This window comes from Streptomyces sp. NPDC007991 (assembly GCF_042958445.1).
Taxonomy (GTDB): Bacteria; Actinomycetota; Actinomycetes; order Streptomycetales; family Streptomycetaceae; genus Streptomyces.
The window spans coordinates 56,913-113,206 of the sequence record NZ_JBIBJD010000021.1 but is presented as its reverse complement, the minus strand read 5'-3'; the positions used below and the strand labels follow the sequence as shown (position 1 = coordinate 113,206).

Annotated in this window: 48 protein-coding genes and 2 pseudogenes (2 of these 50 cut by a window edge); 17 read left to right on the top strand and 33 right to left on the bottom strand. The window is 72.0% G+C overall.

The features are described 5' to 3' along the window. Positions 1-182: pseudogene (locus ACFZDA_RS39345) on the top strand (alpha/beta fold hydrolase) (its annotated part extends 380 nt beyond the left edge of the window); the annotation flags it as partial. Here ACFZDA_RS39345 and ACFZDA_RS39340 read toward each other — a convergent pair. Both ACFZDA_RS39340 and ACFZDA_RS39335 read right to left on the bottom strand, forming a co-directional pair. Then, complete coding sequence (locus tag ACFZDA_RS39340) at positions 183-914, bottom strand: methyltransferase domain-containing protein (protein ID WP_391090952.1); 732 nt, start codon at positions 912-914, stop codon at positions 183-185. Between the two features lie 4 nt (positions 915-918). Beyond that, entirely contained in the window at positions 919-1,482 is a 564-nt protein-coding gene (locus tag ACFZDA_RS39335; protein WP_391090950.1) for a helix-turn-helix transcriptional regulator, read from the bottom strand. 69 nt (positions 1,483-1,551) lie between these two features. Here ACFZDA_RS39335 and ACFZDA_RS39330 point away from each other — a divergent pair, with 69 nt between their 5' ends. The 3 genes from ACFZDA_RS39330 (at position 1,552) to rho (ending at position 4,245) form a co-directional block, all read left to right on the top strand. Next, positions 1,552-1,950 carry a nuclear transport factor 2 family protein gene (locus tag ACFZDA_RS39330; protein WP_391090948.1) on the top strand — a complete coding sequence of 133 codons (399 nt, stop codon included), beginning with the start codon at positions 1,552-1,554 and terminating at the stop codon, positions 1,948-1,950. An 80-nt stretch (positions 1,951-2,030) separates the two neighbouring features. After that, on the top strand, positions 2,031-2,858 hold the full coding sequence (locus tag ACFZDA_RS39325) for a methyltransferase (protein WP_391090946.1): 828 nt from the start codon (positions 2,031-2,033) through the stop codon (positions 2,856-2,858). A gap of 250 nt (positions 2,859-3,108) precedes the next feature. After that, positions 3,109-4,245 (top strand): transcription termination factor Rho, encoded by a 1,137-nt coding sequence (gene rho, locus ACFZDA_RS39320; RefSeq protein ID WP_391090945.1) that lies wholly within the window; start codon positions 3,109-3,111, stop codon positions 4,243-4,245. 16 nt (positions 4,246-4,261) lie between these two features. Here rho and ACFZDA_RS39315 read toward each other — a convergent pair whose 3' ends face one another. Beyond that, positions 4,262-5,266, bottom strand: coding sequence for an ArsR family transcriptional regulator (locus tag ACFZDA_RS39315; protein WP_391090943.1), 1,005 nt, complete (start codon positions 5,264-5,266; stop codon positions 4,262-4,264). Positions 5,267-5,516: 250 nt separating this feature from the next. On the opposite strand from ACFZDA_RS39315, the pseudogene ACFZDA_RS39310 reads away from it, so the two are divergent. After that, positions 5,517-6,344, top strand: a pseudogene (locus ACFZDA_RS39310) (D-alanyl-D-alanine carboxypeptidase family protein); the annotation flags it as partial. 59 nt (positions 6,345-6,403) lie between these two features. Here the strand turns inward: ACFZDA_RS39310 and ACFZDA_RS39305 are convergent. The 15 genes from ACFZDA_RS39305 to ACFZDA_RS39235 form a co-directional block, all read right to left on the bottom strand. Continuing rightward, positions 6,404-7,786 (bottom strand): glycosyltransferase 87 family protein, encoded by a 1,383-nt coding sequence (locus ACFZDA_RS39305; RefSeq protein ID WP_391090941.1) that lies wholly within the window; start codon positions 7,784-7,786, stop codon positions 6,404-6,406. Then, positions 7,783-9,180, bottom strand: a complete 1,398-nt coding sequence (mptB, locus tag ACFZDA_RS39300; protein WP_391090939.1) for a polyprenol phosphomannose-dependent alpha 1,6 mannosyltransferase MptB — start codon at positions 9,178-9,180, stop codon at positions 7,783-7,785. Before mptB ends, ACFZDA_RS39305 begins: the two co-directional genes overlap by 4 nt. 235 nt (positions 9,181-9,415) lie before the next feature. Then, positions 9,416-10,339, bottom strand: a complete 924-nt coding sequence (locus ACFZDA_RS39295; RefSeq protein WP_391090937.1) for a glutaminase — start codon at positions 10,337-10,339, stop codon at positions 9,416-9,418. A 44-nt stretch (positions 10,340-10,383) separates the two neighbouring features. Then, the gene (gene aspA, locus ACFZDA_RS39290) at positions 10,384-11,796 is read right to left on the bottom strand and encodes an aspartate ammonia-lyase (protein ID WP_391090936.1); all 1,413 of its coding nucleotides are present in this window, start codon (positions 11,794-11,796) and stop codon (positions 10,384-10,386) included. Positions 11,797-11,918: 122 nt separating this feature from the next. Continuing rightward, complete coding sequence (locus ACFZDA_RS39285; RefSeq protein WP_391090989.1) at positions 11,919-12,935, bottom strand: asparaginase; 1,017 nt, start codon at positions 12,933-12,935, stop codon at positions 11,919-11,921. Positions 12,936-12,967: 32 nt separating this feature from the next. Further along, positions 12,968-14,410 (bottom strand): amino acid permease, encoded by a 1,443-nt coding sequence (locus ACFZDA_RS39280; RefSeq protein WP_391090934.1) that lies wholly within the window; start codon positions 14,408-14,410, stop codon positions 12,968-12,970. Then, entirely contained in the window at positions 14,407-15,084 is a 678-nt protein-coding gene (locus ACFZDA_RS39275) for an FCD domain-containing protein (RefSeq protein WP_391090987.1), read from the bottom strand. Before ACFZDA_RS39275 ends, ACFZDA_RS39280 begins: the two co-directional genes overlap by 4 nt. A 164-nt stretch (positions 15,085-15,248) precedes the next feature. Beyond that, positions 15,249-16,085 (bottom strand): undecaprenyl-diphosphate phosphatase, encoded by an 837-nt coding sequence (locus tag ACFZDA_RS39270; protein ID WP_391090932.1) that lies wholly within the window; start codon positions 16,083-16,085, stop codon positions 15,249-15,251. 72 nt (positions 16,086-16,157) lie between these two features. Further along, the gene (gene crcB, locus ACFZDA_RS39265) at positions 16,158-16,505 is read right to left on the bottom strand and encodes a fluoride efflux transporter CrcB (RefSeq protein ID WP_391090930.1); all 348 of its coding nucleotides are present in this window, start codon (positions 16,503-16,505) and stop codon (positions 16,158-16,160) included. After that, positions 16,502-16,891, bottom strand: a complete 390-nt coding sequence (locus ACFZDA_RS39260; protein ID WP_391090928.1) for a DUF190 domain-containing protein — start codon at positions 16,889-16,891, stop codon at positions 16,502-16,504. The genes crcB (ACFZDA_RS39265) and ACFZDA_RS39260 overlap by 4 nt, the downstream gene beginning before the upstream one ends. Continuing rightward, the gene (crcB, locus tag ACFZDA_RS39255) at positions 16,888-17,349 is read right to left on the bottom strand and encodes a fluoride efflux transporter CrcB (protein ID WP_391090926.1); all 462 of its coding nucleotides are present in this window, start codon (positions 17,347-17,349) and stop codon (positions 16,888-16,890) included. The genes ACFZDA_RS39260 and crcB (ACFZDA_RS39255) overlap by 4 nt, the downstream gene beginning before the upstream one ends. A gap of 169 nt (positions 17,350-17,518) precedes the next feature. Next, the gene (locus tag ACFZDA_RS39250; protein WP_391090924.1) at positions 17,519-18,478 is read right to left on the bottom strand and encodes an SMP-30/gluconolactonase/LRE family protein; all 960 of its coding nucleotides are present in this window, start codon (positions 18,476-18,478) and stop codon (positions 17,519-17,521) included. A gap of 30 nt (positions 18,479-18,508) precedes the next feature. Continuing rightward, entirely contained in the window at positions 18,509-18,766 is a 258-nt protein-coding gene (locus tag ACFZDA_RS39245; protein WP_391090922.1) for an ArsR/SmtB family transcription factor, read from the bottom strand. 184 nt (positions 18,767-18,950) lie between these two features. Then, positions 18,951-20,510 carry a glycosyl hydrolase 53 family protein gene (locus ACFZDA_RS39240; RefSeq protein ID WP_391090920.1) on the bottom strand — a complete coding sequence of 520 codons (1,560 nt, stop codon included), beginning with the start codon at positions 20,508-20,510 and terminating at the stop codon, positions 18,951-18,953. A gap of 114 nt (positions 20,511-20,624) precedes the next feature. Then, entirely contained in the window at positions 20,625-22,646 is a 2,022-nt protein-coding gene (locus tag ACFZDA_RS39235; protein WP_391090918.1) for a beta-galactosidase, read from the bottom strand. Between the two features lie 184 nt (positions 22,647-22,830). Here ACFZDA_RS39235 and ACFZDA_RS39230 point away from each other — a divergent pair, with 184 nt between their 5' ends. The 5 genes from ACFZDA_RS39230 (at position 22,831) to ACFZDA_RS39210 (ending at position 27,489) form a co-directional block, all read left to right on the top strand. Beyond that, positions 22,831-24,150: an extracellular solute-binding protein gene (locus ACFZDA_RS39230; protein WP_391090916.1), complete on the top strand. Its 1,320-nt coding sequence runs from the start codon at positions 22,831-22,833 to the stop codon at positions 24,148-24,150. Beyond that, positions 24,147-25,073 carry an ABC transporter permease subunit gene (locus ACFZDA_RS39225; protein WP_391090914.1) on the top strand — a complete coding sequence of 309 codons (927 nt, stop codon included), beginning with the start codon at positions 24,147-24,149 and terminating at the stop codon, positions 25,071-25,073. Before ACFZDA_RS39230 ends, ACFZDA_RS39225 begins: the two co-directional genes overlap by 4 nt. Beyond that, positions 25,070-25,978, top strand: coding sequence for an ABC transporter permease subunit (locus ACFZDA_RS39220; protein ID WP_391090912.1), 909 nt, complete (start codon positions 25,070-25,072; stop codon positions 25,976-25,978). The genes ACFZDA_RS39225 and ACFZDA_RS39220 overlap by 4 nt, the downstream gene beginning before the upstream one ends. Further along, positions 25,975-27,006, top strand: coding sequence for a substrate-binding domain-containing protein (locus ACFZDA_RS39215; protein ID WP_391090910.1), 1,032 nt, complete (start codon positions 25,975-25,977; stop codon positions 27,004-27,006). The genes ACFZDA_RS39220 and ACFZDA_RS39215 overlap by 4 nt, the downstream gene beginning before the upstream one ends. A 93-nt stretch (positions 27,007-27,099) precedes the next feature. Further along, positions 27,100-27,489, top strand: a complete 390-nt coding sequence (locus ACFZDA_RS39210; RefSeq protein WP_391090908.1) for a MarR family transcriptional regulator — start codon at positions 27,100-27,102, stop codon at positions 27,487-27,489. Positions 27,490-27,539: 50 nt separating this feature from the next. Here ACFZDA_RS39210 and ACFZDA_RS39205 read toward each other — a convergent pair whose 3' ends face one another. The 4 genes from ACFZDA_RS39205 to ACFZDA_RS39190 all read right to left on the bottom strand — a co-directional run bounded on the left by ACFZDA_RS39205 (position 27,540) and on the right by ACFZDA_RS39190 (position 30,427). Then, entirely contained in the window at positions 27,540-27,941 is a 402-nt protein-coding gene (locus ACFZDA_RS39205; protein ID WP_391090906.1) for an SseB family protein, read from the bottom strand. 164 nt (positions 27,942-28,105) lie between these two features. Beyond that, positions 28,106-28,834 carry a Type 1 glutamine amidotransferase-like domain-containing protein gene (locus tag ACFZDA_RS39200; protein WP_391090903.1) on the bottom strand — a complete coding sequence of 243 codons (729 nt, stop codon included), beginning with the start codon at positions 28,832-28,834 and terminating at the stop codon, positions 28,106-28,108. Between the two features lie 57 nt (positions 28,835-28,891). Continuing rightward, positions 28,892-29,743 carry a phosphotransferase gene (locus ACFZDA_RS39195; RefSeq protein ID WP_391090902.1) on the bottom strand — a complete coding sequence of 284 codons (852 nt, stop codon included), beginning with the start codon at positions 29,741-29,743 and terminating at the stop codon, positions 28,892-28,894. Between the two features lie 24 nt (positions 29,744-29,767). Further along, positions 29,768-30,427, bottom strand: a complete 660-nt coding sequence (locus ACFZDA_RS39190) for a 1,4-alpha-glucan branching protein (RefSeq protein WP_391090901.1) — start codon at positions 30,425-30,427, stop codon at positions 29,768-29,770. A 267-nt stretch (positions 30,428-30,694) separates the two neighbouring features. Here ACFZDA_RS39190 and ACFZDA_RS39185 point away from each other — a divergent pair, with 267 nt between their 5' ends. The 4 genes from ACFZDA_RS39185 (at position 30,695) to ACFZDA_RS39170 (ending at position 37,240) form a co-directional block, all read left to right on the top strand. Further along, on the top strand, positions 30,695-31,888 hold the full coding sequence (locus ACFZDA_RS39185) for an MFS transporter (protein ID WP_391090899.1): 1,194 nt from the start codon (positions 30,695-30,697) through the stop codon (positions 31,886-31,888). Between the two features lie 52 nt (positions 31,889-31,940). Further along, on the top strand, positions 31,941-33,707 hold the full coding sequence (locus ACFZDA_RS39180; RefSeq protein ID WP_391090897.1) for a beta-galactosidase: 1,767 nt from the start codon (positions 31,941-31,943) through the stop codon (positions 33,705-33,707). Next, positions 33,701-36,085 carry a beta-galactosidase gene (locus ACFZDA_RS39175; RefSeq protein WP_391090984.1) on the top strand — a complete coding sequence of 795 codons (2,385 nt, stop codon included), beginning with the start codon at positions 33,701-33,703 and terminating at the stop codon, positions 36,083-36,085. Before ACFZDA_RS39180 ends, ACFZDA_RS39175 begins: the two co-directional genes overlap by 7 nt. Before the next feature lie 87 nt (positions 36,086-36,172). After that, entirely contained in the window at positions 36,173-37,240 is a 1,068-nt protein-coding gene (locus ACFZDA_RS39170; protein WP_391090895.1) for a substrate-binding domain-containing protein, read from the top strand. 9 nt (positions 37,241-37,249) lie between these two features. Here ACFZDA_RS39170 and ACFZDA_RS39165 read toward each other — a convergent pair whose 3' ends face one another. From ACFZDA_RS39165 to ACFZDA_RS39145, 5 genes are all read right to left on the bottom strand, one after another. After that, on the bottom strand, positions 37,250-39,229 hold the full coding sequence (locus tag ACFZDA_RS39165) for a heavy metal translocating P-type ATPase (RefSeq protein WP_391090893.1): 1,980 nt from the start codon (positions 39,227-39,229) through the stop codon (positions 37,250-37,252). A gap of 96 nt (positions 39,230-39,325) precedes the next feature. Further along, positions 39,326-40,987 carry a hypothetical protein gene (locus ACFZDA_RS39160; protein ID WP_391090891.1) on the bottom strand — a complete coding sequence of 554 codons (1,662 nt, stop codon included), beginning with the start codon at positions 40,985-40,987 and terminating at the stop codon, positions 39,326-39,328. 412 nt (positions 40,988-41,399) lie between these two features. Further along, complete coding sequence (locus tag ACFZDA_RS39155; RefSeq protein WP_391090889.1) at positions 41,400-42,839, bottom strand: aldehyde dehydrogenase family protein; 1,440 nt, start codon at positions 42,837-42,839, stop codon at positions 41,400-41,402. After that, positions 42,836-45,700, bottom strand: coding sequence for an FAD-linked oxidase C-terminal domain-containing protein (locus tag ACFZDA_RS39150; protein ID WP_391090887.1), 2,865 nt, complete (start codon positions 45,698-45,700; stop codon positions 42,836-42,838). Before ACFZDA_RS39150 ends, ACFZDA_RS39155 begins: the two co-directional genes overlap by 4 nt. Next, complete coding sequence (locus ACFZDA_RS39145) at positions 45,697-46,965, bottom strand: aminotransferase class III-fold pyridoxal phosphate-dependent enzyme (protein ID WP_391090886.1); 1,269 nt, start codon at positions 46,963-46,965, stop codon at positions 45,697-45,699. The genes ACFZDA_RS39150 and ACFZDA_RS39145 overlap by 4 nt, the downstream gene beginning before the upstream one ends. A gap of 226 nt (positions 46,966-47,191) precedes the next feature. Between ACFZDA_RS39145 and ACFZDA_RS39140 the strand changes: the two genes are divergently transcribed. After that, positions 47,192-48,814, top strand: coding sequence for a PucR family transcriptional regulator ligand-binding domain-containing protein (locus ACFZDA_RS39140; RefSeq protein ID WP_391090884.1), 1,623 nt, complete (start codon positions 47,192-47,194; stop codon positions 48,812-48,814). A 3-nt stretch (positions 48,815-48,817) separates the two neighbouring features. Here ACFZDA_RS39140 and ACFZDA_RS39135 read toward each other — a convergent pair whose 3' ends face one another. From ACFZDA_RS39135 to paaA, 6 genes are all read right to left on the bottom strand, one after another. Further along, complete coding sequence (locus ACFZDA_RS39135) at positions 48,818-50,572, bottom strand: RICIN domain-containing protein (RefSeq protein WP_391090982.1); 1,755 nt, start codon at positions 50,570-50,572, stop codon at positions 48,818-48,820. 199 nt (positions 50,573-50,771) lie between these two features. Beyond that, positions 50,772-51,887 carry a 1,2-phenylacetyl-CoA epoxidase subunit PaaE gene (gene paaE / locus ACFZDA_RS39130; protein ID WP_391090882.1) on the bottom strand — a complete coding sequence of 372 codons (1,116 nt, stop codon included), beginning with the start codon at positions 51,885-51,887 and terminating at the stop codon, positions 50,772-50,774. Then, on the bottom strand, positions 51,887-52,402 hold the full coding sequence (gene paaD, locus ACFZDA_RS39125; protein ID WP_391090880.1) for a 1,2-phenylacetyl-CoA epoxidase subunit PaaD: 516 nt from the start codon (positions 52,400-52,402) through the stop codon (positions 51,887-51,889). The genes paaE and paaD overlap by 1 nt, the downstream gene beginning before the upstream one ends. Next, on the bottom strand, positions 52,396-53,223 hold the full coding sequence (paaC, locus tag ACFZDA_RS39120; RefSeq protein WP_391090878.1) for a 1,2-phenylacetyl-CoA epoxidase subunit PaaC: 828 nt from the start codon (positions 53,221-53,223) through the stop codon (positions 52,396-52,398). Before paaC ends, paaD begins: the two co-directional genes overlap by 7 nt. 9 nt (positions 53,224-53,232) lie before the next feature. After that, entirely contained in the window at positions 53,233-53,526 is a 294-nt protein-coding gene (gene paaB / locus ACFZDA_RS39115) for a 1,2-phenylacetyl-CoA epoxidase subunit PaaB (protein WP_391090876.1), read from the bottom strand. Then, on the bottom strand, positions 53,523-54,509 hold the full coding sequence (paaA, locus tag ACFZDA_RS39110) for a 1,2-phenylacetyl-CoA epoxidase subunit PaaA (protein ID WP_391090874.1): 987 nt from the start codon (positions 54,507-54,509) through the stop codon (positions 53,523-53,525). The genes paaB and paaA overlap by 4 nt, the downstream gene beginning before the upstream one ends. Positions 54,510-54,659: 150 nt before the next feature. On the opposite strand from paaA, the gene paaI reads away from it, so the two are divergent. Next, positions 54,660-55,118 (top strand): hydroxyphenylacetyl-CoA thioesterase PaaI, encoded by a 459-nt coding sequence (paaI, locus tag ACFZDA_RS39105; protein ID WP_391090872.1) that lies wholly within the window; start codon positions 54,660-54,662, stop codon positions 55,116-55,118. Next, positions 55,115-56,294, top strand: partial view of a phenylacetate--CoA ligase PaaK gene (gene paaK / locus ACFZDA_RS39100; RefSeq protein ID WP_391090870.1) — the 5' portion only. 167 nt of this gene lie beyond the right edge of the window; only the first 1,180 of its 1,347 coding nucleotides appear in the window; it begins with the start codon at positions 55,115-55,117; its stop codon lies beyond the right edge, outside the window. The genes paaI and paaK overlap by 4 nt, the downstream gene beginning before the upstream one ends.

The following is a 56,294-nucleotide window of genomic DNA, read 5'->3' as shown; positions in this document are numbered from 1 at the left end:
ACCCACGCTGGTCGCGCACGGCGACGACGACCAGATCGTGCCGATCGGCGCCTCGGCCCACCGGACCGTCCAGCTCGTCGAGGACGCGACGCTGAAGGTGTACCCGGGGCGCCCCGCACGGTCTGGTGGGCGACTACGAGCAGGCGTTCAACGACGACCTGCTGAACTTCCTGCGCGACTGACTAGGACCTGTCCGGGGTCCGGGCGACGACCAGCCGCACCCGCGGGCTGCCGTCCCGTCGCCGGCCGAACTCCGGCAGGGCGTGGAGATCCACCCCGAAGCCGGCCCGGGCGAGCTCACGCCGTACGTCCCCGAAGCGGAACGCGCGGTAGTACATGACGAACGGAGGCCGCCACAGCGCGTTGCGCACCCGCATCACCGCGTCGAAGCCGAGCAGCATCCAGTAGCCGAGCGAGCCCGGGCGGGGCGGGGCGACCAGCACAAATGCGAAGCAGCCGCCCGGCCGCAGGACGGAGCGGACCTGCGCGAACAGTCCGGGCAGCTCGCGGGGCAGGAAGTGCCCGAAGGCCCCGAAACTCACGACCAGGTCGAAGGCGGGCCCGAAGGGCAGGGCACGGGCGTCCGCGCGGACGAAGGAGACCGGCGGCCCCGTAGGCCGGACCCGCTCCCTGGCCACGTCGAGCATCCCCGCACTGAAGTCGACCCCGACGACGCGCTCCCGGCACACCCCCGCCAGCACGCCGACACCCGCGCCGGTACCGCAGCACAGGTCGAGCCCGGCCGCGAAGGGCCCGGTCCGCCGCAAGGCCGACTCGACCGCGCCCAGGACCGCGTCGGGCGTCCGGAACGGGGTGTGATCGAACTTCGGCGCGAGGAGGTCGTAGCCGCGTTCGACGGACGACAGCGCCTGAACGGCGAGCTCACGCAGAGTGGGGCCTTCGGGGCTGAACATCGGATCAGCCTAGGGCAGCTCGCTGCTTGAGGATCGTGAGGACGCGTGCGCACCAGCGGAGGTTCTCCTCCTCGTAGGCGATGCCGCCCATCAGCGTGAGGTACGGGCCGATGCGGTCGGCGTCCCGCAGGTACTCCTCCTCGCCGCGGCCGGCCAGGAGGCGTTCGCGGACGCGCTCGTAGCGGGCGAGCTTGCCGCGCGACCACGCCTCGCGCTCCTCGACCAGCGCGCGGGTCGCCTCCGGGTCCGCTCCGTCCATGGCCTGGATCTTGATGAGGAGTTCGTCCCGGATGGCGGTGGGCCGGCGGGGCGGTGTGACGGCGAAGGCGCGCAGGTCCTGACGGCCCGCCTCGGTGAGCGTGAACATCCGCTTGTCGGGCCGCCGTTCCTGGCGTACGACCCTGGCCTCGATCAGTCCGTCCTGCGCGAGCCGTTCCAGTTCCCGGTAGAGCTGCTGCGGGGTCGCGGCCCAGAAGTTCGCGAGCGACACGTCGAACACCTTGGACAGCTCGTAGCCCGAGGCCTCGCCCTCCAGGAGAGCGGCCAGCACGGCGTACTTGAGAGACATATGGACACCGTATCAACCGTTGACTAATCTACTCCGCACCTACTCAATTAATTGACTAAGGCAGGTTCGATGCGTGCATTCCGTGAGGCGGTCGAGGCACTCGACCTCGACGCCGCCGAGGCGCTGCTGGCGCCGGACGTCGTCTTCACCAGCCCGGTCGTGTTCAAGCCGTACACCGGCAAGCCGATCACGGCGGCGATCCTGCGCGCCGTCTCCGGTGTCTTCGAGGACTTCCGCTACGTGCGCGAGATCAACGACGTGAACGGCCGTGACCACGCCCTCGTCTTCACCGCCCGCGTCGGCGACCGGGAGCTGAACGGCTGCGACTTCATCCACGTCGACGAGAACGGGCTCATCGACGAACTGACCGTGATGGTGCGCCCGTTGTCGGCGGCGCAGGCCCTGGCGGCGGCCATGGGCGCGCAGTTCGAGCGGATCACCGAGGACACGCGGGCGCGCTCGATGTGAGCGACACAGTGGCGACACATCCGGGGTCTGTTTGCCGCGTTCTCCCGCCGCTCGCGGTCCGCCGGCGGTTGGATGTCCTCATGACGTCCGTCGATCACGACCGGCTGATGCGGGCCAACCAGGCGAACTGGGACGCCCGCACGCCCGTCCATCTCGCCAGCCGGTTCTACGGTCTCGACCAGGACCCCGACCCCGAGCGCTGGTTCGCGCCCTGGGAGTGGGAGGACCTGGGCGAGCTGGCCGGCCGTGACGTGCTGCACCCGCAGTGTCACCTCGGCACGGAGACGATCGCCTTCGCCCGGCGCGGCGCCCGGGCCGTCGGCCTCGACTTCTCCGAGGCGTCCGTGGCGGCCGCGGCCGGCATCGCCGCGAAGGCCGGCGCGGACGTGTCGTACGTCCGGGCGAACGTGTACGACGCCGACGAGGCCCTGGACGGGCGGCGGTTCGACGTCGTCTACACCGGCAAGGGTGCCCTGTGCTACCTGCCGGACCTGGACCGGTGGGCGGAGGTCGTCGGCCGGCTCCTGCGTCCCGGCGGCAGGTTGTACGTCGTCGAGTTCCACCCCCTGCTCAACTCGCTCGGACCGAAACCCGCTCCGGGCGAGGGCCCCGAGCTGCTCCTGCGCCACGACTACCTGGGCGGCGGCGGTCCCGTGCACCGGGACGCGACCCACACGTACACGGACGGCCCGGCCGTCGAGGGCGCCACGGACAGTTACGAGTGGATGCATGGAATGGGCGAGGTCGTCAACGCGTTGACACAAGCGGGACTGACCGTCCGGCGGCTACGGGAAAGCGCCGAACTGCCCTGGCCGCGCTGGCCGCGGATGGTCCGTACGGAGTCCGGCTGGTGGCGGCTGCCCGAGCCGCGGATTCCGCTGCTGTACGGGCTGCTGGCCACCCGCTGACGCATATCTCCCTCCCCTGGCGCCCCGTCGGGTGGTAGCCTGCAAGCAGCACTCGTGCACGCCCCTCTCTGTGTGGGCGCCGGTGCTGTTCTTCCTTTCTCTCCATCTTTTCCGGCATCTCGACGCGCTCTGTCGTACCCGAGGTGCTGTTCCCCCGCCGCCGGAGGCGTGCCTCAGGCCCTCCCTTCGCGGCTCTCTCCCCCTCCCTTCGCATGTCTCCTGCCTGCCGTCCGTGAAAGGACACACCACCATGACCACCACACTCGACACCCCGCCCGCCCAGCGGCACTCCGAGCCCCGGACCGCCCTCGGCGTCCTCGACATCGACGCGAGCGGGAAGGGGCAGCTGCGCGGTGAGAACTGCCTGCCCGCGCCCACCGACCCCGCCGTCTCCCCCGCCCTGATCCGCCGCCACGGCCTGCGCAAGGGCGACCTCGTCGAGGGCACCCTGGGCGACCGGCGCGCTCTCACCGACGTCACACGAGCCGACGGCCGTACGCCCGCGGAACTGCGCGGCCGCCGGCACTTCCGGGACCTGACGCCCCTGCATCCGCATGAGCGCCTGCGTCTGGAAAACCCGGCCGCCGGACTGGCCGGCCGGGTCGTCGACCTGATCGCACCGGTCGGCAAGGGCCAGCGCGGGCTTCTCGTGGCCCCGCCCAAGACCGGCAAGACCGTCATCCTCCAGCAGCTCGCCGCCGCCGTCACCGGCAACCATCCCGAGTGCCGGCTGATGATGCTGCTGCTCGACGAGCGGCCCGAGGAGGTCACCGACATGCGGCGCAGCGTGCGGGGCGAGGTGTACGCCTCGACCTTCGACCGGAGCGCCAGGCAGCACATCGCGCTCGCCGAGCTCGTGATCGAGCGGGCCAAGCGGCTCGTCGAAGCCGGTGAGGACGTCGTGATCCTCCTCGACTCCCTCACCCGGCTGTGCCGGGCGCACAACAACGCGGCCGCTTGCGGGGGCCGCATCCTCACCGGAGGCGTCGACGCGTCCGCGCTGACCGGCCCGAAGCGGTTCTTCGGCGCCGCCCGGTCGGCCGAGGAGGGCGGCTCCCTCACGATCCTCGCGACCGCGCTGGTGGAGACCGGTTCCCGGGCCGACGACTTCTACTTCGAGGAGCTGAAGAGCACGGGCAACATGGAACTCCGCCTGAGCCGGGAACCGGCGTCCCAGCGCCTGTTCCCGGCCGTCGACATCGTCCCCTCCGGCACCCGCCGCGAGGAACTCCTGCTGCCGCCCGCCGAGTTGGCGGCGGTACACGGGCTGCGGCGCGTGCTGCAGAACCGGGACGGGCACGGCGCCCTGGAGACCCTCCTGGAACGGCTGCGCGAGACCCCGGACAACGCGACGTTCCTGCGGCGCATCCAGCCGACGCTGCCCTAGGCCCTGGGCGTATGTGTCAGCCGCGCCCGCCCGTGCCGGCCCGGAGCAGGGACGCCCCCGCGGGCGTGAGGGTGTGCAGTACGGACGGGCCGTGCCGGACGGTGGTGATGAGCCCCGCGTCGCGCAGCGCGGTGGCGTGCCGGCTGGCCGAGGACGCCGAGACGCCGGCGGCGCGGGCCAGTTCGGCGGTCGTGGCACCGGTGGCAGCGGCGCGCAGCGCCACCGCGCGAGCGCGGCCGAGGAGGGTGGTCAAGGGCCGGTCGGCGTCGTCGGCGTGCGGGGTGTCCGGCGCGCTCGGTTCGTGGAGCAGCGAGTACCAGAGCACGGGCTGCAGTTGCGGATCGGCGAAGGCGACCGGCTCGCCCCAGTTGAAGTACGAGGGGACGAGCGTGAGTCCACGGCCGTCCAGGTACAGGTCCCGGTCGCCGGTCTGCTTGGGATAGCTGACCTCCAGGACGGGAGGCCGCCAGCGCAGCATGGGCCCGAGTCCGGAGAGCATCCCCTCGACCCCGCCGTCCAGGAGGCCGCGGCAGCGTGCCGCCCGCTCCGCCTCGATGCGGGCCTGGGCCCGTTCCTCGTACGGGGCGACAACCGCGGCGTGGTACGCGCGCAGCATCGCCGCGAACTCCTTGCGGGCTTCCAGCCCGGTCAGCTGCCCGGCCCATGCGGGGGCACCCACCGTCCGGTCCAGGACGGCCAGCTCCGCGAGGACGCGCTGGGGAGGCGTGGCCACGATCGATTCCATGCCCGCGTCCAGGTCGCCCACCGCGTCGGCGGGCGTCAGGAAGTCCGGGAAGTACGCCGCCCTCGGATACAGGGGCAACAGAACGCCCCGCAGGAGCCGCTCCAGCCCCTTCTCGCGCAGCTGTTGCCGTGCCGTGCGGTGCCACGCGGCGTAGGCCCACCGGCCTCTGCGGGACTGCAACCGGTGCAGACTCGCGGCGACCTCCCACACCGGATCGGGGGCGGCGGCGACCGTGGTGCGGGCCAGGTCCCCGTCGCTGAAATGGATACGGAGCACGTGGTCGTCCCCCTTTGCTCAGCTTTTGCGCTGTCGTGCCACAAACTTGGTGCGTACGGGCCGGGTGATCATAAGTCGCGGACATCAAGGCGCGATAAACGCGGGCTTGACGGACAGGGCGGGCACGTTCATCTCCGCGCGGGCGTCGCGATCACCACCGGTCGGCCGTCCGTGCGGCATCCGGGTGCTCGCGCGTGGTGTGCGGCCCGGTCGTCGCGGTACGGGGGACATCCGTTCCTACGTTGACCATATGATCAACGGATTCTCTTCCCGGCTGGTCGCGTCGACCTGCGCGCTCTGTGCGACGGGGCTGCTGGTCCTGACGCCCGCCGCCGCGGCCCGTTCCGGCGGGGCGGAACCCAGTCCCCCGGCCGGTCCGACGGCGGCCCCGCACCCTTCGCTGCTGTACCGCCCCGGCACTCAGGTCCGCCGCGGGGCGCCCCGCCTCCCGGAGACCTCCGCGCTGTCCTGGCTGGTGGCCGACGCCCGCACCGGCGACGTGCTCGCCGCCCACAACGCACACCGCAGGCTGCCCCCGGCCAGCACCTTGAAGACCCTGTTCGCCCTCACCGTGCTGCCCACGCTGCCGGCCGGCACCCGGCACACGGTCCGCGCGGAGGAACTGCGCGGCATCGGTGCCGGCAGCAGCATGGTCGGCGTCGCCGAGGGCGGTACCTACCGGGTCGCCGACCTGTGGCGGGGCGTCTTCCTCAACTCCGGCAACGACGCCGTCCACGTCCTGGCCGCACTCAACGGCGGCTGGCGGGCCACGGCACAGCGCATGCAGGCCAAGGCCCGGTCCCTCGGCGCCCGCGACACGCACGTGGTCTCCCCGGACGGCTACGACGCGCCGGGCCAGGTGTCGTCGGCGTTCGACCTGGCGGTCTTCGGGCGGGTCGGGCTGCGCAATCCCGACTTCGCCCGGTACTGCGCCACAGTCGAGGCCAGGTTCCCGGGCGGCGAACGCGGGTCGTACCCGATCCGCAACACCAACCGGCTGCTGAGCGGCGCCCGCGGTGTGGAGCCGTACCCGGGACTGATCGGCATCAAGAACGGCTACACCAGCAAGGCGGGCAACACGCTCGTCGCGGCGGCGCGGCGCGACGGGCGCACCCTCGTCGTGACGGTGATGAACCCTCAGGCGGGTGGCTCCGCGGTGTACGAGGAGGCCCGCTCGCTGCTCGACTGGGGTTTCGAGGCGGGCGGCCGGGTCGAACCGGTGGGTTCGCTGGAGGCGTCGAAGCCTGCCGGGCGACCGGGCGCGGCTACTTTGCCCGCCGTCGCGGCCGCCGTGCCGAAGGAGGCCGGCTCCGGCTGGACGGAGGCGGGGCTGATCGCGGGTGCCGCCGCACTGGGCGCGGCAGTCGTGGTGCTGGTGCTGCGGCTGCCGCTGAGCCGTTCCGGAGACCGCTGACCGGCGGGCAGCCACAGCAGCAGGCCCAGGGTGATCCAGGCATAGGTGTTGCCGCCCAGGAAGCCGTCGACGCCGGACGCGTCGTCGAACCACAGCCACACCACGCTGGTGCACAGCACCGCGTACAGGGCGCCCGCGATCCGGGCGTGCCCGGAGCGGATCAGCACGGCGAAGGACGGCAGCAGCCACACGAGATGGTGTACCCAGGTGATCGGGCTGACGAGACATGCGGCGAGGCCGGTCAGGGCGAACGCCGCCGCCCAGTCCCCCGCGGCGGCCGCCCGGCGGGCCCGCAGCGCCCACACGACGAGGACCAGCAAAGCCGCCGCCGCCCACACCGCCCGGTCCGCCTCGCCCAGCCGGGCCAGGATGCCCTGCACCGACTGATTCGAGACGTAACCGAGGCGGCCCACCCGGTCGGTGTCCCACAGCGCCTCGGTCCAGTAGAAGCGTGAGGCGCCGGGGTCCGCCGTTGCCGCGAGGGCCGTGGCACCGAGGGCGACGGCCGTGGCGACCGCCGCCGCGCGCCGTCTCCTGCCCGCCAGCAGCAGACCGATGAACAACGCCGGTGTGAGCTTGATCGCGGCCGCCAGCCCGATGCCGATGCCCGCCCAGCGGGGGCGCCCGGTGGCGAGCAGCGCCGCGTCGGTGAGCACGAGCGCCAGCAGCAGCAGGTTCACCTGGCCGAAGCTGAAGGTGTCGCGCAGCGGCTCGAACAGCGCGAGGACGCAGGCGGTCACGGCCCAGCCGTACCAGCCGAGGCGCCGCCAGGCGGGGCCGGCGAGCAGCCGCAGGATCAGGGCCAGGGCCGCCGCATTGAGCAGCAGGGCGGCGGCGATCGCGGTGCGCAGGTCCAGCAGGGCCATCGGCAGCATGACGACGGCGGCGAACGGCGGGTAGGTGAAGCCGTACACCGTGCCGGGGACCCGGTAGTCGTAGATCCGGCCGCCGTGGTGGACCCAGCTGTCGATGGTTCCGTAGTAGACGCGCAGGTCGAACCAGTCGCGCAGCAGGGGCACGGTCGCGGTGAAGACCGTCACCGCCGTGGCGAGGGCGAGCAGGAGCAGGAGTCGTCCGCGGTCGGTGCGCGGCAGGCCCGGGGTCATGCCGTGCGTCCCAGCGCCGGTGCCAGCTCGGCCTGGTGGGCCTGCCACAGCACGACGGCCGCGAGGGCCCCGCCGGAGACGGCCAGCACGAGTTGTCCGGAGTCGGCCGGGCCGCCGCCGGGCAGGACGCAGAGCGCCAGTACGCCGGTCACCGCCGCCGTGCGGTGGCGTACGGAGGTGCGGGGCGGTGCGGCGGCGGCGATGAGGAACAGGCCCCACAGGGCGTACCAGGGCCGGATCGCCGGGCCGAGCGCGGCCACCGCTGCCAGGCTCAGGCCGAGCGCGTACAGCGGGCGTGGGCGCAGCCGGAGCCAGATCAGGACGATCGCGGCCCCGGCCGCCACGACGCCGAGTGTGTGCCAGGCGGGGATCGCCAGGGGCGCGAGATCGCTGCCGAGGTGTTCCAGCAGGGCGCGGGTGGCGCGGCCGAGCAGGGTGGTCAGGGCCCAGTTCTGGGGTGAGACGGGGGTGTTCAGGGCGCCGATCCAGCCGTATCCGGTGCCCGCCGCGGCCGTGGCCACGACGGTCGTCCCCACGGCTGCGGCGGCGGTCGTCACGAGAGCTTTCGCCGTACTGCGGCCCGCACGCACCTGGAGGACGACGACGGCGGCGAGACCGAGCGCGGCGGGCGCCTTGACCAGCGCGGCGAGGGTGACGAGGACGGCGCCGAGGAACGGCCACCGGCCGAGCGCCGCCACCAGGCCGGCGCCGAGCAGGCCCAGCATGACGGCGTCGTTGTGCGCGCCGGCGACCAGGTGCAGCAGGACGAGCGGGTTGAGGGCGCCCAGCCACAGCGCGGCGGCCGGGTCGGCGCCGCTGTGGCGGGCGAGCCGGGGCAGGGCGGCGGCCATCAGGGCCACGCCGGCGAGCGCGACGAGCCGCATCCCGGCCAGTCCGGCGGGCAGTTCACCGCGTGTCAGCGCCGAGAGGGCCGCCGCGACGGCGAGGAACACCGGGCCGTACGGGGCGCCGGTGTGACGCCAGAGCGGGGCCACCTCGCCGGCGAGCGGTCCGCCGAGCTGCGAGGGCCCGTGCGCGTAGACGTCCATGTGCGCATCGACCATCGCCCCTTGGGCGAGGTAGCTGTAGACGTCCCGGCTGAACAGCGGTGGGGCGAGCAGCAGCGGGGCTGCCCAGACGACGAGCACGAGCAGCAGGGCGCGAGGAGCGGGGGGTCTGGGGCCTCGGACCAGCCGGCCCAGCAGTGCCCAGGCCGCGATGAGCAGGACGAGTCCGAAGTACACCGCCACCAGGCCGAGGGCGGCGGGCGCGGAGGCCGGGTGCAGGAGGTCGCGTACGGGCAGGGCTCCGGCCGTCTCACCGCCTGCCGCGAGGAAGGCGGTACCGGCCAGACCGAGTATCTGGCAGCGGCGGAGATCGACGGGGAAAGCCATGGCCAACACTCGGGCAGCGTGTCAACGTGGGGTGGCTCGAAAACGACGCGGAGTGCTCCGGTGGGAAGCCGAAGTGTGTCCGGCCGGTGATCGGTGCGGGCCGGTGGGGCCGGGAGCCTTGGGCGGGAGCTTCTGCCGGGTGCGGTGGTGTGCGGAGTGCGGGCTCGTCGTGGCTTGTCGCGCGGTTCGCCGCGCCCCTGAAGGCATGACCCCCGAAGCCCGCCGGGAGGTTCCGTCAGAACACCGACAGGCCCGTCAGCGTCGTGAATCGGTCGAGGGCCGCCACTCCCGCCACCGAGTTGCCCCGTTCGTCCAGGCCCGGGCTCCACACGCACAGCGTGCAGCGGCCCGGGACGACCGCGATGATGCCGCCGCCCACACCGCTCTTGCCGGGCAGGCCCACACGGTAGGCGAAGTCCCCCGCCGCGTCGTACGTGCCGCAGGTCAGCATGATCGCGTTGATCTGCTTGGCCTGGCTGCGGGTGAGCAGGCGGGTGCCGTCGGCGCGGATGCCGTGCCGGGCGAGGAAGGTGATGGCGAGGGCGAGGTCGGCGCAGGACGCCGCGATCGAGCACTGCCTAAAGTACTGGTCGAGCAGGACCGGTACCGGGTTGTCGATGTTGCCGTAGGACGCCATGAAGTGTCCGAGCGCGGCGTTGCGGTCACCGTGCGCGGACTCGGACGCGGCGACCTCCTGGTCGAAGGTCAGGTCCGGGTTGCCGCTCTCCGCCCGCAGGAACGCCAGCAGTTCGCCCGACGCGTCGCCGGTACGGGTGTGCAGCCGGTCGGTGACGACGAGGGCACCCGCGTTGATGAAGGGGTTGCGCGGGATGCCGTTCTCGTACTCCAGCTGGACCAGGGAGTTGAAGGGGTTGCCGGAGGGCTCGCGGCCGACATGCTCCCACAGGGCGTCACCCTCGCGGGCCAGGACGAGGGCGAGGGTGAAGAGCTTGGTGATGGACTGCGCGGAGAAGGGCTGCCGCCAGTCCCCCACTCCGTACACCGTGCCGTCGGGTTCGGCGACTGCCATGCCGAAGCTGCGCGGGTCGCGGGCGGCGAGCGCGGGGATGTAGTCGGCGGACCGGCCCCGGCCGGGCGTCCGCTCGATCTCCTCGGCGATGCGCTCCAGGACCGGCTGGAAGGTCGTCGACTCCGTCATGATCCGATTGTCCCTCCATGCCGGTCCCGGTGCGCTCGTGTCCGTCAGGCCGCCGGAGCCGGTCCGCTGCCGGCCAGGACCTCCGGGCGCAGCAGGCCGGCGAGCGTCTCGGCGGGCAGCAGGCCCTTCTCCAGGACGAGTTCCGCCACACCCCGGCCGGTGGCGAGGGCCTCCTTGGCGATGTCGGTGGCGGCCGTGTAGCCGATGTGCGGGTTGAGGGCGGTGACGAGGCCGATGGAGTTCTCGACGGTCGCGCGCAGCGCCTCGGTGTTGGCGGTGATGCCCGCCACGCAGCGTTCGGCGAGCGTGAGGCAGGCCGCGCGCAGATGCGTGATGGACTCCGACAGGGAGTGCAGGATGACCGGCTCGAAGGCGTTGAGCTGGAGCTGTCCGGCCTCGGCGGCCATGGTGATGGTGACGTCGTTGCCGATCACCTCGAAGGCGACCTGGTTGACGACTTCGGGGATCACCGGGTTGACCTTGCCGGGCATGATCGACGAACCGGCCTGCACGGGCGGCAGGTTGATCTCGCCGAGCCCGGCGCGCGGGCCGGAGGACAGCAGCCTGAGGTCGTTGCAGCTCTTGGAGAGCTTGACCGCGATGCGCTTGAGCACGCCGGACATCTGGACGAAAGCGCCGCAGTCCTGGGTCGCCTCGACGAGGTTGGCCGCCGTCACCAGGGGCAGCCCGGTGATGGCCGCGAGGTGGCGGCGGGCCGACTCGGCGTATCCGGCGGGGGCGTTGAGGCCGGTGCCGATCGCCGTGGCACCGAGGTTGATCTCATGGATCAGCTCGACGGCCTCGGCAAGACGGGACCGGTCCTCGTCCATCATGACGGCGTAGGCGGAGAACTCCTGGCCGAGCGTCATCGGCACCGCGTCCTGCAACTGTGTACGGCCCATCTTGAGCACGTCGCGGAACTCGACGGCCTTGCGGGCGAAGGTGTCCTGGAGGACGGACATCGCGTCGAGCAGCCCGCGCACCGCGAACACCGTCGCGATCTTGACGGCGGTCGGGTAGACGTCGTTGGTGGACTGGCCGAGGTTGACGTCCTCGTTGGGGTGCAGATAACGGTACTCGCCCTTGGCGTGGCCCAGCAGTTCCAGCGCCCGGTTCGCCACGACCTCGTTGGCGTTCATGTTGGTGGAGGTGCCGGCGCCGCCCTGGACGACGTCGACGACGAACTGGTCGTGCAGCTTGCCGTCGCGGATCTCCCGGCAGGCGGCGACGATGGCGGCGGCCTTCTTCGGGTCCAGCAGGCCGAGTTCCTCGTTGGCGAGGGCGGCGGCCTCCTTGACGGCGGCCAGCGCGTCGATCAGGTGCGGGTAGGCGGAGATGGTCATGCCCGTGATGGGAAAGTTCTCCGTGGCCCGCAGGGTGTGCACACCCCAGTAGGCCTCGGCGGGAACGTCACGGTCGCCCAGCAGGTCGTGTTCGGAGCGGGTGGCGGCGGTCATGAGGGTGAGGGATCCCTTTTCTGAGAACTGAGGGTGGACGAGCGCCCCGTCAGGGGCGCGGGGAACTGCGCGACCGGCCACAACAGAGCCGCAGCCGCCGAACAGGAGCACCTGGCACATGGTCAGGCGCAGGCGGCACCGGCGAGCGGCTCCAGCGAGCGAACGGGCCGCACACGCCCGACCTCCCGGCCGCCCCCGAGCAGCGGCTCCCCCGCGAACTCGGAAAGCAGCTCCGGGTCGACGCCCGCACGCGCCAACGCCGCGGCGGCAACCGGCACACGCGCCCGGTTCGCCCCGTCCGCGATCTTCACCGCCACAGCCCGCCCATCAGGCAGCGCAGCGACCTGCACACCCTCGAAGCCGTCCTTGGTGAGCAGCCCGGGCACGGCCCGCATCAGCGCGGCGACGTCCCGGCCGGAGCCGGAGGCCATCTCGGCGTGCTCGCGCATCGCGTCGGCGACCCGGGCCTCGGGCGTGCCCGGCGCGGCGGTGGCGATCCGGGCGGTGGCCCGAGCGAGGCCGTGCAGGGAGATGGAGAACAGGGGCGCGCCGCAGCCGTCGACGGTGACCCGGGCGATGCGCTGCCCGGTGAGGTCCTCGACGATCTCGGCGATGGCCTGCTGCAACGGGTGGCCGGGGTCGAGGTAGTCCTCCAGCGGCCAGCCGTTGAGGACGCAGGTGTAGAGCATGGCCGCGTGCTTGCCGGAGCAGTTCTGCGCGAGCCGGGAGGGCAGCCGGCCCTCGCGCACCCAGGCGTCCCGGACGACCGGGTCGAACGGCAGGTCAGGGACGTTGCGCAGCCGCTCCTCGGTGAGCCCGGCGAGTTCGAGGATGCGCCGGGTACCGGCGAGGTGGCGTTCCTCGCCGGAGTGGCTGGCCGCGGTCAGCGACAGCAGGTCGCCGTCGAGCGGCAGCCCGGCCCGGACCATGGCCACGGCCTGGACCGGCTTGATCGCGGAGCGGGGGTAGAAGGCGGCCTCGATGTCTCCGATCTGGAGCTGGACCTCTGAGTCGGCGCCGAGGACGACGACGGAGCCGTAGTGGATGCCTTCGACGATTCCGCCGCGTATGAGGTGGGCGACGGGGGCGTGGACGGGTTCACGGACAAGGGGTGCGTCCGCGAGGGAACTGCTGTACATCACTGCCTGCTTCTCGTGGAGCGGCGCGTCTGTCACGCGTCGGCTCCGGTGGTGGATTTGCTCGCGACACGGCCGCGGACGGCGAACCACCCGGCGACCAGTGCCCCGACGATCAGCGGCAGGCACAGCACGGTGGTGCGTCCCGCGCCGCCGTCGGCGTACATGAGGACCAGGACGGAGGCGAGGAACGCCAGCGTCACGACTTCGGTCCAGGGGGAGCCCGGCAGCCGGTAGCCCGGGCGGGTCAGCTCGCCCTTCTGGGTCTTCTGCCAGAAGAGGAGGTGACAGAGCATGATCATGCCCCAGGTGGCGAGGATACCGATCGCCGCGAAGTTCAGCACGATCTCGAACGCCTCGGCGGGCACGACGAAGTTGAGGCCGACGCCCAGGACGCAGATGCCGCTGGTGAGCAGGATGCCGCCGTAGGGGACCTGGCTGCGGCTCATCACGGAGGTGAACTTGGGCGCGGACCCGGCCATGGCCATGGAGCGCAGGATGCGGCCGGTGGAGTAGAGGCCGGAGTTGAGGGAGGACATCGCGGCGGTGAGGACGACGAGGTTCATCACGCCGCCGGCCGCCGGGACGCCGATGTTGGACAGCACCGTGACGAAGGGGCTCTCCCCCGCCGTGTACTTGTTCCACGGCAGCAGCATCGACAGCAGGACGACGGAGCCGACGTAGAACAGGCCCACGCGCCACATGATCGAGTTGATCGCCTTCGGCATGATCTTCTCGGGGTTCTCCGTCTCACCGGCGGCGACGCCGACGAGTTCGACGGAGGCGTAGGCGAAGACGACGCCCTGGATGATCAGCAGCATGGGCAGCAGGCCGTGCGGGAAGATTCCGCCGCTGTCGCTGATGAGGGACGGGCCGGGGCTGTGGCCGTCGACGGGGTGCTGGGTGACCAGCAGGAAGATGCCTATGCACATGAAGACGACGAGCGCGCCGACCTTGACGATGGCGAACCAGAACTCCAGCTCGCCGAAGATCTTCACCGAGATCAGGTTCACGGTGAGCACGACCGCGAGTGCGATGAGCGCGATCACCCACTGCGGGATGTCGGAGAACATGCCCCAGTAGTGGGTGTACGTGGCCACGGCGGTGATGTCGGCGATGCCGGTGGTCGCCCAGTTGAGGAAGTACATCCAGCCGGCGGTGTAGGCGCCCTTCTCCCCCATGAACTCGCGGGCGTACGACACGAAGGCGCCGGAGGAGGGCCGGTACAGCACGAGTTCGCCGAGGGCGCGCACGACGAGGAAGGCGAACAGGCCGCAGACCGCGTAGGCGATGAAGAGGGAGGGGCCGGCGTCGGCGAGGCGGCCGCCCGCGCCGAGGAAGAGGCCGGTGCCGATGGCGCCGCCGATGGCGATCATGTTGACGTGCCGGGATTTCAGGGACTTGCTGTAGCCGGCGTCTCCGGCATCGACATGGCCGGAACGTTTCTGCACGCCTTCGTGCAGGGACTGCTCGCTCACGCCTCGGGTCCGCCTTCCGTGGGGATGTCCGTGCGCGCGGGGCGCACGATGTCGGTGAGGGTGGTCTCGACGCGGTCGAGGTGGTGGGCCATGGCCTCCACCGCGTCGCTGTCGGAACCGTCGATCAGCGCCTCGACGATCGCCCGGTGCTCGCGGTTGGACTGCTCGCGACGGCCGCCCAGCTCGTTGAGGAAGGCGGACTGGCGGGCCAGCGCGTCCCGGATCTCCTCGATGACCCGGCGGAAGACCGGGTTCTGGGCGGCCTCGGCCACGGCGAGGTGGAACAGCGTGTCCATCGCGACCCAGGCGGTGGTGTCCGTCTCCCGTTCCATCCGGTCCAGGAGGTGGGCCAGGTGGTCGAGGTTCTCCGGGGTGCGGCGCCGTGCCGCGTACCCGGCGACCGGGATCTCGACGTGGCGGCGCACCTCCAGCAGGTCGCTGGCCGAGTAGTCGCCGAAGGTGGGGTCCTCGACGGTGCTGGCGACGACGAAGGTGCCCTTGCCGGTCCTGGAGACGGTCAGGCCCATGGTCTGCAGGGCCCGCAGCGCCTCGCGCAGCACGGGCCGCGAGACCTCCAGGGTGCGGCACAGCTCCGCTTCGGAGGGGAGCTTGTCGCCGATGGCGTAGTCGCCGCGCTCGATGGCGCCGCGCAGATACTCCAGCACCGCCTCCATGGCGCTGACGCGCCGCACGGGCTGTCCGGCTGTCCGGCTGTCTGACAGGTTCACGTTGGCGATCCTGGGGGTCGCGACAGGCGCCTGTCAAGGGGTGGCAACGAAACGTTCAGGGGGCCGGAAGCCCGCGTTCAGGATCCCGGCCCCTCGCCCGCCATGACCGCTCAGCCGGTGAGCACACCCGTCCCGAGCAGGCCGAACAGCAACACCCCCACGACGATCCGGTAGATCACGAAGGCGTTGAAGGAGTGCTTGGCGACGAACTTCAGCAGCCAGGCGATGGAGCCGTAGGCCACCACGAAGGACACGATCGTGCCGACGGCGAGCGGGGCCGCGCCCACGCCGGCGCCCAGGGCGTCCTTGAGTTCGTAGAGGCCGGCGCCTGTCAGGGCGGGGATGCCGAGGAAGAAGGAGAGCCGGGTGGCGGCGACCCGGTCCAGGTCGAGGATCAGCGCCGTGGACATGGTGGCGCCGGAGCGGGAGAAGCCGGGGAAGAGCAGGGCGAGGATCTGGGAGCTGCCGACGAGCATGGCGTCCTTGAAGGAGGTGTCGTCCTCGCCGCGCTTGTGCCGGCCCATCTGGTCCGCCGCCCACATCACCCCGCTGCCGACGATCAGCGAGCCGGCCACCACCCACAGCGAGGCGAGCGGGCCCTCGATGAGCGGCTTGGCGGCGAGTCCGACGGCGACGATCGGGATGGTCGCGTAGATGACCCACCAGGCGAACTTGTAGTCGTGGTGGTACCGCTCCTCGCGGTCGCGCAGGCCCCGCCCCCACGCGGAGACGATCCGCACGATGTCCTTGAAGAAGTACACCAGCACCGCGGCGATCGCGCCGACCTGGATGACGGCCGAGAACCCGACCACGGCGTGGTCGTCGACGGGGATGCCCATGAGCCCTTCGGCGATCTTCAGATGGCCGGTGGAGGAGACGGGCAGGAACTCGGTCACCCCCTCGACGGCTCCGAGGACGACGGCCTGACCGACGTTGATGACGCTCATGGGATCCAGTTCTGTGCGGGGGCGAGACGGCGCGGAGAGGACCGTCTTACTACACGCGGGCGAGAACGGGTCTCACAGACGCGCGAGTGCCACCCCCGTGAACGCCGCCCCGAGACCGGCCGCCAGGCTCGCCGTCACATTGAGGACGGCGTAGCCGCGGGCCCCCGTCTCCACCAGCCGCAGCGTCTCGTAGGAGAACGTCGAGTACGTCGTCAGGGCCCCGCACAGACCCGTGCCGAGCAGCAGTTGGACGTGTCCGGCGACGCCGGTGAGCAGGCCGAGGACCAGGCAGCCGGTGACGTTCACGGCGAAGGTGCCCCAGGGGAAGACGGAGTCGTGCCGGGACTGGACCGCGCGGTCGGTGAGGTAGCGCAGCGGGGCGCCGACCATGGCGCCCCCGACGACCAGCAGCCAGTTCACAACGACTTCTTACCCTTCGCGTCCGTTTCGCCCGGAGTGTCCGCCTGGTCGGTGGTGGGGGTGCCCCCGATGACCTCGCAGTCGTCGAGGGTCATCAGGCCCTCGGTGACGAGTTCGTCGAGCTGGGGCAGGAAGGCCCGTACGCGTGGCTCGGTATCGACGATCACGACGGCGACCGGCAGGTCCTCGCTCAGGGACAGCAGCCGCGAGGTGTGGATCAGCGAGGAGGCGCCGAAACCCTCGACACCCCGGAAGACGCTGGCTCCCGCGAGGCCCGCCGCGTGGGCCCGGTGGACGATCTCCGAGTAGAGGGGCTTGTGGTGCCAGGTGTCGTTCTCGCCGACGACGACGGTCAGGCGCAGGGCCCTGCCGGTCAGCCGTGTCATGACTGCCTCCACTTCAGGGCACGGCGGGTCGACCAGGCCGCGAGCCACACCGCCGTGAGCGCCGCGAGCGGGGTCGCGGCGAGGTAGGTCAGGCCGGTGCGGAGGTGACCGCCGTCGGCCAGTTTCTGGATGTCGACAGCGTAGGTCGAGAAGGTCGTGAACCCCCCGAGCACGCCGGTGCCGAAAAAGGGGCGGACCAGGCGGTGGGCGGCCCGGAACTCGGTGATGACCACCATGAACACGCCGATCACGGCACAGCCGGCGACGTTGACCCAGAGGATCGTCCAGGGGAAGCCGCCCGTGTGGGAGGGCCACCACAGGGACGCCGCGTAGCGGGCGGCGGCCCCCGCTCCCCCGCCGAGCGCCACCGCCGCGACGACCGGCGCCTGGGCGCGCCAGGCGGGCGGGTGCGGGGCTGCGGGCCGGATGCGGAGGCTTTCCGTCTCGGGGGCCGTCATGGTCGTACGTCTCCTACTCGCCGGGGCCCGGGATCGTGCAGGCGCGTGCCGTCGCAAGTAGGGACCGTTGGCGGCGTCCGTGCCGCGGTTCGGGTACGGCGGGCCCCACCGCCGCGCCGCGAGAGGTGGCGCGGCCGGGGTTCAGGTTAACCCCGGTGGCGAACCGGCGTCACGTCGGGCCGGGTCGTTCGCAGACCGCCACGCCCCGTTCCCAGAGGCTGCCCAGCACGAGGTGCCCGCCCGCCTCGCACACGCTGGTGACCATGCGGTACCCGGAGTGGCGGCGGGCGAGGTGGTGGACGACGCGGCCCGTGTCGTCGAAGGCCAGGACGGCGATCGTGCCGGTGGGACGGAAGGGGGCGCGTACGGCCACCCGGGCGGCGGCGCGGCGGACCGCGGGCGCGCTGCGGTGGACCAGGTCGAGGGTGGGGACGCGGGGCCCGGCCAGCGCGACCCAGACCGGTCCGTCCAGGGCTCCGCGCCACAGGTTGTCGGGCATGCCCGGGAGGTTCTCGGCGAAGGGCTCGCTCCGGCCGGCGCGGGGTCCGGTGAGCCGGTAGCGGATGAGCCGGCGGGCGCCGGTCTCGGCGACGACGAGGAACGACTCGTCGGCCCCGGCGGCGAGCCCGTTGGCGAACCGCAGGCCGTCCAGCACGACCTCGGGGGTGTCCGCGCCGGGGGCGAGGCGCAGCAGGCGTCCCGTCCCGGTGTGCTCGACGATGTCGCCGATCCAGTGGTCCAGGGGGTGGCGGCGGCTGGAGACGGTGAAGTAGACGCTGCCGTCGGAGAGGGAGACGACGTTGCTGGCGAACCGCAGCCGCTCCCCCGCCACCGATTCGGCGAGGACGCGTACCGTGCCGTCGCCGGTGCCCACGCGCAGCAGTCCGCGTTCGGCGTCGCACACCAGCAGGTCACCGTCCGGGAGGAGTTCGAGCCCGAGCGGCCTGCCGCCGGTCTGGGCGATCACCTCGGTCCGGGCCGTCGCCGGATCTCCCAGGCCGTCCAGGCGCAGGATGCGGCCGTCCGCCAGTCCGGTCAGCACCCGGCCGCGCGGGTCGGCGACCACGTCCTCGGGGCCGTGGCCCACCGCGACGTAGTGGCGTGGGACGAGTGCCGTGGGACGCTCCATCGCGTGCGTGTCCTTCACCGTCCGGGTCGCCTACCAGCCCTTTTCAAACATCCGGGCGACCTCGGCGATCCGCATCTCGTCGCGGTGGTAGTGCACGCGGCCCGCGGACCGGCTGGTGCGCAGCATGCCGGTGGCCTGGAGCAGCCGGAGGTGAGTGACGGCGACCGGGCGGGGCATCGAGAACCTCTCGGCGACGGCGTCCGCGGTGACGCCGTGTGCGGCGGGCCCGGGTTCCTTCAGCCAGGCCAGGATGCGCAGGCGCGTGTCGTCGGTGGGAGTCCTCAGCATGTAGTGCCCCTGCCTCGCGGCTCTGGTCCTCTTACCGCGTCTTCCCACTGTCTCGCAGTCGAAGCCACCGCGCCCCCGGCCTCGGCATTCTTGACCGATACCGGACTGCCGTACGCCACAGGTGAGTTCGGGAACGGGCGAGGGCCCGGCCGCGGGTGTGCGGCCGGGCCCCCTCCCCCGCGGGTCAGCGGTGACGGAACCAGGACGTCGACGACAGGGCCCGGTCGTCGTAGCCGAACAGCGCCTGGTTCTCCCAGGCGTTGCCGGAGGACGGGTCGGTCGGGTCCCAGCCGTTGCCGTTCACCGCGGTCCAGGTCGCCTCCCAGTAGAAGATGCCGAGGCCTCGGCCGTTCGGGACGGCCTCCACGATGCTCGCCACGTCGTTCATCCACCGGGTCTGGCCGGCGACGGTCGCCGGGTAGCCGGAGACCAGTTCGGCACTGGTGTCGATGATGTTCTGGTGCGCGTCCTCGCTGTCCAGGCGGAACGGGTAGGCGGTCTCGGCGACGAAGACCGGCTTGCCGTAACGGGAGGCCGCGTCGTCGAGGGTGGTCTGGAAGTCGGCCAGCGTGCCGTGCCAGTAGCCGTAGTACGACAGGCCGATGGCGTCGAACTTCACGCCGTTGGAGCGCGCGCTGTCGAACCACCAGCGGGTGCCGGCGAGGTCACCGCCCTTGGCGAGGTGCAGGGCGACGGTCGTGCCGGCGTTGACCGCCTTGACGGCGTCGTAGCCGGAGTTGAGCAGACCGGCCAGCTGCGTCCAGTTGGAGGTCGATCCCTCGTTCCACAGCATGCCGCCGTTGATCTCATTGCCGACCTGGACCATGTCGGCGGTGGTGCCCTGCGCCTTCAAGGCGTTCAACACGTCGTACGTGTGGTTGTACACGTCGGTCTTGAGTTGACTGTAGGAGTGTCCGGCCCAGGCGGCGGGCTTGTCCTGGCGGCCGGGGTCGGCCCAGAAGTCCGAGTAGTGGAAGTCGACCAGCAGCTTCATGCCCTGCGCCTTGACGCGCTTGGCCGTGGCGAGGACGCGCGCCTTGTTGTTGTAGCCGTCGGCCGGGTTCACCCAGACCTTGAGGCGCGCGTAGTTCATGCCGGACGACTTGAGGATCGCCAGGGGGTCGCCGGCCGTGCCGGAGCTGTTCCGGTAGACGCCGCCCTTGGCCTCGCTCTTGGCCAGGGACGAGATGTCGGCACCCTTGATCGACGTGCCGGACGTGCCCGAGGTGAAGGTCAGGTCGTCAACATTGATCCAGTTGCCCGCGTTCGCGTCACTGTTGACGCTGATCGTGCACTGGTTGCTGGTCACATTGACGGGCACGACGATCCGGATCCACCCACTGGCCGAGACCGGCAGGTCGGTGCGCTGCTCGGCGCCGCCGCAGTTCTTCAGCGCTATGTACGCGGACTTCTGCCCGCCGCCGGAGCGCACCCAGGCGGTGAGCTTGTAGGCGCCGTTGGTGAGTCCGGACAGGTACTGGTACGTCTCCACCTTGTAGGCGGTGGAGGCCCAGTGGCTCAGGCGGTAGCTGCCGCCGTGGCCGCCGGACTCGGTGAACGAGGCACCGGTGTCGCCGTACTCGGACCAGCCGCTCGGTGTGGCCGCGCCCGCGCCGTCGGCCTCGAAGCCGCCGTTGGCCAGGGTGCTCGCGGCGTGGGCGGCGGTGGCGGGCAGGGCGGTGAGGGCGAGGCCCGCCGCGAGGGGGAGCAGCAGGGCTTTGAGCGTGCGTCTGGGATGGAACATCGTCGTCCGTCGTCCCTTCGACGTGGGGGTTGGGGTGCCCCTCGCCCGGAGGTGAGGCGAGAGAGCCCCTCCGCCCGCGGCTCCTGCGGCTCGCACGGGCGGAGGGGAGTCGGTTCAGCCGTCGAGCCGGACGACCCGGACGGCTCCGGCCGGGACCGGCAGCCGGCCCACGGCGCGTTCACCGGTCAGCAGCTCGGTGCCGGGGGCCTCCAGCGGCACCTTGGTGTCCGAGCCGGTGTGGTTGACGGCGAACAGGTAGGTGCCCGACTCGCCGGTGCGGCGGACCACTTCGACGTCCCGGGGCAGATCGGCGCGCGGGGCGAGCCGCGCGTCCTCGACCGCCCAGCCGAGCAGCGCGTCCAGGCCGTCGGATCCCAGCCGGGTGGAGACGTACCAGGCGGTGCCCTCGCCGCGGCGGTGCCGGGTGACGGCGGGCCGCCCGGCGGCGAGGCCGTCGGCGTACGTCAGGACGGTCTCGGCGCCGCGCGGTACCACGAACTCCGTCCACACGTCGGCGCCCAGCTCGGATCCGTCGGGGCCGGTGACGCGCACCCGTTCGCCGGGCAGCAGCGGCGAGAACTCCTCGACGGTGAGGCCGAGGACGTCCCGCAGCGGGCCCGGGTAGGCGCCCTCGTGGACGGTGTCGTGCTCGTCGACGATGCCGGAGAAGTAGGAGACGACCAGCGTGCCGCCGTTCTCGACGTAGGCCGTGAGGTTGGTCCCGGCCGCCTGTGTCATCAGATACAGGGCCGGTACGACGACAAGGCGATACCTCGACAAGTCGGCTTCCGGGTGGGCGAAGTCGACGGTGAGGTGGCGGTCGTAGAGCGCCTCGTAGAAGGCGTCGGCGCGCTCGCGGGCGTCGTGGTCGGCGCTGGGGCGCCATTCGAGGTTCTGCGCCCACCAGGAGTGCCAGTCCCACAGCACGGCCACGTCGGCCGCGGTGCGGGTGCCGCGGATCTCGTTCAACGCGTCAACGGCCGAGCCGAGTTCGACGACCTCGCGCCACACGCGGGTGTCGGTGCCGCCGTGCGGGACCATCGCCGAATGGAACTTCTCGGCGCCACGCCGGGACTGGCGCCACTGGAAGAACATGGCGCCGTCGGAGCCGCGCGCCACGTGCGTGAGGGAGTTGCGGGCCATCTGGCCGGGGGCCTTGGCCGGGTTGCGGAGCTGCCAGTTGACGCCCGAGGTGGAGTGCTCCAGCAGCAGCCAGGGCGCGCCGCCCGCGACGGAGCGGGTGAGGTCGGCGGCCATCGCCAGGTTGACGTGGGTGCGGCGGCCGTCGGTGATCAGGTAGTGGTCGTTGGTGACGATGTCGACCTCGCGACCCCAGGCCCAGTAGTCGACGGAGTCGCACTGGCTCAGCGCCGTCATGAAGTTGGTGGTGACCGGGACGCCCGGGGAGAGGCGGTGCAGGATGTCCCGCTCCGCCACGAAGTTCTCGCGCATGGTCGCGTCGGCGAACCGCTTGTAGTCCAGCGCCTGGCTCGGGTTGACGGCCGCGGGCGTGAGCCGGGGCGGGTTGATCTGGTCGAAGTCCGTGTAGCGCTGGCCCCAGAAGGCCGTGCCCCAGGCCTCGTTGACCGCGTCGACCGTGCCGTACGTCGTCGCCAGCCAGCGGCGGAAGTGCGCGGCGCACGAGTCGCAGTAGCACGCCGAGACGGGGACGCCGTACTCGTTGTGCACGTGCCACATCGCCAGCGCCGGGTGGTCGCCGTAGCGCTCGGCCAGCCGCGTGGTGATGGTTGATGCGGCCGCGCGGTAGTCGGCGTTGCTGTGGCAGATCGCCGCGCGGGAGCCGAACTCGTAGCGCACGCCCTCGCGGGTGACCGGCAGGGCGTCGGGGTGGGCCCGGTAGAACCAGACGGGCGGGACGACGGTGGGGGTGCCGAGGTCGACGCGGATGCCGTGCTCGTGGAGCAGGTCCAGGAGCCGGTCGAGCCAGCCGAAGTCGTAGGTGCCGGGTGAGGGCTCCAGCAGCGCCCAGGAGAAGATCCCGACGCTCACCATGGTGACGCCGGCCTCCCGCATCAGCCGGACGTCCTCCTGCCAGACGCTCTCCGGCCACTGCTCGGGGTTGTAGTCCCCACCGAAGGCGAGCCTGGTGAGGCCCCTGGGGGTGGTCTCCGGCATGGATGGTCTCCCGGTCGATCGATCAATTGGGAACGTGCACACACAAGGACGCGGTGCTGAGCCCAACATAACCGCACAGCAACAACCATTGACAAGGGTCCGGGATGTTTCTCTACTGTGAACGCTCACAGAAGCATGGCAGGTTCTCGCACCAGGCGAGAACCCCAGGTCAGGGGAGAGATCCATGCCGTACACGACGCGCCGCCGCCTCGTGACATCCGCCGTCGCCCTCGCGCTCGGCGCCACCGCCCTCGCCGCCTGCGGCTCGGAATCCGGGGACAGCGACACCGAGTCGGGGCCGGTCTCGCTGACGTACTGGACCTGGACACCCGGCATGGACAAGGTCGTGGACCTGTGGAACAAGGGGCCGGGCAAGAAGGACCGGATCACCGTCACGGTGAAGAAGCAGGCGTCCGGTGACACGCTCGTCACCAAGATCCTCACCGCGCACAAGGCGGGCAAGGCGCCCGACCTGGTGCAGGCGGAGTACCAGGCGCTGCCCACGCTGGTCAGCAACGACGCCCTGGCGGACATATCGAAGAACGTGGGCGACGCCAAGGACAGCTTCGCCGACGGCGTCTGGCAGCAGACGACGCTGGGCACGGACGCGGTCTACGCCGTCCCGCAGGACATCGGGCCGATGATGTTCTACTACCGCGAGGACCTGTTCAAGGAGTACGGCCTGACGGTCCCGACGACCTGGGACGAATTCGCCGAGACGGCCCGCAAGCTCAAGAAGGCCGCCCCCGACAAGGACCTCACCACCTTCTCCGCCAACGACTCCGGCCTCTTCGCGGGCCTCGCCCAGCAGGCGGGCGCCAAGTGGTGGACGACCTCCGGCGACCAGTGGAAGGTCTCCATCGACGACGCGGCGACACAGAAGGTCGCGAAGTTCTGGGGCGGCCTGGTCAAGGAGGGCGCCATCGACAACCAGCCGATGTACACCCCCGCCTGGAACAAGGCGCTCAACACCGGCAAGCAGATCGCCTGGGTCAGCGCCGTGTGGGCACCGGGCACGCTGACCACGGCCGCCCCCGCCACCAAGGGCAAGTGGGCCATGGCCCCGCTCCCCCAGTGGTCCGCGGACGAGAACCGCACGGGCAGCTGGGGCGGCTCCTCCACCGCCGTCACCACGGACTCCAAGCACCAGGAGGCCGCCGCCGAGTTCGCCACCTGGCTGAACACCGACGGCGACGCCCTGAACGCGCTGGCCAAGGAGAGCGGCATCTACCCGGCCGCCAAGAACGCCCAGACCAGCGGCGCCTTCCTCAAGCCGCCGGCCTACTTCTCCCACCAGGCCGACTTCTACAGCAAGGCCGCCGACATCGCGGAGACCACGGCACCGTCCGCCTGGGGCCCCAACGTGAACGTCGCCTACACCACCTTCAAGGACGCCTTCGGCGCCGCCGCGAAGAACAAGTCGGACTTCGGCGCCGCGCTGGAGAAGATGCAGGCCGACACCGTCGCCGACATGAAGAAGCAGGGCTTCGAGGTCGCCGAGTGAAAAGCACGGCACGCCGGCGGTCGTACGGGGTCAAGGGGGCCCCGTACGCCTTCCTTGTCCCCGCGACGATCCTGTTCGCACTGTTCTTCGCACTGCCGATCGGTTACGCGCTCTGGCTGAGCCTGCGCAAGGTCAAGGTCTCGGGCCTGGGCCTGGGCTCCGGCGCCCGCAAGGAGGTCTGGGCCGGCCTGGAGAACTACACCGACGCCCTCACCGACAGCGAGCTGGTGAACGGCGCCCTGCGCGTGCTGGGCTACGGCTGCATCGTCGTCCCCGTCATGCTCGGCCTCGCCCTGCTGTTCGCGCTGATGCTGGACTCCGAGAAGGTGCGGCTGGCCCCCTTCACCCGGCTCGCGATCTTCCTGCCGTACGCCATCCCCGGCGTGGTGGCGGCGCTGCTGTGGGGGTTCCTGTACCTGCCGGACGTCAGCCCCTTCTACTTCGTGCTCGGCAAGCTGGGGCTGCCGCAGCCGGACCTGCTGGACGGCGGGCCGCTGTACCTGGCCCTGTCGAACATCGCGGTCTGGGGCGGCACCGGCTTCAACATGATCGTCATCTACACCTCGCTCCAGTCGATCCCGGCGGAGGTGTACGAGGCGGCGAAGCTGGACGGCGCCACCCCGGCGCAGATCGCGCTGCGGATCAAGATCCCGATGGTGGCGCCCTCGCTGGTGCTGACCTTCTTCTTCTCGATCATCGCGACGCTGCAGGTGTTCAACGAGCCCACCACCCTCAAGCCGCTCACCAACTCCGTGTCCACGACGTGGAGTCCGCTGATGAAGGTGTACCGCGACGCGTTCGGCGAGGGTGACATCTACGGGGCCGCGGCGCAGGCCGTGATCATCGCGTTCGCCACGCTCCTGCTGTCCTTCGGCTTCCTGCGGGCCGCGAACCGTCGTCAGAAGCAGGTGGCAGCCCGATGAGTTCCCTCGCCGTTTCCCCGACCGAGCCGGTGACGGGCACCACGCCCGGAACCACCCAGGGCCGCCCGCCGCTGCGCCGCCGCATCGCCCTGATCCCGACGGCCACGCTGCTCCTGGGGGCGGTCTACTGCCTGCTGCCGGTGGCCTGGGTGGTCATCGCGGCCACGAAGTCCGGCAGTGAGCTGTTCTCCACGTTCACGTTCCTGCCGGGCACGGGCTTCGCCGACAACTTCCACGATCTGAGCGCCTACCGCGACGGCGTCTACTGGGAGTGGATGGGCAACTCCGCCCTGTACGCCGGTCTGGGCGCCCTGCTGTCGACGTGCGTGTCGGCGTTCAGCGGCTACGCACTGGCGATCTACCGCTTCCGCGGCCGCGAGACGATGTTCAACGTGCTGCTCGCGGGTGTGCTGATGCCGCCGGTGATCCTGGCCATCCCGCAGTACCTGCTGCTGGCGAAGGCCGACCTCACGGACTCCTACCTGTCCGTCCTGCTGCCGCAGATCCTGTCGCCGTACGGCGTCTACCTCGCGCGGATCTACGCCGCCGCCGCGGTGCCCGCCGACGTGGTCGAGGCCGGCCGGATGGACGGGGCGAGCGAGTGGCGGATCTTCACGCGGATCGCGCTGCCGATGATGATCCCCGGCATGGTGACGGTGTTCCTGTTCCAGTTCGTGGCGATCTGGAACAACTTCCTGCTGCCGTACATCATGCTCAGCGACGACGAGAAGTTCCCGATCACCCTCGGCCTGTTCACCTTGCTGGAGCAGGGCGCCAACACCCCGGCGCTCTACACCCTGGTGATCACGGGTGCGTTCCTCGCCGTGCTCCCGCTCATCGCCCTGTTCCTGGTCATCCAGCGGTTCTGGAGTCTGGATCTGCTGTCCGGAGCCGTAAAGTCATGACCATGAACGCTGCGGGGGGCAGGCGCAGGCCGCCCACGATCCACGACGTGGCGCGCGAGGCGGGGGTCTCGCGCGGCACGGTCTCGCGTGTACTCAACGGCGGGCACTACGTCAGCCCGGCCGCCCAGGAAGCGGTCAACGCGGCCATCCGCAGAACGGGTTACGTCGTCAACCGGCACGCCCGCTCCCTGATCACCGGGCGGTCCGACTCGATCGGCTTCCTGCTCACCGAACCGCAGGAGCGGTTCTTCGAGGACCCCAACTTCAACGTCCTGCTGCGCGGCTGCACCCAGGCGCTCGCCGCGCACGACATCCCGCTGCTGCTGATGCTGGCGGGCACCGAGGACGAACGGCGCCGCCTCACCCGGTACATCACCGCGGGGCATGTCGACGGGGTGCTGCTGGTCTCCAACCACTCCGGTGACCCCGTCGCCGAGCAGTTGCGCGAGGCAGGAGTGCCGCTGGTGGCGTGCGGGAAGCCGATCGGGCTGGGCTCGAAGGTGAGTTACGTGGCCGCCGACGACCGCGACGGCGCCCGCGACATGGTGCGCCATCTGCTGTCCCTCGGGCGGCGCCGGGTGGGCATGGTGACCGGGCCGCCGGACACGCCGGGCGGCGTCGAGCGGCTCGCCGGCTACCAGGAGGTGCTCGCGGAGGCGGGCTGTGACTTCGACGAGCGCCTCGTCGTCTCCGGCGACTACAGCCGGGCCAGCGGCGAGGCGGGCGCCGAGCGGCTGCTGGATCAGGCCCCGGACATGGACGCGGTGTTCGTCGCCTCGGACCTCATGGCGCAGGGCGTGCTGGCGGCCCTCCACCGGGCGGGACGGCGCGTGCCGCAGGACGTGGCGGTCGGCGGTTTCGACGACTCCCCGGCCGCCGTGGCCTCCAGCCCGGAGCTCACCACCATCCGGCAGCCGTGGGACCGCATCAGCGCCGAGATGGTGCGGGTGCTGCTCGCGCAGATCGGGGGCGAGGACCCGGCGGCGGTGATCCTTCCGACGGAGCTGGTCAAAAGGGAGTCGACGTAGCTCCGGCCGTCCGGTGAGGGGGCGTGCACCAGCGTGCACCGCGGGCACTGCATGCACGCTCATCGAATGCCGCACCGGTGTTACCGTTCACATATGGCGTCGAAAACGGCTGGTGCGCGGCTTGAGGAACGGTGGCGGGACATCCTGTCGGCGCACGCGCGCACGATGTGCGAGATCGACCGGGTCCTGCATCCGCACGGCCTCGGCGCGTCCGACTTCGAGGTCCTGGACATCCTCGCCACGGCCGCGCCCGAGGAGGGAGATCAGTGCCGGGTGCAGAACCTGGTCGGACGGGTCCATCTCAGCCAGAGCGCGCTGTCCCGGCTCATCGCCCGGCTGGAGAAGGACGGGCTGGTGACGCGTTCGGTGTGCGTGGAGGACCGGCGCGGCGTGTGGGTGGCCCTGACCTCCAAGGGCCGCGACCTGCACGCGGAGGCACTGCCGCTGCAGCGGGCCGCGCTGGCCCGGTCCCTGGGCGAGTAACCCGCCCGGGCCCGGGCTCGGCGCATTCGGTCCTATGGGGGTACTCGGTCCTACGGACGTGCCAGCAGGGTGCGTACCCCCTCCGAGGTGAGCGTCAGACGGTGCTCCGAGCTGCCGTCTATGGTGAGCGACAGGTCGTCGGCCGGCCACTGGGCGGCCAGGGCGCCTAGCGGCACCAGGCGGTAGCGGGAGACGAACGGCAGCAGCCCGGCCATCTCCACCTCGGAGGTGAACACGGGCACCACCGGCTCGCCGCCGGGCTGCTCCAGCACCGGCAGCGCCACCGCAGAGGGGTTGGCGGTGTCGGCGTCGTTGGCGTCGTCGGGCACGGGGATGAGCACGTCGCTGTTGGCGAGCGCGTCCAGAGCCGCCGCGTCCTCGGTGTTCTCGTTGAGGACGTCCAGAGCCCGCTGGGCGGGCGTGGGCGTGGGGTCGTTTGCGGGTGTCTCCATGGCAGATTCCCTGGTAGCGGCGGTCGTGCGGCCTGCCCGGAGCATGGTCCGCCCCGGACGCGGTGCTGCTCGCGTACCCGATCGCGCCCGGGGCAATCCTGGTTGATCTTTGAGGTTCTGGGGATGTGAGGGGACGGAGTTTCGGGGGATCTGTGGCCATGCGGTCAAGCGAGGTCGGCGCCGAGCAACCGGCACGGCAGTGCACGCTCGCTCACGCCACCCCCCTCGGCCGGCTCCACCCGGTGCACCCCGGCTCCCCTCGCCCGGGTGACGGCCTGCGTCGGCACACCGCCCGTGAACAACGCCGCGGCCCCGTCCTCCACCGCCCAGCCCGCCGGCAACCGCCCCGTCGCCACGGCCGCGCGGTAGGAGGGGCGACGGCCCGGTTCACTGTCGTAGTGCGGGCAGACGGAGCCGGGCAGCAGCCCCAGCCCGTCGGGGAGGTACGTCAGCGGCCCGAAGGAGTCGGTGTGCGAGCCCTCGGCCCAGCAGTTGGCACCGACGCTGATACCGCACAGCAACGTGCCACGGCCGTATGCCTCCCGTAGCAGCCGGTCCACGCCGTGGGTTCGCCACACGGCGAGGAGGTTGGCCGTGTTGCCGCCGCCCACGTAGATGACGTCCTGGGCGAGCAGGAAGGAGCGCAGTGCGTCGTCGTCCAGCTCGCGGCGGAACAAGTGCAGCACGGAGGATTCGCAGGCGCGGCGGCTCCCGAACGCCGCACGGAACTGTTCGACGTAGGCCGGTGCGTCTCCGCTGGCCGTGGGTACGAAGCACACCCTGGGACGGGTGGCGCGTGACTGGGCCAGCACCCAGTCGTCGAGAAGGCCGTCGCCGTCGGTGGAGAACCCGCCGCCGAGGAGGGCGATGCGCCGCGGGGGGTCGTGGGTCATGGCTGAGCCTTCCTGGACGGGTGCGGGTGATCGGGCCCGTGCTTCCGGATTGCGCGATCAACCGTCGTATCCCAGACCGCCCCGATCGAGTGCCGCCCGGATCCGGCTGAGCCACTCCCCCGCCAGCCGGCGCCCGTCGGGGAGTTGGTCGTCTCGGTCCCAGCGCCATGTCGTGATCATCGCCAGTACGAGGATCCGGCACTCGCGCAGCAGGTCCTGGTCGGCACCCGGGTAGTGCTCGCCGACCTCTTCGGGCGCATGGGCGAGGTCGAACTCGACGGGCCCGCGGCAACACGTCTCGAGGTCGATGAACAGCAGACCGTTCCTCGTGGTGAGTACGTTGCCCGGGTGCGGCTCGCCGTGGAGCAGTTGCTCGGCGCCGGCGCGCTCGCCGATCGCTCGTCTCAGGTTCCGCAGCGTGTCCCTGAGCAGCTCCCGGTCCGCGTCGGCGAGCGCCGGAGTGCGGGCGTGGTCCGCCACGAGTTGCTGAGCCTGCTCGATACGGTCCGTGAAGTGCGGTGTGGGAACGCCGAGTTCGCGCATGCCGGTGTGCAGCAGCTTCAGCGCGGTGGCGTAGCCGGCCGGTGGGATCTCGCCAGGTGCCGCGGATTCGTAGTAGGTCCACAGCGTGATCACGAAGCCGTCACGCTCATGGACGCGTGGCTCCACCCGAGGATCGAGAGCAGCCACAGGGCACCCGGCTTCGGCGAGCCGCTGGGCGAGCTCGACTTCGAACGGTGCGATCTGATGCGCTGCGGGCGCCACGCGGGCCAGAACGTCGCACGGCAGCAGACGCAGAGTGAGCTTGTTCGAGTCGTGCAGAACACGCGCGTCGTCGGCTCGCAGGCCGAGTGAGGAGGCGGTCGACAGCGCCGCGGCCACCGCCCGCCGGGCCTCGGACGTCTGCATCGTCGCCTTGCCCCTCTCCCCTGACTACTGGATCCGCCGGCCGGTGTACACATCGGCGAAGACGCCGCGGGCACGGGTGCCGTCCGGGAGCTGCCAGGAGCCGGTGACCTGGCCGGTCGCTCCCTGGGAGGGCGGCGGGCCGTCCGGGGCGGGTCGCAGGACCCGGTGCAGGTGGAGGGTCGTGCCGTGCGGGGCGGTCAGCCGGGTGCCGTCCTGGTCGTCGGTGGCGACGAAGGCCGTGGGGAGCGGGCCTTCGCCGGTGTGGGAGGCGGCGACCTCCCGGTCGGGGGCATCGCTCACGCTTTGCGCCTGGGCCTGTGCCCGCCCCTCGATCAAGGCGGCCAACTGGGCGACCAGCACGGGGTCGTGGCAACCGTCGTAGGCCCAGCGCCGCCCGAGCACGCCGTGCTCCATGGTGCCCACGAGGGCGTGCTCCGTCCCGTCGAGCGCGGCACCGCGATAGGTGAGCGGCACCTGGTAGGTGACGGGCTGAGGGCCGGAGGTGTCGGTGACGATCATGAACTCGATCCCGACCTCGCCCTGCGGGTCGTCCAGCCGGAATCCGCCTGCCTTGGCCAGCCGCGGTCCGTCGGCGCCACCGCGGTACCACGGGCGGGACGGCAGCCAGGAGGTGAGCAGTTCCAGTTTGGTCGGTGTGACCGTGGTGCGGTGGATGACGGCCATGCCGAGGGTTTCCTTCCGTCCGATGTGCCGGCCCGAGGGCGCGGGGCCCACGCGCGCATTAGATCAGCCGACGCATCGCCTTGACCACGCGATTACCGGGAGGGGCGGAGCGGCACCGAGCTTGCGCGGGCTTCTTCTTCGTGCCGCCAAGGGGTGTCGGCGAGGATGATGTTACCGGTAACATCCCTCTCGTCCGCCCTCGCTTCGAGCCGTACGCGACCTGATCCCCGCCCGCCGCCGCCCGGCCGGCCGTCCCCCGGAGTCCGCGTGACCGACCAGCCCACCGCGCAGCCCGCGGCCAGCCTCTCCCCCGCGCCGCCGGCCCCGGTGTTCAGCGGGGCCGCCGTGGTGGCGTCCTGTGCGGGCTTCGTGCTCATGGGTGCGTTGCAGGCCCTGTACGGGCCCGCGATCCCCGGCTTCCGTGCGGAGTTCGGGCTATCGCCGTCCGCCGCCGGGCTGGGGCTCAGTGCGCACTTCGTCGGTGGCGTGGCGGGTGTGCTGCTGTTCGACCGGCTCTACGGGCGGGTCGGCAACCGGCACCTCCTCGGCAGCTCCTACCTGCTGATGGCGCTCGGCGCGGCGGGCTTCGCGCTGGCGCCCGGCTGGCCGGCCGCCCTCGCGGCGGCCCTGCTCGCCGGGCTCGGTTTCGGCGGCATCGACTACGGGCTCAACCAGCTGTTCGCCGTGGGCTTCGGCCACCGTTCGACCGCGATGCTGAACATCCTCCACGCCCACTTCGGCATCGGCGCCATCCTCAGCCCCGCCCTCATCGGCGTGGTCGGCTCCGAGCACTACCCGGCCGTCTTCCTCGGTTTCGCCCTCGCCAACCTGCCGTTGCTGCTGTGCCTGAAGGGCGTGCGCAACGACGCGCCCGTCCCGGCCGGGGACGAGCCGGGCGGTGGCGGGGTCCTCCGGCGGAGCCTCGCCTCGGTGCTCGGCGTCTTCGTCGCGCTCTACGTCCTGCACGTGGGCATCGAGTCCGGTGTCGGCGGCTGGGAGCCCACGCATCTGGAGACCGTCGGCTACGGCGCGGGCGTCGCCGCCACCGCCACCTCCGTGTACTGGCTGATGATGACCGTCGGCCGCTTCCTGGTCGCGCCGCTCGCGCTGCGTTTCTCCGCCCAGGCGATCATCGTCGTCTCCTGCGCGGGAATGACGGTGTGTCTGCTGGCCGCGTCCGTGCCGGCGCTGGCCCCGTACGCGTACGCCGGCGTCGGTCTGTTCATCGCGCCGATCTTCCCCACCGGTCTGCCCTGGCTGAACCGGGTGGCCCCGCGCGCCCGCAGAGCCGGTGCCCTGGTCATCGCCGCGTCCATGGTGGGCGGTGTCGCGGCCGGGCCGGCGCTGGGCAAGGCCATCGAGTGGTCGGGGGTCCGCGCGGTGCCCCTCCTGCTGTGCGGTGTCTCGGCGGTGTGCCTGGGCGCCACGCTCTGGCTGATCCGCGTCACCCGTTCTCACTGAAACTCCCGTCGACTCCCACCGACCTCTGCCCGCCCCCCGAAGGGAAGCCCGTATGCCCGCCCTGACGACGACGTCCGACGGATTCCTGCTGCACGGCGAGCCGTTCCGGATCATCTCCGGCGCCCTGCACTACTTCCGCGTCCACCCCGGCCTGTGGTCCGACCGGCTGCGCAAGGCCCGGCTGATGGGCCTCAACACGGTGGAGACGTACATCCCGTGGAACCACCACCAGCCCGGCCCCGAGGGCCCGCTCGTGCTCGACGGCTTCCTGGACCTGCCCCGGTTCCTCGAACTCGCCCAGGACGAGGGGCTGCACGTGCTGCTGCGTCCCGGACCGTTCATCTGCGCCGAGTGGGACGGCGGCGGGCTGCCCGACTGGCTGACCTCGGACCCGGACATCCGGCTGCGGTCCAGCGATCCGCGGTTCACCGGGGCCGTCGACCGCTACCTGGACCTGCTGCTGCCCGTGCTCCGGCCGCATCTGGCCGCGGCGGGCGGCCCCGTCATCGCCGTGCAGGTGGAGAACGAGTACGGGGCATACGGCGACGACAGCGCCTACCTCAAGCACCTGGCCGACGCGTTCCGTTCCCGGGGCGTCGAGGAGTTGCTGTTCACCTGCGACCAGGCCGACCCCGAGCATCTGGCCGCCGGGAGCCTGCCGGGCGTGCTGACCGCCAGTACCTTCGGCAGCCGGGTCGAGCAGTGCCTCGGGCGGCTGCGCGAGTACCAGACCGAAGGCCCGCTGTTCTGCGCGGAGTTCTGGATCGGCTGGTTCGACCACTGGGGCGGGCCGCATCACGTCCGGGACGCGGCCGACGCCGCCGCCGATCTGGACCGGCTGCTGTCCGCCGGGGCGTCCGTCAACCTCTACATGTTCCACGGCGGCACCAACTTCGGCTTCACCAACGGCGCCAACCACAAGCACGCCTACGAGCCCACCGTCACGTCGTACGACTACGACGCCGCGCTCACCGAGTGCGGCGACCCCGGCCCGAAGTACCACGCCTTCCGCGAGGTCATCGCCCGCCATGTCGGCGCCCCCGACGAGCCCGCCCCGGCACCCGGCCCCAAACTGCCGCCCATCGAAGTGGAGTTGGACGGCCGGGCGCCTCTGCTTCCCCTCGCCGGCGCGCTCACCGCTCCCGTCCGCACCGACGACCCGGTGACCATGGGCGAGCTCGGGCAGCACACCGGCTACGCGCTCTACAGCACCGTCCTGCCCGCCTCCGGTGACGGCCTGCTGCACTTCGCCGGCGGTGTCGGCGACCGCGCTCAGGTCTTCGTCGACGGCGCACCCGTCGGTGTGCTGGAGCGTGAACGCCACGACGAGACACTGCCGGTGCGTGTCCCGCACCCGGGCGCCAGGCTCGACGTGCTCGTCGAGAACATGGGCGGCGTCAACTACGGGCCCCGCATCGGCGCCCCGAAGGGCCTGCTCGGTCCCGTCTCCTTCAACGGCGCCGCCCTGCGCGGCTGGGACTGCCACGCGCTGCCGCTGGACGGCCTGGAGGCGGTGCCGTTCACCCCGGGCGACGGGGCGGCGGTCACCGTGCCCGCCTTCCACCGCGGCACGTTCGAGGTGGACACGCCCGCCGACGCCTTCCTCGCCCTGCCCGGCTGGACGAAGGGGCAGGCCTGGGTCAACGGCTTCCACCTGGGCCGCTACTGGAACCGCGGCCCGCAGCACACGCTCTACGTCCCCGCGCCGGTACTGCGGCCGGGCGCCAACGAGCTGGTCCTGCTGGAGCTGCACGGCACCGCGGCCACCCGCGCCCAGCTGACCGACACACCCGACCTCGGCCCGGAGAACACCTGGTGACCCCGCACCGGCTGCGTGTGCCCACGCCCTCCGCTCCCCCGCCGACCGGTCATCTGCCCTTCGCGGACGCGCCGGGCGTGCCCGACCCGATCGAGGTCATCGGCCGCTGGCTCACCCGTGGCGGCCGGCCCTGGTTCCCGGTCTCCGGCGAGTTCCACTACTCCCGCTACCCGGCCCGGGAGTGGGAGGAGGAGCTGCTGAAGATGAAGGCGGGCGGGGTGAGTGCCGTCGCCTCCTACGTCATCTGGATCCACCACGAGGAGATCGAGGGGCGGATCCGCTTCGACGGCGGCCGCGACCTGCGCCGCTTCGCCGAGCTGTGCGCCCGCCACGGCCTGGACTTCGTCCCGCGGATCGGCCCGTGGTGCCACGCGGAGGTGCGCAACGGCGGCCTGCCGGACTGGCTGCTCGCCCGCCCCGGCACGCCGCGCACCGACGATCCGGCCTATCTGGAGCCCGTACGCGCCTGGTTCGCGGCCGTCGCGGAGCAACTGCGCGGTCTGGACCGGGCGCACGGCGGCCCGATCGTCGCGATCCAGATCGAGAACGAGCTCTACGACCAGCCCGGCCATCTGCGCACCCTGAAACGCCTGGCCCAGGAGGCCGGACTGAGCGCGCCACTGTGGACGTCGACCGCCTGGGGCGGGGTCCAGCTCCCGGGTGACGAACTGCTGCCGCTGTACGGCGGCTATCCGGAGGCGTTCTGGACGGAGGCGGACGGCGGCTGGCCCGACACCTGCCGCAAGCACTTCTTCTTCACCCACGAGCGCGACGACGAGGGCATCGGCGCCGACCTGCGGCCCACGACCGTGCGCGGCGCCGAACCGGTACCGGCGGACCGCTTCCCCTGGGCCACCTGCGAGCTGGGCGGCGGTATGGCGGTGGCCTACCACCGGCGTCCCCGGGTGGAGGCCGCCGACGTGGCCGCGCCGGCGCTCACCAAGATCGGCTGCGGTTCCGTGTGGCAGGGCTATTACATGTTCCACGGCGGCACGAACCCGCCCGGCGAGCTGACGACCCTTCAGGAGTCGCACGCCACCGGCTACCCCAACGACCTGCCGGCCCTGACCTACGACTTCCAGGCCCCGCTCGGCGAGTACGGCCAGGTGCGGCCCTCGTACCACGAACTGCGGCTCCAGCACCTGCTGCTGGCGTGCTTCGGAGACCGGATCGCTCCCATGGAGTCCGTGCTGCCCGAGCGGCTGCCTGCGGGACAGCACGACCGGGAGACGCTGCGCTGGGCGGTCCGTACGGACGGCACGTCGGGCTTCCTGTTCGTGACCAACCACCAGCCGCACGAGCCGCTGCCCGACCACGCGGACACGGCCTTCACGGTCGGTTTCCCGGACGCACCGCCGCTGACCCTGCCGAGCACTCCCGTGACCGTGCCCTCCGGCGCGTACTTCTGCTGGCCGCTGCGGCTGGACGTGGCCGGGCTGCGGCTGGAGTGGGCGACCGCGCAGCCGGTGTGCACCGTCGAGGCGGGCGGCCGAACGGTCCTGGTGCTGGCCGCGACCGAGGGCATCGCGCCCGAACTGGCCCTGGACGCGGACACGGTGGCGTCCGTCGCCACACCGTCCGGGGACGTCACGCCGGTCGCCGGCCGGATCCTGGTCAGCGCGGTGCGGCCGGGCACCGACGCCCTGGTCGAGGTGGACGCCGCCGACGGTTCACGCGTCGGGCTGCTGGTCCTGGACGCGGCGACGGCACGTACCGTCTACCGGGGTGACGCCTGGGGAGCCGAGCGGCTGGTGCTGTGCGGGGACGGTGTCGTCTTCGACGGTGGTGAGGTACGAGTGCACAGCCCGGCCGCCGAGCCGTCGTTCGCGGTGCTGCCCGCGCCGGATTCCGCCCCCGTGGTGGCGGGGACACGGGTGCGGGAAGCGGCGGACGGCGTGTTCACCCGCTACACGATCGAGGCCGCCCCCCTCCCGGACAGCACGGTGCCCGTCACCCTGGTCAGGCCCGCCGGCCCGGCGCCCGAGCCGGTGACCGGTGTGCAGGGCCGGGCGAGTGTGCCGGCGGACAAGGACGTCGAGACGGTGGCCGCCGAGTACCGCGTCGACGTACCGGAGGATCTGCTGCGGGCGCCCGCCGGTGTCCTGCTGCGGCTGCGCTGGACGGGTGACCTGGCCCGGGCCTATGTGGGGGACGTCCTGGTCGCCGACCAGTTCTTCTCGGGCCGGGTCTGGGACATCGGCCTCGGCCGGCTGCCGGTCGAGGAGGTGCGGGCGCGGGGCCTGCGGCTGAGGGTCCTGCCGCTGGCCGCGGACGCCGCGGTGCATGCGCCCGGCCAGGTGGGTGACGACTGGCGGGCGGCCGGGATACGGCACGCCGAGTGGGTGGTCACGCGCACGTGGACGGTGCGGGCCGGCTGAAACGCCCGCGGGCCCCGCCCGGCCTATGCTGTGCTCCTGCCGGGCGGGGTCAGGACCGCCGCAACCGACGTCGAGGAATCACCCGCCATGACACCGAGCGCCAACGACAGCCCCGTTCCCAAGGGCCGCAGCCGGCGCAACTTCGCGGGTGCGCGGCCGGTGATGGCCGACGTGGCCCGGCTGGCCGGCGTCTCCAAGCAGACCGTCTCACGGGTGCTCAACGACCATCCGGCCGTCCGCCCCGAGACGCGCGAGGCGGTCCTGGACGCCATGCGCACCCTCGGCTACCGGCCCAGCCGCAGCGCGCGGTCGCTGGCCAGCGGCCGGACCCGGATGCTCGGGGTCATCTCCTTCGACGCCGCCCGGTACGGGCCCGCGTCCATCCTGACCGCCATCAACACCGCGGCCCAGGAGGCCGGTTACCTGGTGAGCTCCATCGCGCTCGACACGGCCGACCACGACACCGTCGTCGAGGCCGTGAACCGGCTGTCGGCCGAGGGCGCGGACGGCGTGATCGCGATCGCCCCGCAGCTGTGGGTCGGCCGGACCCTGGCGCAGACCGACCTCGGAACTCCCCTCGTGGTCCTGGAGAGCGCCCTCGACGACAGCACGCCCCCGGTCACCGGCGACTCCCGCACCGGTGCCCGCAAGGCCACCGGGCATCTCCTCGGCCTCGGGCACCGCACGGTCTGGCACATCGCGGGCCCCGGCGGCTGGACGTCCGCCGACCACCGGCTGGCGAGCTGGCAGGAGACGCTCCGGGCGGCCGGTGCCGACGTCCCCGCCCCGCTCGCCGGGGACTGGAGCGCCGACTCCGGTTACGACCTGGGACGCCGGCTGGCCCGGCGCCCGGAGGTGACGGCGGTGTTCGTCTCGAACGACCAGATGGCGCTGGGCCTGCTGCACGCCCTGCACGAGTCCGGGCGGTCCGTCCCCGGGGACGTCAGCGTCGTCGGCTATGACGACATCCCCGAGGCCGCGCACCTTCTGCCGCCGCTGACCACCGTCCGCACCGACTTCGCCGAGATCGGCACCCGTTCCCTGCGGCTTCTCCTGGACCGCATCGACGGACCCGGGGACCTGCCTCGCGTCGACACGCTCGTCCCCGTGGATCTCGTGGTGCGGGGCAGTACCGGCCCGCCGCCGGTGGGCTGACGGCGCACGTCAGCCGCTTGTCTCGGCGCAGGCCCGCCGCCAGGCCGTCTCCCGCAGCAGACGCAGGCCGTTCAGGCCGACCAGGACCGTGGAGCCCTCGTGGCCCGCGACGCCCAGCGGCAGCGGCAGGTCTCCGGCCAGGTCCCAGACGACGAGGCCGGCGATGAACACCCCGGCGATGACGAGGTTCTGCACGACCAGCCGGCGCGCGCGGCGCGAGAGGGCGACGGTGGTGGGGACCGCCGCGAGTTCGTCGCGCACGATCACGGCGTCGGCGGTCTCCAGGGCGAGGTCGGAGCCCGCCCGGCCCATGGCGATCCCGGTGTGGGCGGCGGCCAGGGCGGGCGCGTCGTTGACGCCGTCCCCGACGACCAGCACCTTGCGGCCCGCGCGTTCCATCTCCTGGACGGCAGCCAGCTTGTCCTGGGGCAGCAGTCCGGCGCGCACGTCGTCGAGGCCGGCCTCGGCCGCGAGGCGCGCGGCGGCCCGGGGGTTGTCGCCGGTGAGGAGCGCCGGAGCCGTGCCGGTGAGCCTGGTGAGCGCGGCGACGGTGGCGGCGGCGTCCGGGCGCAGCCGGTCGGCGATGCCGAGCAGCCCGGCGGGGGCGCCGTCGACGAGGACCAGGACGGCGGTGCGGCCGGACTCCTCCAGTTCCCCGGCGACGGCGGCGACCGTGCTGCCGGTGCCGTCCAGGAGCCGGGACGGGGCGCCGACGGCGAGGGCCGAGCCGTTCACCACGGCGGTCACTCCCACGCCGGGCGCGGAGGTGAAGTCCCGCGCATCGGGCAGGTCGAGGCCCCGCTCGCGGGCCGCGTCCACGACCGCCCGGGCCAGCGGATGCTCACTGGGCCGCTCGGCGGCTGCCGCCAGTGTCAGCAGCTCCCCCTCGTCCAGGCCGGATCCGGGCAGCGGCCGGACATCGGTGACGCGCGGGCTGCCCTCGGTCAGCGTGCCGGTCTTGTCCAGCGCGACCGCGTCGATCTGGCCGATCCGCTCCATCACCACGGCCGACTTCACCAGCACGCCGTGCCGTCCGGCGTTGGCGATGGCCGACAGCAGGGGCGGCATGGTCGCCAGCACGACCGCGCACGGCGAGGCCACGATCATGAACGTCATGGCGCGCAGCAGCGCGTCGGTGAGCTGCTCGCCGAAGGCGAGGGGCACCAGGAAGACGGCCAGGGTCGCGGCCACCATGCCCAGCGAGTAACGCTGTTCGACCTTCTCGATGAACAGCTGGGTGGGCGCCTTGGTCTCGGATGCCTCTTCCACCATCCGGACGATCCGGGCGATCACCGAGTCGGACGCGTCGCGCTCGACCCGGATCCGGAGGGCGCCGGTGCCGTTGAGGGTGCCGGCGAAGACCTCGTCGCCCTGCTCCTTCGCCACGGGGAGCGGCTCGCCGGTGATGGTCGCCTGGTCCACGTCGCTCGCCCCGTCCAGCACACGGCCGTCGGCGCCGACGCTCTCACCTGGGCGAACCAGGACGGTGTCGCCGACGGCCAGCTCCTCGACGGGCACGGTCTGTTCGCCGCCGTCCGGGGTCAGCCGGGTGGCCGTGGCGGGGGCGAGGTCGAGCAGGCCGCGGACGGAGTCGGCGGTGCGGGCGGTGGCCAGCGCCTCCAGCGCGCCGGAGGTGGCGAAGATGACGATGAGCAGGGCGCCGTCCATGACCTGCCCGATCGCCGCCGCGCCCAGGGCGGCGACGACCATCAGCAGGTCGACGTCGAGCGTGCGCTCCTTGAGCGCCTTGAGCCCTTCCCAGCCCGGCTCCCAGCCGCCCGTGACGTACGACAGGGCGTAGAGCGGGCCCCAGGTCCAGGCGGGTGCGCCGGTCAGCTGCAAGGGCAGCGCGAGCAGGAAGAGGGCGGTGGCCGCCGCGGCCCAGCGCGCCTCGGGGAGCGCGAGGACACGGGTACGCCGCCTGGGCGCGGTCCCGGTGCGCGCGGGATCCGCCCGGTCGACCGGGCGCGGCGTGAGGGTGGAGGTCATCAGGAGTCCTTCAGGCGGGGGCGCGTGCCTCACCACCGTACAGGAACGCATGAAGACTGATTCATGTCTTCATTGATGCCGGATCGTCCCCCGGGTTCAGTGGTTCTCGGCGGCCCCCCATGTGTCGAGGTAGGACTCGGCGCCGCGGAACAGGTCGTCCACGACGTCCTTGCCGCCGACCCTGCGGATGTCCTCGATCCAGTCCGGGACGAGGCCGTAGTGGGCGGCGCCGTCGGTGTTCAGGTCCCAGGTGCGCTCGCCGGTGGCCTGCCGGTCGATGACGGAGCCGCCGTCGACGCTTCTGAAGGGGTAGGTGACCTTGTCGGGGGCGTCCGCGCCGCGCGGGGCCGGCCAGCCGCCGACGCCGTTCATGTCGGTGCCGTATCCGTAGCCCACGCCGTACGTGTCGCGCAGGGCCGTGGTGCGCTTCGCCTCCGCGACGAAGTCCTCGGAACCGTGCATGTACTGGGCGATGAAGCCGCCGAGGCCGTAGACCCGTTCGGTCCAGTCCAGGTCCATCCAGCTGTGCGAGGAGAGCACGCCGGGGTAGGACTCGGCCTCGAAGATGTCGAGCACCCGGCCGGTGGCCTTGACGCTCATGTGGTCGATCTCCAGCATCATCCCGCGTCGCATCATGCCGCGGACGGCGTATTCGCCGAGTCCGGTGAGCCCTCGGACGTTGCACTGGGCGTCCGCCTTGTACGAGGGGACCCGCACGCCCGCCGGGAGCTTCTTCTCGGCCGCGGCCGCCGGCGCGTCGCCGATGGGGTTGTCGTGCTGCGGGCCCTTGCACGTCTCCGTCTTCCAGAAGGTGCCGGTCGACAGGAACTGGCCGACGTTGATGGCCGTTCCGAGACCGCCCGAGTCGAAGCGGACACCGCACAGCGCGTTGTCGAACTTGTGGCACAGGAACATGCTGCGCACGCCGAGCGCGTACAGCTCGTCCAGGCCCTTGTCGATGTCGGCCCTGCTGCACTGCGGGATGTCGAGGACCTGCTTGCAGCCGAAGGGTTCGGAGGTCTCGACACCGAGGACGACGGCCAGCTTGCCCTGCTCGATCACCTCACGGGCCTGCGCGCTGTCGGTGACGATCCGGAACCAGCCCTTGCCGGGCCCGCCGTACATCTTGTCCACGAAGGACTGCATGTCGTACGTCAGTTTCGCCTGGAGCCGGATGGACGTCATCTCGTCGCAGCCGCGGTCCTTGAAGAAGTACACGGAGCAGATGACGCCGTTGGTGACGAGGTCGTTGACCAGCACCCGCTGACCGCCGCGCCAGGCCCGCTCCAGCCAGGCGTAGTAGTTCTGCTGGTGAGTCAGCGAGTCGTGGGCCGGCCAGTCCTTGAAGGTGGGCCAGCCGACCGGGTCGTGCCTGCCGTCACCCCCGTTGGTGATGAAGTCGAAGACCGCGAGCGAGCCGTCCGGGTAGTGCTCGGGACAGTCCTTGAGCGCGTCGGCGACGCCCTGCTCGGAGAACGGCTTTCCGCAGATCAGACGGCCGCCGAAGCCCTCGTTGGCGAAAATGTGGTCGTGCGCGTCGACAAAGCCGCGCACGTCGCCTTTGGCATCGGTGCCGGTGAAGGGCTCGCCCGTGACGTCGATCCCGGAGTCCGGCGCGGGCCGTGCGGTCGGGTTCCACCAGCCGGAACCGGCCGCCGAACTCGGCGTCGGGCCCAGCGCGACGGCCAGCACGAGCAGGAGGAGCGACACGACGGTGACGTTCTTGCGTCGGCGGTACGGGCGTCCTGCACTGGTCACGGCCCACGTCCTCGGTCGGCGGGATGGCGGGGTCGACGTCCGGGCGCCCGAGGCCCCGAAGGCCCGGGAACGACGGCCGGGTTGTCATGACCTCATCCAAGGTGCGACCGAGGATGACCAACTGCCGCGTCGCGAGTCAAGAGCCCGTGGCCGATGGTCTACTGACGAGTCATCAGTTCACGGGGGTCGGGAAGCCGAGGCCGCGCAGCGGGTAGGCCTCCGGGCGGCCGTCCCTCATCTCGGCGACCGCGCGGCCCATGTGGGTGCCTTCGCCGGGCGTGTCGGCCGTACGCCCCGGCCCGGCCCGGGAGAGGCCGGGCCGGGGCGACCCGCGTGGGCCCCGGGAGGAGCGGCCGGGTATGCGGCGGCTGCCCCGCGGTGCGCGAGGGGACGTGTCAGGGCCTGAACCCCGTCATCGCACGGGCACCGCGACGTACTGGTACTCCAGGAACTCCTCGATGCCGACCCGGCCGCCCTCACGTCCGAGCCCGGACTGCTTGACACCGCCGAAGGGCGCGGCCGGGTTGGAGACGAGGCCGGTGTTCAGACCCACCATGCCCACGTCCAGACCCTCGCTGACGCGCAGCCCGCGGTCCAGACCCTGGGTGAAGACGTAACCGACCAGACCCCAGGGCGTGTCGTTCGCCCGCCGCAGGACCTCGTCCTCGTCGTCGAAGGTGAGGATCGCCGCCACGGGGCCGAAGATCTCCGTGTCCATCAGGCGGCTGCCGGGGTCGACGTCGGCGAGCACGGTCGGCGGATAGAAGCAGCCCGGCCCTTCCGGCGTACGGCCGCCGACGAGCACCCGGGCGCCGCGCTCGACGGCGTCGGCGACCAGCTCCGCGACCTTGGCACGTCCGGCGGCGTCGATCAGCGGTCCGACGTCGACACCGTCCCGGGTGCCGGGACCGACCACGAGCGCGCCCATCCGCTCGGCGAGCCGCCGCCCGAACTCCGCTGCCACCGACCGGTGGACGAAGAAGCGGTTGGCGGCCGTGCAGGCCTCCCCCATGTTGCGCATCTTGGCGACCATCGCGCCGTCCACGGCCACGTCCAGATCGGCGTCGTCGAAGACGATGAAGGGCGCGTTGCCGCCCAGCTCCATCGAGGTGCGCACGACCGTGTCGGCGCACTGGGCGAGCAGGATGCGGCCGACGGCGGTGGAGCCGGTGAAGGACAGCTTGCGGATCCGGCCGCCGCGCAGCAGAGGTTCGCAGACCTCGCCGGCGCGGGAGGTGGTGACGACGTTCAGCACGCCGTCCGGCAGGCCGGCCTCCCTGAGGATGCCGGCCAGCGCGAGGCTGGAGAGCGGGGTCTGCGGGGCCGGCTTGAGGATCATCGTGCAGCCCGCCGCGATCGCCGGGCCGATCTTGCGGGTGCCCATCGCCAGCGGGAAGTTCCACGGCGTGATCAGCAGGCAGGGCCCGACCGGGCGGCGGGAGAGCAGCATGCGGTTGCGCCCGTCGGGCAGCGTGCCGCACCCGCCGTCGATGCGGACGGCCTCCTCGGAGAACCAGCGGAAGAACTCGGCGGCGTACGCCACCTCTCCCCTGGCCTCGGCGAGCGGCTTGCCCATCTCCGACGTCATCAGGTGGGCGAGCTCGTCGGTGCGCTCCAGGATGAGCTCGTAGGCGCGGCGCAGGATCTCGCTGCGGGCCCGGGGTGCGGTACGGGCCCACTCGGCCTGGGCCTGGACGGCTGCCTCCTCGGCCAGCCGGGCGTCCTTGGGGCCGGCGTCGGCGACGTGGCAGAGGATCTCGCCGGTCGCGGGGTCGTCGACGGGCATGGTGGCGCCGTCCGCGGCGTCCACCCAGGCACCGCCGATGAACAACTGGGTCAGTACCTCGGTCATGTCGTCTCTCCTGGTCGGTCGGCGGCGGGGTCGAGGAGTTCCGCGAGGTGCAGGGCGCGCACGCCCCGGTCTCCGGCGAGATGGTCGATCTGAGTGGCGCAGCTGAAGCCGTCGGCCACGACGGTGCGTCCGTCGAGGTGGTCGATGCGGGGTTTGAGGGCGAGATCGGCGACGGCCATCGAGGTGTCGTAGTGCTCTGCCTCGAAGCCGAAGTTCCCGGCGAGTCCGCAGCAGCCCTCGGCCTCGTCGACGCCGCGTACGCCGAGTCGGCGCAGCAGGTCGGCGGGGCGGCGGCCCTTGAAGGTGGCGTACTCGTGGCAGTGCGTCTGGAGCACGACGTTCTCGGGCAGCGCAGGCGGCGTCCAGTCCTGGTCGGCGAGGTCGGTCAGGGCCCCGGTGAAGGTGTGGACGCGGCCCGCCACGCGCTGGGCGGCCTCGGTGCCGAGCAGTTCGGGGACGTCACGTTTCAACGCGGCCGCGCAGCTCGGCTCGGCCACGATGACCGGCCGGTCGTCACCGTCGTCGAGTGCGGCGACCGTGCGGGTCATGATCTTGCGGGCGATGTCCAGCTGTCCGGTGCTGACCCAGGTCAGCCCGCAGCACAGTCCCTCCCGCGGTGTGCTGGGAACGCCCGCTTCGGCGAGCACGCGGCTCACCGCGCCCGCGACCCCGGGACGGAACGCACGGGTGAAGCTGTCGACGAAGAACACGGCCTTCGCGGGCCCTGGCGTCTCGGCCGCGCGCAGGGTCTTGCGCAGGGCGCGACGGGAAGCGAAGGCGGGGATCCTGCGCTTCGTCGTGACACCGCCGAGACGGGCGAGCAACCGCCCGACCGGCCCGCGCAGCAGTGCGTTGATCGGCCGGGCGGCGTATCCGGCGAGGGCGGAGGTCCTGGGCAGCCAGCCCAGTGAGTAGTGGGAACGGGGACGCAGGCGGCCCTTGTAGTGCTGGTGCAGGAACTCCGCCTTGTACGTCGCCATGTCGACACCGACCGGGCAGTCGCTGGAGCAGGCCTTGCAGGAAAGGCACAGGTCGAGGGCGTCGCGCACCTCGGTCGAGCGCCAGCCGTCCCGGACGGCCTCGCCGCGCACCATCTCCTGGAGCAGCCGGGCCCGGCCGCGGGTGGAGGCGTTCTCCTCGCCGGTGGCCCGGTAGCTCGGGCACATCACCCCGCCCGCGTCACTGCGGCAGCGTCCGACACCGACGCAGCGGCGTACGGCGCCCGCGAAACCGTCCTCGTCGTGCGGGAAGGTGAACGTCGTGTCCACGAGCGGGAGTTCGCGCAGGGCGAGGTCGGTGTCGAGCGGGGCCGGGTCGACGATGACACCGGGGTTGAGCAGCCCGTCGGGGTCGAAGATCTGCTTGAACGCGGCGAACGCGCGGATCATGCGGTGGCTGTACATGACCTCCAGCAGTTCGCTGCGGGCCCGCCCGTCGCCGTGCTCACCCGACAGGGTGCCGCCGTGCTCGACGACCAGGGCGGCGGCCTCGGTCAGGAAGCGGCGCATGACCGCCCGGCCGGCCTCGGTGGCCGGGTCGAAGTCGATCCGCACGTGCACGCAGCCCGCGCCGAAGTGCCCGTAGAGCACACCGGTCAGATCGTGGGTGGTCAGCAGCTTGCGGAAGCCGCGCAGGTAGGCGGCGAGGTTCTCGGGCGCGACGGCCGCGTCCTCCCAGCCGGGCCAGGACTCCCCGCCATCGACGAGGCGGGCGGCGAGCCCGGCCCCGTCCTCACGGACCCGCCACAGCGAGCGCCGCTCGGCCGGGGTCTCGACGACCCGGCCGTCGGTCATCCGCCCCCGGGCCTGGAGAGCGTCGAGCAGCTCAGCGGCGCGGGCGTTCACCGCTGCCCGGTCGTCGCCTTCGAGCTCGACGTACAGCCAGGCCCGCCCCTCGGGCAGGCCGGTGACGGAGTCCGGGCCGCGGCGGGCGCGCATGGTGGCGACGATCGCCTCGTCCATGCCCTCCACGGCGCTGGGCGACCAGCGCAGGATCTCCGGTACGTCCTCGGCGGCGTCGACGACATCGGCGTAGCCGAGGGTCAGCAGCGCTGATGCCTGTGCGGTCGCCACCAGGCGGACCGTCGCGGCGGTGACGACCGCACAGGTGCCTTCGGTGCCCACGAGGGCGCGGGCCAGGTCGAAGCCGTTCTCGGGCAGCAGGTGGTGCAGCTGGTAGCCGGAGACCTGGCGCGGGATGCGGCCCAGTTCGGTGCGGAGCGGCGCCAGGTTCTCGTCGACCAGGCGTCGCAGGTCCGACTCCAGGCGGGCGATGGGACCGGCGTCGCGAGGGTCCACCGGGTGCAGCCCGGTGTGGTCGGCGACGGCCCGCACGCCGTCGGCCGTCACGATCTCCAGGGCCTCCACATGGCCGCTGGTCCGCCCGTCGCGCACCGACCGGTTGCCGCACGCGTCGTTGCCGATCATGCCGCCGAGGGTGCAGCGGCTGTGCGAGGACGGGTCGGGCCCGAAGTCGAGCCCGTGCGGGGCGGTCGCGCCGCGCAGGGCGTCGAGGACGACACCGGCCTCGACGCGCGCGGTACGCGCCTCGACGTCGATGTCCAGGATCCGGTTCATGTACCGGGAGAGGTCCAGGACGATCCCGGGGCCGACGGCGTTGCCGGCCATGCTGGTGCCGCCGCCCCGGGCGGTGACCGGGACGCCGGCCTCGCGGCAGGCCCGCACCACCGCGACCACGTCGTCGGTGGTGCGCGGGAAGGCCACGGCCCGGGGCGGCACACGGTAGTTGGAGGCGTCGTAGGCGTAGGGGCCCGTCGCCCCCGGTCCGGTCTCCACCCGCAGGCCGGGCGCGATCTCGGCGATGCGGGCCGCCAGACCCGCCAGGCCGCGGGTGGTGGTCATCGGCCCGCCGCTCCCGAGGTGCCGGCCTCGACGGCGTTCGCCCAGGCCTGGAGGCCCTCGTCCACGCCCGCCTCGTCGATCACGAGCGCGGGGATCATGCGGACGACCTGGTTCCACGCGCCGCACAGCAGCAGGAGCAGGCCCTCGTCGACGGCGGCGCGCTGCACCCGGGCGGCGGTCTCCGGGTCGGGGGCGCCGTCCTCGGTGACGAACTCGGTGGCGAGCATCAGGCCGAGGCCGCGGACGTCGCCGATGCCCGGGGTCCGGTCGGCCACCGCCTCCAGGCCGTGGCGCAGCCGCTTGCCCATCGCCTCGGCGTTCTCGACGAGCTTCTCGTCGCGGACGACGTCGAGGGTCGCGCAGGCCGCGGCGCAGGCGACGGCGTTGGCGCCGTAGGTGCCGCCCTGCGATCCGGGCCAGGCCTTGGTCATCAGTTCCTCGGAGGCGGCGATGCCGGAGATCGGGAAGCCGCTGGCCAGACCCTTGGCGGTGACGAGGATGTCCGGGGTGACGCCGAAGTGGTCGTGGCCCCAGAAGCGCCCGGTGCGGCCCACGCCGGTCTGCACCTCGTCGAGGATCAGCAGGAAGCCGTGCCGGTCGGCCCGCTCCCGCAGCCCCTCCATGAAGGCGCTGTTCGCGGGCACGTACCCGCCCTCGCCGAGCACCGGCTCGACGATGATGGCCGCCGTGTCGGCGGGGGACGAGATCGTCTGGAGCGTGTAGTCGAGCTCCTTCAGCGCGAAGCGGGTGGCGGTCTCCTCGTCCCAGCCGTAGCGGAAGGCCGTCGGGAACGGGGTGACGACCACACCGCTCATCAGCGGGGAGAAACCGGACCGGAAGCGGGTCCCGGAGGTGGTCATGGATGCGGCGGCGACGGTACGGCCGTGGAAGCCGCCGTGGCAGACGATGACGTTGGGCCGGCCGGTGGCCTGGCGGGCCAGCCGCAGTGCCGCCTCGACGGCCTCGCTGCCGGAGTTGGTGAAGAACAGGCTGTCGAGGCCGGCCGGCAGCACCTCGCCCAGCTTGTCGACGAGACGGCGCAGCGGCTGGTGCATGACGGTCGTGTACTGGCCGTGGATCAGCGTGCCCACCTGCTCCTGCGCCGCCGCCACGACCTTGGGGTGGCAGTGCCCGGTGCTGGTGACGCCGATGCCGGCGGTGAAGTCGAGGTAGCGGCGGCCGTCCTCACCGTAGAGGTGGACGCCCTCGCCCCGGGCCGCCACCACGGGCGTGGCCTGGCGAAGGTGCGGCGACAGTGCGGTCATTTCGTCTCCCGGCCGTGCGTCGAGGTCTGATGGGTTGCTCAGCTCCGGTATCCGAGCATCCAAGCCGCCGCGAAACGCCACAACGCGTGATCTGTCCAGCCGGAACGCGTTGTTCGGACGTTGTGTCAACCGCCGGATCCCTCGGGTCCCGCCCGCCCCACCTGTGGGCCGCTCTTGCGCAGGTCAGTGCCGCTTGTCAGAGTGACCGGGCGAGCAGGGAGACAGCGTGAGCGAGAACCACCCGACGGCACCGGCCGGTCGCGCGCCGACCGTCGCCGACATCCTTGCCCTGCCCGTCCTGGCGGCCGGACAGCCTCAGGTCGTCACCGGGCTGGCCCAGCTGGACCGGCCGGTGCGCTGGGTGCACATCACCGAGCTGACGGACCCGGCCTCCTTCCTCAAGGGCGGCGAGCTGGTCCTGACCACGGGCATGCCGCTGCCCGAGGACGCCGCAGGGGTCCGCCGCTACGTCGACGAGCTCACGGAGGTGGGAGCGGCCGCGCTGGTCATCGAGCTGGTACGGCGCTACCACCGTCCGCCCGACGCCCTCGTCCAGGCCTGCCGGGCCCGGGGGCTGCCCCTGGTGAGCCTGGCCCGGGACGTCAATTTCCTGGAGGTCACCCAGGTCGTCCACGCCCTCATCCTCGGCAGCCAGGCCGACGCGATGCGCCGAACACAGCGTGTCCACGAGGCGTTCACGGCCCTGACGCTGCGCGGCGCGGGCCCGGAGGACGTGGTGCGCGCGGCGGCGGAGATGAGCGGCCGGACGGTCGTCCTGGAGAACCTGGTGCACCAGGCCCTGATCTGCGAACCGTCGGGGAGCACGGTGGAGGAGGCGCTCACCGGCTGGGAGCAGCGCTCCCGGGCCACCGCGCCCGGCGACCACACGGAGGTGGGCGGCGAGGAAGGCTGGCTCACGGCACCGGTCTCCTACCAGGGGGAACGCTGGGGTCGCCTGGCCATGCTGCCGCCCCCGGGCGAGGGGCGGTCCTTTGGGCCGGAGCACGTCACCGTCCTGGAGAGAACGGCGATGGCCCTGACCGTCGCCCGGCTCATCCACGCCACGCCCTGGGAGCACACGGCCCACCGCTCCGCCCTGCGGGAGCTGGTGGAGCAGCGCCACCACTCCCCCGAGGACGCCCGCGCCCGGTGCGCCGCCCTCGGCCTGCCCACCCGGGACAGCAGTTTCCTGGCGCTCCTCGTCGACCTGGGCACCGGTGCCGGGGGGAGCGAGCCCGAGAGCCGGCTGTACGGGGAGCTGCGAGCGGCGGGGGTCCCGGCGCTGGTCGGGGAGCTCTCCCCGGGCCGGCTCGGCGTGCTGCTGGCCCTGCGCCCCTCGCAGCCGTGGCGCCCCGTGGCCGAACGCCTGAGCCGCGCCGCGCTGAGCCTGGTGCCGGAGGCGATCGTGAGCGTCGGCTCGGAGGTGGCGGAATTCGCCGACACCGCGCGCTCCTTCCGGGAGGCGGCCCGGGTCACCGAGGCCACCCCGCCCGGCCAGCCCCTCCCCGCGGACCGTTCCTTCCACGAACTGCCGGACATCGACCTGCGCCGCCTGCTGTACGCCCTGCGCGAGGACACCCGCGTCCAGGACTACACCGAACGGCGGCTCGGCCGGCTCATCGACCATGACACCCGGCACGGCACGGATCTGCTGACGACGCTGGGCCACTACCTCGACGCCGCCGGCAACAAGACCACCGCGGCCCGCCGCGGCGGCCTGTCCAGGGAGACCATGTACCAGCGTCTGCGCACCATCGAACGCCTCCTGGACACCGACCTGGAATCCGGTGAGCGGCGCACCGAACTCCACGTGGCGCTGACGGCGTTGCGCGTCCTGCGCGCCGAGTGAGCGTCACTCGGGCCGAGGCCCCGGCTGCCGGACCAGCCGCCATTGCTGTGAGCCGTCCGCGGCCTCGCGCTGGAGGGTGAGCGGCGCCCCCCGGCTCGCGCCGGTCAGGTACAGGTCCGGGTTCTTCACCGCCTGGAACCGGTAGGAGCCGTCGTCGGTCCTGATGACGTTCCAGCTGCCGGTGGTGTTGTCGTCGACCCATTGGCCGATGCGCTGCCCGGCGGTAGCGGTCCCGGTCCAGATCGCCGCCGCCCGGCCGCCCGACTTGTTCAGCAGGGTCGTACCGCCCTGCGGCCGGGTCACCACGTGCCAGTACTGGGTGTCCTGGTCCGCGGTCGCTCCGGCGTCCTCCAGGCGGACGTCGGGGACGTCACCGTTGCCGATGTTCGCGTCGTTGGTCTTGCCGCCGGTGCCGATGACCTGGCCGGTCTTGCGGTTGACGAGCCGGTAGTAGGCGCCGTCCGAGTGGCCGAGGTCGACCTCGGCGTGGGCGATCGCCGAGGTGTCCTGGTTGTTGAGGATCGCGATGCGGCCGGTGCCCTCGACGTACTGCAGGTTGCGGCTGTAGCCGGCCCGCGAGGTCGTCTGGTACTCCGTCCACGCGCCGTCGCTGCGTCCGCTGTCGTTGACCCAGACGTTGCCGCTGCCGGCGGCGTTGTAGACCAGCCGCCCGTCGGGGAGCCGGATGACGACCGGGCTGCCGCCGGTGGCGAGCGGACGGGAACCGGCGTCGACCGGCAGCGAGGTGACCGAGTTGCCCGCAGAGCCGCGGTAGAACTTCAACGGGTCTTCGGCGAGCACGTACCGGGTGTTGGCTCCGCCGGCCCAGTACTCGAAGGTGAGCAGCCACTTGCCGTCCGAGGTCCGCACGACGTTCGTCATGCCGGGACGGCCGCCGCCGATCTCCGTCTTGCCGCCGCCCATGTCCTGGGTGAGTCCCGCGACGTCCACGACGGGCTCGCTCCACTGCTTGCCGCGTCCGTCCCAGGTCTTGTGCACGAGGATCTGGCCGTGCGAGTCCGGGGCGGTGTCGTTCGCCGGGTCCGGTATCGGCACACCGGTGACCGGGTCAAAGCCGAGGTAGTCGTTCTCGTCGGAGTAGTAGCAGACGAGCCGGCCCTTGTAGACCATCAGGTACGGCTCCCAGAGGGGGTCCACCTGCTTGTACGTGTTGGCGTTCGCGACGTTCCTGCCGATCGCGCCCGCGCTGCCGCCCTGCCGGCCGCCCGTCGCGATGACGTTGACGACCTTCCAGGACCTGCCCTCGTCCGTGCTGGAGTACAGGGCGATCGCCAGGTCCTCGCGGTCCCCGTCGTTGGACGGCGTCCAGTCGGGATCGGCCGCCTTGTGCTCCAGGTAGTACTGATCGTCGCCCGACACGACGCTCGCGAGGAGCAGCGTGCCCTTCTTCAGCTTCCCGACCGTCTGGGGGAGCACGTAGAGGTACGGATTGGTCCAGTTGCTCGTGTACTTGGCGTACCGGGGATCCCGGGAGAGGTACGCCGGAGCCTTGACCTCCGACAGCGGCTGCCAGGAGGTCCCGTGGTCGTCGCTCTTGTAGACCGGCAGCGTCTCCCCGTCGGCGCTGCCCGTCGTCGGTACGACGGTGGCCTTCTCGAACGACGCGACCAGCCGTCCGCCCGGCAGTTGGGCCGACTTCGGGTAGACGGCGCAGTTGCCCCGGCCCTTCAGGCACGGCTCGTCCCCGAGCCGGTACATGATGCCGCCGGTCGGGTTGTAGGCCTGTGCGGTGGCCATGGGTACCGCCAGCATCGCGGTCGCCGCGATGAAGCTGCCCAGCACCTTGGCCGGTCGTCCTCCGTACATGGTCCCTCCACCGTCGGCGTCGTCGTATGACTGCGCAGTCAGAGGGGAGTCTGTGGGCGCTCTCGCGCCGCGGTCAAGACCCCGGCGCGATCCGGCGGATGAAGGTGTCGCTGGGCTGCTTGACGCCGGCTCAGGTGTCGAAGTCCACCGTCAGGGCGTCGGAGGCCGGGAACGACTGGCAGGTGAGGACGTAGCCCGCGTCGACCTCGGCCGGTTCGAGGGCGAAGTTGCGGCGCATGTCGGCCTTGCCGTCGGTGACCAGGGCGCGGCAGGTGCCGCAGACGCCGCCCTTGCAGGCGAACGGCAGGTCGGGGCGGGTCTGCTGGGCGCCTTCGAGGATGGTCCGCTCGCGGGGCAGGGCGGAGGTGGTGGAGCGGCCGTCGAGGGTGACGGTGACCTGGCTGACCGGGCCGGACGGGCCGGTCTCGGCGTGCCGGATCTCGCGTACGGGTTCGTCGTCGGCGTAGAACAGCTCCTGGTGGACGCGGTCGCCGGGGACGCCGAGGCCGGCCAAGACCTCCTGGGCGGCGCGGACCATGCCGTGCGGGCCGCACAGCCACCAGTGGTCGGCGGACTCCACGTCGACCAGCGCGTCGACGAGCGCCGCGAGCCGCTCGGCGTCGAGGCGGCCGGAGAGCACCTCCGCCTCGCGGGGCTCACGCGAGAGGACGTGGGCGAGCTGGAACCGCGCCGGGTAGAGGTCCTTCAGATCGGCCAGCTCGTCGGCGAACATCACCGTGCCCGTGCGGCGGTTGCCGTAGAGGAGGGTGACCGTCGAGCGGGAGTCGGCGGCCAGGACGGACTCGGCGATGGAGACCATGGGCGTGATGCCGGAGCCGGCCGCGATCAGGACGTGGTGGCCGGGGGCGGTGAGGTCGGGGGTGAAGGCGCCGGTGGGGGCCATCACCTCGACGCGGTCGCCGGGGCGCACCTCGTGCACCAGCCAGGAGGAAAACAGCCCGCCGGGTACGACCCGGACGCCGATGCGCGGTGCCGTGCCGGCGGGTGAGCAGATGGAGTAGGAGCGGCGCTCGTCGCGGCCGTCGATCTCGCGCCGCAGCGTGAGCGACTGACCGGGAGCGAAGGCGAACTCCTCGGCCAGCTCGGGCGGGATGTCGAAGCTGACGGCCGCCGCGTCCTCGCACAAAGGCTGCACGGCGGCGACCCGCAGGGGGTGGAAGACCGGACGGCGGCGGGCTCGCGCGCGGGCCGCCGGGGCGGGGGCCGGCTCCATCAGGTCCTCCATCAGATCTCCTTGACGTACTCGAACGGCTCGCGGCAGGCGAGGCAGCGCCACAGCGCCTTGCAGGACGTGGCGCCGAAGCGGGAGGTCTCCTCGGTGTCGGGGTGGCCGCACCGGGGGCAGGGGACCGAGCGGCGGGTCGGCGACAGCACGAGCGGCACCGGTCCGGTGACACGCGCGGGCGCGGCGCCGGGCGGGGCGATGCCGTGCTCGGCGAGCTTGCGGCGGCCTTCCGGCGTGATCCAGTCGCTGGTCCACGGCGGGTCGAGGACGGTGCGGATCTCCACGCGCGGGTAGCCGGCGTCCTGGAGCCGGGCGGCCACGCCGGCACGCATCTCCGCCATGGCCGGGCAGCCCGAGTAGGTCGGGGTCAGGCTCGCGAGGACCGTCCCGTCCGGCTCCAGGGACACCTCGCGCAGCACCCCCAGGTCGGCCAGCGTGAGCATGGGCAGTTCGGGGTCGGGCACCTGCTCGGCGATGCGCCGGGCCCGTCGCGCGTCCAGGGCCGCCGTCACCATGTCGCCTCCGGGTGGGCTCGGGCCACGCCCTGCAACTCGGCCAGCAGCGGGGCGAGATGCTCCGTGTGCTCCCCGGTGCGGCCCGAGCCGGGCAGCGGCCGGTAGACGGGCATGGGCAGCCCGGCCGCCTCGGTGACCTGGCGCAGGACCGCGACGACCTCGTCCCGTACGTCGTACGCCGTGAACAACTCGCCCAGACAGGGCGCCACCTGCTCCAGCGCCCGGCGCGTGCGGCGGCGGGACTCCTCGGTGCCGTCGCCCAGCCGCACCGCCCACTCGGCCGCGTACTGCCGGTGGTAGGCCAGTTCCTTCACACCCTTGGCGGCGATCGCCGCGAGCACCGGGTCGCGGTGGGCGGTGAGCCGCTCGAAGTGCGCGAGACGCCAGGCGGCGAACACCAGCAGCCGCACGATCGAGAACGCGAAGTCGCCGTTGGGTATTTCGGCCAGACGTACGTTGCGGAACTCGCCGGCGTCACGGAAGTAGGCGTAGGCGTCCTCGTCGCGGCCGGTCCCGTCGACCTGGCCGGCGCGGGAGTACAGCAGGCGGGCCTGGCCGAGCAGATCGAGCCCGATGTTGGCCAGCGCCACCTCCTCCTCCAGCTCCGGCGCCCGGGTGGTCCACTCGGCCAGCCGCTGGGCCGAGACCAGGGCGTCGTCGGCCAGGGCGACGCACAGAGCGGCCAGTTCCCCGGCGTCCACACCGTCGGGGACGGCCGTGTCCACGCCGTGCAGGGGGTCCTCGAAGCCGGTGCCGTAGGCCCAGCGGGTGTCGTCGTCGTGCCCCTCGGCGAGGGTCATGTAGACGTGGTCGTCGCTCATGCCCTCTCCTCAGATGTGCGGGACGTCGTCGGGGATGTCGTAGAAGGTCGGATGCCGGTAGACCTTGTCCGCGCTGGGCTCGAAGAACGGGTCCTTCTCGTCGCGGGTCGAGGCGGTGATGTGCTCGGAGCGCACGACCCAGATGCTCACGCCCTCGTTGCGCCGCGTGTACAGGTCGCGGGCGTGGGTGAGCGCCATGCGGTCGTCGGCGGCGTGCAGCGAGCCCACGTGGACGTGGTTCAGGCCGCGCTTGCCGCGCACGAACACCTCGTACAGCGGCCAGTTCTGCTTCCCGTCGGTCATGCCGCCGCTCCCTTCCGCGCGCGGGCGGCCTGTTTGGCGGCGTGGGCGGTGGCCGCCTCGCGCACCCAGGCGCCCTCCTCGTGAGCGGTGCGGCGCCGCTCCATCCGCTGGGCGTTGCACGGGCCGTCGCCCTTGATGACCCGCGTCAGCTCGTCCCAGTCGGGGGTGCCGAAGTCGTGGTGTCCGCGCTCCTCGTTCCAGCGCAGCTCCGGGTCGGGCAGTGTCACGCCGAGCTTCTCGGCCTGCGGGACGGTCATGTCGACGAACCGCTGACGCAGTTCGTCGTTGCTGTGCCGCTTGATCTTCCAGGCCATCGACTGCGCCGAGTTGGGCGAGGCCTCGTCCGGCGGGCCGAACATCATCAGCGACGGCCACCACCAGCGGTCCACCGCGTCCTGCACCATCTCCCGCTGCGCCTCGGTGCCCCGCATCATCGTCATCAGCAGCTCGTAGCCCTGGCGCTGGTGGAACGACTCCTCCTTGCAGATCCGCACCATCGCCCGCGCGTACGGCCCGTACGACGACCGGCACAGCGGCACCTGGTTGCAGATCGCCGCCCCGTCCACGAACCAGCCGATCACCCCCACGTCCGCGAAGGACAGCGTGGGGTAGTTGAAGATCGACGAGTACTTCTGGCGGCCCTCGATCAGCCGCTCGGTCAGGTCCGCACGGTCGGCTCCCAGCGTCTCCGCCGCCGCGTACAGATACAGTCCGTGCCCGGCCTCGTCCTGCACCTTCGCGAACAGGATGGCCTTGCGGCGCAGTGACGGCGCGCGTGTGATCCACTCGCCTTCCGGCTGCATGCCGATGATCTCCGAGTGGGCGTGCTGCGCGATCTGCCGCACCAGCGTCTTGCGGTAGCCCTCCGGCATCCAGTCACGCGGCTCGATCCGCTGGTCCCGCGCGATCGTCGCGTCGAAGTGCTCCTGGAGCACCGGCTCGGCGCCGCCCGCCCCCGGGGGGCTGGAGTGTGTCGTGTCCATCCGTCCCACTTCCCAACCGACCATTCGTTCGGTCCATCATAGAACGAGCCCGCACGCCTTGGTAAGACCCCGCCGGCTCTTGACAAGGTCCGAGGCGGCTGGATTACTGGGCAACGCCGAAGCTAACCGAATGGTCGGTCGGGCCGCAGGATGCGATCGGACTCGAGGGTGGTGCGAGAAGTGACCCATGCCGCTGGCGTGACGCCGGCCGCGGAGGCGATGTTCGCCGCGGACCAGGCCTCCCGCGGCCTGGGCGTCGAGCTGCTGGAGCACGGTGAGGGGACCGCTGCCCTCCGGATGACCGTGACCCCGGCGATGGTGAACGGCCACGGCATCGCCCACGGCGGCTACGTCTTCCTGCTCGCCGACACCGCCTTCGCCTGTGCCTGCAACAGCCATGGCCCGGCGACCGTCGCGGCCGGGGCCGACATCACCTTCGTGGCGCCGGCGTACGCGGGCGATGTCCTCGTGGCGCGCGCCGAGGAACGCACCCGGTACGGCCGCAGCGGCCTCTACGACGTGACCGTGCTGCGGGGTGACGAGGTGATCGCGGAGTTCCGGGGCCGCAGCCGCAGTATCCGGAGCACGACGTCGAAGGAATCGGGATGACCAGTGAGACGACGACCCCGGCGGCCGGGCAGCGGCGGGGCGAGCCCCTCCCCCACGACCTGCTGGACGACGCCGAGCGCCTGACGCGCGAGGAGCTGCGCGAGCTCCAGCTCGACCGGCTGCGCCGGAGCCTGCGCCACGCCTACGACCACGTGGAGACGTACCGCAGGAAGTTCGACGAGGCCGGAGTCGGACCCGACGACTGCCGGACCCTGGCGGACCTGTCCCGCTTCCCCTTCACGACCAAGGCGGATCTGCGCGACACCTACCCGTTCGGCATGTTCGCCGTCCCCATGGAGCAGGTGCGCCGCGTCCACGCCTCCAGCGGCACCACCGGCCGCCCCACAGTCGTCGGCTACACGGAGAACGACCTGTCGATGTGGGCGGACCTGGTCGCCCGCTCGATCCGCGCCGCCGGCGGGCGCCCCGGGCACAAGGTGCACATCTCCTACGGCTACGGACTGTTCACCGGGGGCCTCGGCGCGCACTACGGGGCCGAGCGGGCCGGGTGCACCGTCATCCCCGCCTCCGGAGGCATGACCGCACGCCAGGTGCAGATCATCCAGGACTTCCGGCCCGAGATCATCATGGTCACCCCCTCCTACATGCTCACGCTCCTCGACGAGTTCGAGCGTCAGGGCATCGACCCCCGCTCCACCTCGCTGAAGGCCGGGATCTTCGGTGCCGAGCCGTGGACGGAGGAGATGCGCCGCGAGATCGAGGAGCGCCTGGACCTCCACGCCGTCGACATATACGGCCTGTCCGAGGTCATCGGCCCGGGGGTCGCCCAGGAGTGCGTGGAGACCAAGGACGGCCTGCACGTGTGGGAGGACCACTTCTACCCCGAGGTCGTCGACCCCCTCACGGGCGAGGTGCTGCCCGACGGCGAGGAGGGCGAACTGGTCTTCACGTCCCTGACCAAGGAGGCCCTGCCGGTCGTCCGCTACCGCACCCGCGACCTGACCCGGCTGCTGCCCGGCACGGCCCGGCCCGCCTTCCGCCGCATCGAGAAGATCACCGGCCGCTGCGACGACATGATCATCCTGCGCGGGGTGAACGTCTTCCCCAGTCAGATCGAGGAGATCGTGCTGCGCACGCCCGGCGTCGCCCCGCACTTCCAGATCGAGCTGTCCCGGCGCGGCCGGATGGACCACATGACCGTGCGCGTCGAAACCC

Excerpts from the sequence above, each read along its gene's own strand:
- ACFZDA_RS39340 (WP_391090952.1), bottom strand. The coding sequence starts at position 914 with ATGTTCAGCCCCGAAGGCCCCACTCTGCGTGAGCTCGCCGTTCAGGCG.
- ACFZDA_RS39335 (WP_391090950.1), bottom strand. The coding sequence starts at position 1,482 with ATGTCTCTCAAGTACGCCGTGCTGGCCGCTCTCCTGGAGGGCGAGGCC.
- ACFZDA_RS39330 (WP_391090948.1), top strand. The coding sequence starts at position 1,552 with ATGCGTGCATTCCGTGAGGCGGTCGAGGCACTCGACCTCGACGCCGCC.
- ACFZDA_RS39325 (WP_391090946.1), top strand. The coding sequence starts at position 2,031 with ATGACGTCCGTCGATCACGACCGGCTGATGCGGGCCAACCAGGCGAAC.
- rho (WP_391090945.1), top strand. The coding sequence starts at position 3,109 with ATGACCACCACACTCGACACCCCGCCCGCCCAGCGGCACTCCGAGCCC.
- ACFZDA_RS39305 (WP_391090941.1), bottom strand. The coding sequence starts at position 7,786 with ATGACCCCGGGCCTGCCGCGCACCGACCGCGGACGACTCCTGCTCCTG.
- mptB (WP_391090939.1), bottom strand. The coding sequence starts at position 9,180 with ATGGCTTTCCCCGTCGATCTCCGCCGCTGCCAGATACTCGGTCTGGCC.
- ACFZDA_RS39295 (WP_391090937.1), bottom strand. The coding sequence starts at position 10,339 with ATGACGGAGTCGACGACCTTCCAGCCGGTCCTGGAGCGCATCGCCGAG.
- aspA (WP_391090936.1), bottom strand. The coding sequence starts at position 11,796 with ATGACCGCCGCCACCCGCTCCGAACACGACCTGCTGGGCGACCGTGAC.
- ACFZDA_RS39285 (WP_391090989.1), bottom strand. The coding sequence starts at position 12,935 with ATGTACAGCAGTTCCCTCGCGGACGCACCCCTTGTCCGTGAACCCGTC.
- ACFZDA_RS39275 (WP_391090987.1), bottom strand. The coding sequence starts at position 15,084 with ATGGAGGCGGTGCTGGAGTATCTGCGCGGCGCCATCGAGCGCGGCGAC.
- ACFZDA_RS39270 (WP_391090932.1), bottom strand. The coding sequence starts at position 16,085 with ATGAGCGTCATCAACGTCGGTCAGGCCGTCGTCCTCGGAGCCGTCGAG.
- ACFZDA_RS39260 (WP_391090928.1), bottom strand. The coding sequence starts at position 16,891 with ATGACACGGCTGACCGGCAGGGCCCTGCGCCTGACCGTCGTCGTCGGC.
- crcB (WP_391090926.1), bottom strand. The coding sequence starts at position 17,349 with ATGACGGCCCCCGAGACGGAAAGCCTCCGCATCCGGCCCGCAGCCCCG.
- ACFZDA_RS39250 (WP_391090924.1), bottom strand. The coding sequence starts at position 18,478 with ATGGAGCGTCCCACGGCACTCGTCCCACGCCACTACGTCGCGGTGGGC.
- ACFZDA_RS39245 (WP_391090922.1), bottom strand. The coding sequence starts at position 18,766 with ATGCTGAGGACTCCCACCGACGACACGCGCCTGCGCATCCTGGCCTGG.
- ACFZDA_RS39240 (WP_391090920.1), bottom strand. The coding sequence starts at position 20,510 with ATGTTCCATCCCAGACGCACGCTCAAAGCCCTGCTGCTCCCCCTCGCG.
- ACFZDA_RS39235 (WP_391090918.1), bottom strand. The coding sequence starts at position 22,646 with ATGCCGGAGACCACCCCCAGGGGCCTCACCAGGCTCGCCTTCGGTGGG.
- ACFZDA_RS39230 (WP_391090916.1), top strand. The coding sequence starts at position 22,831 with ATGCCGTACACGACGCGCCGCCGCCTCGTGACATCCGCCGTCGCCCTC.
- ACFZDA_RS39220 (WP_391090912.1), top strand. The coding sequence starts at position 25,070 with ATGAGTTCCCTCGCCGTTTCCCCGACCGAGCCGGTGACGGGCACCACG.
- ACFZDA_RS39215 (WP_391090910.1), top strand. The coding sequence starts at position 25,975 with ATGACCATGAACGCTGCGGGGGGCAGGCGCAGGCCGCCCACGATCCAC.
- ACFZDA_RS39210 (WP_391090908.1), top strand. The coding sequence starts at position 27,100 with ATGGCGTCGAAAACGGCTGGTGCGCGGCTTGAGGAACGGTGGCGGGAC.
- ACFZDA_RS39205 (WP_391090906.1), bottom strand. The coding sequence starts at position 27,941 with ATGGAGACACCCGCAAACGACCCCACGCCCACGCCCGCCCAGCGGGCT.
- ACFZDA_RS39200 (WP_391090903.1), bottom strand. The coding sequence starts at position 28,834 with ATGACCCACGACCCCCCGCGGCGCATCGCCCTCCTCGGCGGCGGGTTC.
- ACFZDA_RS39195 (WP_391090902.1), bottom strand. The coding sequence starts at position 29,743 with ATGCAGACGTCCGAGGCCCGGCGGGCGGTGGCCGCGGCGCTGTCGACC.
- ACFZDA_RS39190 (WP_391090901.1), bottom strand. The coding sequence starts at position 30,427 with ATGGCCGTCATCCACCGCACCACGGTCACACCGACCAAACTGGAACTG.
- ACFZDA_RS39180 (WP_391090897.1), top strand. The coding sequence starts at position 31,941 with ATGCCCGCCCTGACGACGACGTCCGACGGATTCCTGCTGCACGGCGAG.
- ACFZDA_RS39170 (WP_391090895.1), top strand. The coding sequence starts at position 36,173 with ATGACACCGAGCGCCAACGACAGCCCCGTTCCCAAGGGCCGCAGCCGG.
- ACFZDA_RS39165 (WP_391090893.1), bottom strand. The coding sequence starts at position 39,229 with ATGACCTCCACCCTCACGCCGCGCCCGGTCGACCGGGCGGATCCCGCG.
- ACFZDA_RS39155 (WP_391090889.1), bottom strand. The coding sequence starts at position 42,839 with ATGACCGAGGTACTGACCCAGTTGTTCATCGGCGGTGCCTGGGTGGAC.
- ACFZDA_RS39150 (WP_391090887.1), bottom strand. The coding sequence starts at position 45,700 with ATGACCACCACCCGCGGCCTGGCGGGTCTGGCGGCCCGCATCGCCGAG.
- ACFZDA_RS39145 (WP_391090886.1), bottom strand. The coding sequence starts at position 46,965 with ATGACCGCACTGTCGCCGCACCTTCGCCAGGCCACGCCCGTGGTGGCG.
- ACFZDA_RS39135 (WP_391090982.1), bottom strand. The coding sequence starts at position 50,572 with ATGGCCACCGCACAGGCCTACAACCCGACCGGCGGCATCATGTACCGG.
- paaE (WP_391090882.1), bottom strand. The coding sequence starts at position 51,887 with ATGGAGGACCTGATGGAGCCGGCCCCCGCCCCGGCGGCCCGCGCGCGA.
- paaD (WP_391090880.1), bottom strand. The coding sequence starts at position 52,402 with ATGGTGACGGCGGCCCTGGACGCGCGACGGGCCCGGCGCATCGCCGAG.
- paaC (WP_391090878.1), bottom strand. The coding sequence starts at position 53,223 with ATGAGCGACGACCACGTCTACATGACCCTCGCCGAGGGGCACGACGAC.
- paaB (WP_391090876.1), bottom strand. The coding sequence starts at position 53,526 with ATGACCGACGGGAAGCAGAACTGGCCGCTGTACGAGGTGTTCGTGCGC.
- paaA (WP_391090874.1), bottom strand. The coding sequence starts at position 54,509 with ATGGACACGACACACTCCAGCCCCCCGGGGGCGGGCGGCGCCGAGCCG.
- paaI (WP_391090872.1), top strand. The coding sequence starts at position 54,660 with ATGCGATCGGACTCGAGGGTGGTGCGAGAAGTGACCCATGCCGCTGGC.